The following is a 54,480-nucleotide window of genomic DNA, read 5'->3' as shown; positions in this document are numbered from 1 at the left end:
TCGCCTTCCTGAGATACGACGCGGACGGGACACCCCTGCTGTCGGTCTCCCACTTCTCCCCCGTCGTCCGCCACGACTACCGGCTCGCCGTGCCGAAGGGCGTTCCCGCCTGGCGCGAAGCGCTCAACACCGACAGCGCGCGCTACGGCGGCGGAGATGTCACCGACCGGGGTCTGCTCGTGCCGCAGGACGGGCAGTTGTGTCTCACCCTGCCGCCGCTCGCCACGGTGTGGCTGGTGCCGGCTCCCGCGGACCGATCCGATCAGTTCCCCGATCCGGACCCCAATCGCGCGCGCCTGGGCTAGATTCGAGCACCGTCGACCACAAAGGTGTTCGACGGCGTCACCCTCCGTACATTCCAGGAGCAGCGCATGCGCGACCTCGCCCTCGCGCCAGACCTCGCCCCCGGCCTGACCGGCGGGCTCGCCGACACCGTCTTCGACACCGCGGCCCGCGATCCCACCCTGCCGGTGCTGGCCTGCCGCAGGGACGACGCCCCGGCCGGATGGCGGCAGGTGACGGCCGTCGAACTGCGGGAGGAGGTGGTGGACCTGGCCAAGGGCCTGGTCGCCTGCGGAATCTCCCCGGGCCACCGGGTCGCCGTGATGGCCCGCACCCGCTACGAGTGGACCGTGTTCGGCCACGCCCTGTGGACGGTGGGCGCGGAGATCGTGGCGATCCATCCGCACTCCTCGCGCGAGCAGGTCGAGTGGATCCTGCGGGACGCCGGCTGTGTGGCCGTGCTGGTGGAGGACGAACAGGGCGTCATGACGGTGGGCACCCTGTGCGCGCGGCTGCCACGGCTGCGGCACGTGTGGCAGCTGGACACGGACGCGCTGCCGCAGCTCGTGGAGCGGGGCGCGGCCATCCCGCTGACCACCGTGGAGTCGCTGCGCCGTATCGTGCTGCCGGACTCGACCGCGGTCGTCGCCTACACCTCCGGCACCTCGGGCCGCCCGCTGGGCTGCGCGCTGAGCCACCGCGGTCTGGCGTATCCGTGCGACACGCTGCTCGCGGGCTGGGCGCACACGGCGGCGCCGCCGGGCGAGCAGGCGTCCGTGCTGGCCTTCCTGCCGTTCTCGCACGTGTACGGGCTCATGATCCAGGTGCTGTGCCTGCGCGGCGGCATCCTGCTGGGCCACGAGCCCGAGATGACCGACGCGGCGCTGTCGTCGGCGCTGCGCACCTTCCGGCCCACGTACTTCTACGGGGTGCCGTCGCTGTTCGAGAAGCTGTACAAGAATTTCCTGCGCGCGGCCCAGCAGGCCGGCCGGGGCGCGCTGTTCGAGCGGGCGGCGCGGACGGCGCGGGACTTCGCCGCGGCCGAGGAGCGGCGGCGGCTGGGCACGGGCGCGGGACCCGGGTTCGATCTGCGGCTCCAGCACGCCCTGTACGAGCGGACGGTGTACCGCAGGCTGCGGGCCACGCTGGGCGGCCGGGTGGTCCGCGCCACCTCGGGCGGCTCGTCGCTCAGCCGGGAGCTCTCCCTCTTCTACGAGGGCATCGGCATCTATGTGAACGACGGCTACGGGCTGACCGAGTCGGGCGGCGGGATCACCATGCAGCCGCTGGGCCGGGAGAAGTCGGGCACCGTGGGGCAGCCCCTGCCGGGCACCCGGATCCAGATCGCCGAGGACGGGGAGATCCTGGTGCGCGGCCCGTCGGTGTTCCAGGGCTACGTCAACGACGAGGCGGCGACGCGGGCGGCGGTGCGCGGCGGCTGGCTGGCCACCGGGGACCTCGGGCGGCTGGATTCCGAGGGCCATCTGACCATCACGGGCCGCAAGAAGGACGTCATCATCACCAGCAGCGGCAAGAGCGTGGCACCGGCCGCGCTGGAGCAGCGGCTGCGCATGCATCCCCTCGTCCACCAGGCGGTGGTCGTGGGCGACGACCGGCCGTGTGTGGGCGCCCTGATCACCCTGGACCCGGAATTCCTCGCGCACTGGCGGTCGGCGCCGGCGTTGCAGGGCGACGCGCCCGGCCGGGAAGCGCGGGAGGAGAACGCGCTGCGGGAGGAGATCACGCGGGCCGTGGCCGCCGCCAACAGCGCCGTGTCACGCTCCGAGTCCATCCGGGTGCACCGGGTGCTGCCCACGCCGTTCGACACGTCCAACGGGCTGCTGACGCCGTCGATGAAGCTGCGCCGGGACGCCATCGTCCGGCACTACGCCGCCGAGATCGACGCGATGTACCAGACACGCTCGGACGCCCTGCGGCGGCCGCCGCGGGAGGAACCGGCCGACTGGGACGACTCGGACAGCGTGTTCCGGTGAGGGGAGGCGTAGCCGGGCCGCGCGCGGGAACCCAGCCCAGGGAGAGAAAGAAGGCCGGGACAGCAGTCCGGTTCACACGGCGCTGGGGATGACAATGGCGACCGGACGACGACGGAACAACACACCCCTCTCGGAGGACGCCTTCGACCGCTGGGTCTCCTTCCCGGGCGAGCTGCGCAACGTGACGGGTGCCCGGCTCGCCGCGCAGGGCTTCCTCGGCGACCTCGCTCGCCGGACACCGCCGTCCGCGCCCGAGTACTGGGACGACATCCTGCTGGTGGTCACGGAGCTGGCCGCCAACGCCGTGCAGTACGCGCCGGGGCCGTTCGCCCTCAGGATGCGCCGCACGTTCGACGGTGTGCACATCACGATGCACGACACCAGTACCGTGCGTCCCGAGCCGCGGCCCTTCACCCCGCGCACGGGCGGCGGCGGCGTCGGGTGGCGGCTCGTGGACACGCTGTGCGACCAGGTCAGTGTGGTGGTCACCGACGGCGGCAAGGACATCCACGCCTTCCTGCCCTGGTGAGCGGGCGGGCCGGACCGTGCGCGCGGCACGGCGTCACCCGGGGCGGTGCGCGACCACGCCGAACATCGTCACGGACAGGTGCAGCCCGCCCCGCTCGGCCGCCTCGGCGAGCGTGGCGTAGGCGGCGTCCCGCTGGGCCTCGGTGAGCAGTCCGCGGCGCACCGCCGAATCGCCCAGCATGCCGATGATCGGCCAGGCGACCGACCGGTGGTCCTGGAACAGGGCCGCGCAGCCGCGGTCGTCGACCACGAGGCCGGCCGCGGTGGCCTGGCCGACGAGCCGGCGCCCCGAGTACGGGTTGGCGGCGCCGGTGAGGGCGCCGGAGGCCAGGGCCCGGGTGATCTCCGGGTCTCCGGGGTGCAGGACCGTGGTGGCCCAGTCGGTGTCGAGCAGCGCCACCCGACCGCCGGGGCGCAGCACCCGGGCCATCTCGGCGACCGCCCGGTCCGGCTCGGCGAGGTGCTGCAGGACGCGTTCGCACCAGACCACGTCCACCGAGGCGTCGGGAACGGGCAGGGCCAGCGGGTCGCCGTGCGCGAAGCGGGCCCGGGTGCCGGCGGACCGCTCCTCGGCGACCGCGCGCAGCCCGGGGTCCGGTTCGACGCCGAGGGCATGGCCGTCGGGGCCGACGGCGGCGGCCAGTTCCCGGGTCTGCGAGCCGGTTCCGGCGCCGACGTCCAGCGCCCGCTCGCCGCCCTTGACGGCCAGCGCCTCGTGGGCCCAGGCCCGCAGCCGCCGCACCCCCGGGTTGGCATCCTGCGCGTCGAGCGCGCCGGTCAGGGACACCAGGTCGGCCGCGCCGCCGCCGTGCGTGCGAAAGCCCGGGCCGGGCCGTGTCTGCGCCATGGCGCGCACTCTACGGTCCCCGCGGCCCTCGTGTGGCCCACTCGCGCAGACAGCCGGGCGCCGCCCCGCCCCGGACCGTCGCGGGCGCTGTGGCGGTGGTCCGGCACGGCCGTCGTGCGGCCCATCGGGTGCATGGCGGGCGGCGCGCTGGTTACTCCGCCTCCTGGCGGGGCAGACGGTTGCCCACGCGTTCGAGTGCCTGCCGCTCCCGGTGGCGTAACCACCCGGGGCGCGGTGGGATCGGTGTGGTGCGCAGCGGCGATCCGGTCCGGGGGAACGCGTCGGACCGGCCCCGCCCGGAGCCGCAGAAGGGATGGACACCGTGACACGACCCAGGATCCTGGTGGTGGGCGCCGGCTTCGCCGGTGTGGAGTGCGTTCGCCGCCTGGAGCGGAAGCTGGCCCCCGGCGAGGCCGACGTCACGCTGGTGACGCCGTACTCGTACCAGCTCTATATGCCGCTGCTGCCGCAGGTCGCCTCCGGCGTGCTGACGCCCCAGTCGATCGCGCTCTCGCTGCGCCGCAGCAGGAGGTACCGCACCCGGATCATCCCGGGCGGCGCCATCGGCGTGGATCTGAGGGCCAAGGTGTGCGTCGTCCAGACGATCACCGACAAGGTCGTCGACGAACCGTACGACTACCTCGTGCTCGCCCCGGGCAGTGTGACCCGCACCTTCGACATTCCGGGCCTGACCGACCACGCCTACGGCATGAAGACCCTCGCGGAGGCCGCCTATGTGCGCGACCACGTCATCTCTCAGCTCGACCTCGCCGACGCCAGCGACGACCCCGCCGAACGCGCCGCGCGGCTGCAGTTCGTGGTGGTCGGCGGCGGCTACGCCGGCACCGAGACCGCGGCCTGTCTGCAACGTCTGACGCACGCCGCCCTGCGCCGCTACCCGCGGCTCGACCCGGCCCTGATCAAGTGGCATCTGATCGACATCGCGCCCAGGCTGATGCCGGAGCTGGGCGACAAGCTCGGCCGCAGCGCCCAGGAGATCCTGCGCCGGCGCGGGATCGAGATCTCCCTGGGGGTGTCGATCGCGAAGGCCGCCCCGCGTGAGGTCACCTTCACCGACGGCCGGGTGGTGCCCACCCGGACGCTGATCTGGACGGCCGGGGTCGTCGCCAGCCCGCTGATCTCGACGCTCGGCGCGGACACCGTGCGCGGGCGGCTCGCGGTCACCGCGGAGATGACGCTGCCCGGGCACGACGGGGTGTTCGCGCTGGGCGACGCGGCCGCCGTGCCGGACCAGGCCAAGCCGGAGCAGGGCGCGGTCTGCCCGCCCACCGCGCAGCACGCCATCCGGCAGGGCAAGCGGGTCGCCGACAACGTCATCGCGACGCTGCGCAACCAGCCGCTGCGCCCGTATGTGCATCGTGACCTCGGGCTCGTCGTCGACCTCGGGGGCCGGGACGCCGTCTCCAAGCCGCTGGGCGTCGAACTGCGCGGTCTGCCCGCCCAGGCCGTCGCCCGCGGCTACCACTGGTCGGCGCTGCGCACCAATGTCGCCAAGACCCGGGTCATGACCAACTGGCTGCTCAACGCCATCGGCGGCGACGATTTCGTGCGCACCGGGTTCCAGGCGCGCCGCCCCGCGAAGCTCAAGGACTTCGAGTACACCAACGCGTATCTGACGCCCGACCAGGTGCGGGCGCACGTGGCGGGCCGGGCCCTGGACAGCCCCGCCGACTGAACCGGGCACCCGGCACCCGCCGGGCGCCGGCGGGCGGCCCCCGGAGGCGTCCGGCACCGGGGCCGCATCAGGGTCCGGTAAACAGGCCCGTACCGGGGTCCGGCGCGGTCCGTGGCCGTGCCATGCTGGGTCGCAGATCATGTCGCGGATCACGAGGGAACACGGGAGAGAGCGCGCCGGCGTGAGGACAGCGGAACGGTCGGTGCGGGCGGAGCCCTGGGACCGGCTCGCGGCCTCCGACCCCGGGCTGCTCCGGCTCACCGCGGGGCTGCGCACGGTGACGGCCATCGCCCTGACCCTGCTCGCTCTGGCGCTGCTGCGGGCCGGTGTCACCCATCTGGTGGCCGGGGCCATGGCGGCGATGGTCGCCACCTTCGCCATCCGTGAGAAGCGGCGCGACCGGCAGGCCGTGACGCTGGCGCTGGGCCTGCCCGTGGCGCTGGTCTCCGTGTCGCTCGGCGCGCTGCTGAGCACGAGCGTGGTGATCGGGGACCTGTTCTTCGTGGCGCTCATCTTCTGCGCGGTCTACGGCCGCCGGTTCGGCGACCGGGGCACGGCGCTCGGCCTGATCGGCTTCCAGGTCTACTTCCTCTCCCTCTTCGTGCGCGCGACCGTGCCGTTGCTGCCGGGGCTGTACGGGGCGCTCGTGCTGGCCTTCGGATGCAGCGCGGTGGCCCGGTTCGTGCTGGTGGCGCAGACGCCCGCGGGCATCCTCGACCGGCTGCGCCGGGCCTTCCGGGCCCGGCTCGCCCAGTTGGTCGCGGCCCAGATCGACCTGCTGGACGCCGGCCCCGACGACATGGACAAGGCCCTGGAGGCGGTCCGGGTCAGGACCGCGCGGCTGCACGAGAGCGCGTTGATGATCCAGGGCCGGCTGGCGGACGGCACCTCGGACGAGGCGGTGGCGGGGCTGCTCCAGCGGCGCATCGCGGAGGCCGAGATCGCCGCGGAACGGCTCGGACTGATGCTGCTGACCGCGCGCAGCGCCGAGCGCGCGAACACGCTCACCCTGCATCTGCCGGGCGCGCCGCTGCCCTCGGGCGTCGCACCGCTGGTGCGGGACGAGACGATGACGGCGCTGCGCCGGGATCTTCAGGCGCTGCGCCTGCTGGTGCTGCGGCCGGCCGGCGCGGACCGGGGTACGGCGCTGTCCCGGGTCCGCAACCGGCTGCTCGGCTACCGGGAGGAGGAGAACCTGCCGGACGCGTCGCCCGCCGTGCAGGACGTCTTCCGGGGCCTGGGCGAGGCCGCACGGGCCGTCCTCGGGCTGCGCGTCGCCCTGGAAGGGCCGCAGGACGAGTCCGACGACGCGCCCGCGACGACCCGCTCGCGCGAGGAGCTGGACACGGAGGACGCGGCGATCGGCGGCAGCGAGGAGCGCGCGGCGGACGAGGCGGGGCCCACCGGGCTGCGGCGGCCCACCACGCGCTCGGCCGTGCAGGTGGCCGTGGGATCGGCGCTCGCCATCGCCGGCGGTGAGCTGCTGTCCAGCCAACGCTGGTACTGGGCGGTGCTGACCTGCTGGATCGTGTTCATCAACACCGCGTCGACGGGCGAGATCCTGGTGAAGGGCTACCGGCGGCTGCTGGGCACGGTGCTCGGTGTGGTGGCGGGCATCGGGCTCGCGGGGCTCGTCGGCCACCACACGTGGACGGCGTTCGCGCTGGTCCTGCTGTTCATCTTCGCGATGTTCTACACGGCCCCGCTGTCCTACACGCTGATGTCGTTCTTCGTCACGGCGATGCTGGGGCTGCTGTACACCCTGCTCAACACCTACAGCCTGGCCGTCCTGGTGCTGCGGGTGGAGGAGACGGCGCTGGGCGCGGCCTGCGGGATCATCGCGGCGGCGGTGGTGCTGCCGGTGGCCACGGACCGCCGTACCAACGAACTGCTGGTCACCGTGCTGGACCGGCTGGCGGACGTCACTCGGTCCGCGGTCGACCAGCTGAGCGGGGCACCCCCGGCGGACCTGCTGGACCGGGCGCGCGAGCTGGACCAGGCGCTGGCGGACCTGCGGTCCTCGGCGCAGCCGCTCACCCACCCGATCACGCCGCTGCGGTCGCGCAGGGACACCGCCCGCTATCTGGTGGCGCTGCTGGAGACATGCGCCTACCACGCCCGGTCCCTGGCGGCCACCGCCGTGCTGCTGCCGTCGAAGCCGACGATGGCGGCGGACCCACGGCTGCGCGGAGCGGGCAGCCGGATCGTGCACAACATCGAGGCGATCGCCACGCGGGTCAGGGACGGGCAGACGGCGGCCGAGGTGGAGACCGGCCCGAGCATCGCGTCCCTGTTGCGGCCCGGCACGCCGGCCGCCCCGCGCTACGGGCAGGTGACCGACCGGGTGCTGCGCCACCTGCAACGGCTGGACGAGGCGGTGGTGGGTCTGGCCCGCCCGCTGCGGGTGCCTGTCGCGCGCGACACGAAGTGAGCACACGACGCCGCATGAGTACGGGACGCCACGTGAGCGTGGGGCGCCACGTGAGCGTGGGAAGCCACGTGAGCGTGGGAAGCCACGTGAGCGTGGGAAGCCACGTGAGCGTGGGAAGCCACGTGAGCGTGGGAAGCCAAGGGGACGCGATACGCCAACTGGGCCCGGTGCGGCGGTGGTTCAGTCGGACGCCGGGCCGCCGGTGCCGCGCCGGCCGAGCGCCTCGTCGCGGACGCGGGCGCAACTGCGGCTGATCAGACGCGAGACGTGCATCTGCGAGATGCCGAGGCGGTCGGCGATGCGGCTTTGGGTCATGTCCTCGAAGAAGCGCATGTAGAGGATGGCCCGTTCCCGCTCGGGCAGCCGCCGCAGCCCCTCCTTGGCGGATTCGCGGTCGACGACGACGTCGTACGAGGGGTCGGCCGCGCCGAGGACGTCCGCGAGCGGGTGTCCCCCGCCGTCGGGGGCGGGCTCGGCGTCCAGGGACAGGGTGCTGAAGCTCTCCAGGGCCTCCAGGCCGGCGCCGACCTCCTCTTCCGTGAGGCCGGTGTGGCGGGCGATGTCGGTCACGGAGGGCTCGGTGGCGCCGGGGTGCTGGGTGAGTTCACGACGGGCCAGACGCACCCGGTTGCGCAGGTCCTGCACCCGGCGGGGCACCCGCAGGGCCCACATCCGGTCCCGGAAGTGCCGTTTGATCTCTCCGGTGATGGTGGGCACGGCGTAGCTCTCGAAGGGCCCGCGGGCCGGGTCGTACCGGTCGACGGCCTTGACGAGGCCGAGCGCGGCCACCTGCCGCAGGTCCTCGACGGACTCGCCGCGGTCGCGGAACCGGCCGGCGATCCGGTGGGCCATGGGCAGCCAGGCCGTCACCAGTTCCTCGCGTGCTTCGTCGCGGCTGGGGCCGTCGGCCGACTCGGCGAGCCGGGCGAACAGGGCCGCGGTGTCGGGGGCGTCGTCGTGGGGCCGCTTTCCTTTGGACAGTTGGGTGAGCATGCGGTTATCGCTCCTGGACAGTGGTTTCGGGGAGGGGGTCGTACCGCTCCCGTGGGGCGCGCCTCGGAGCACGACACTCCGTCTGCCCTTGCGCAGGGGGAACAAACACGGACCAAGGCCGCGAGCCGAAGGCCGCGGCCGGCGGGCGGCAGGCCCTGGCCGCGCCGGACCCGGGCCGGACACCGACGCCGGTCACGCGCCCCGGTCCGCGGCGCCCGGGCACACCAGGGGATGGTTTACCGTTCACCCATACCGGGAGAGCGGTCGGCCGCGCCGGCCCCCTCCGGCCACCGGGTGCCGTCCTGGCTGCTCACGCCCCTCCAGCCAGGGCTCTTCTCCGCCCGCCGGGCAGGATCCCGGGCGATGGACCGTCCCCGAGGTGCCCGGGACGGCGGCAGCGGCTGAAATGGGCGTAGGGAGAACTCCGGAAATCCCCGGCCCGCGAGGAGCCCTGCGCCATGACCAAAGCGATAAAACTGCTGACCGCCCTCCCGCAACCGCAGCGCGAACGCCTGATGGAGCTGGCGCGGGAGGTGTCCTTCCCCGAGGACACCAGGATCTTCGAGGCCGGTGGCACGGCCGACCGGTTCTGGGTGATCCGGTCGGGCGCGGTCAACCTCGACCAGCAGGTGACGACCCATCAGCGGGTGACGGTGGCCGGCCTCGGCGCCGGCGACCTGCTCGGCTGGTCGTGGCTCTTCCCGCCGTACACCTGGGACTTCGGCGCCGTCGCGTTCAGCTTCGTACGGGCCTACGAGTACGACGCCTCGGCGGTGCTCGCGCTCAGCGTGGAGGACCCGCTGCTCGGGCTGTCACTGGTGCGGACCGTCGCCGAAATCCTCGCCCACCGCCTGGAGTTGACGCGGAGCAAGCTCATGGAGCAGTACACGCTGCACCGGCGCAGCGCGCTGTAGCGCGCGCCTCAGCCGCGGTAGCGGCGCAGCGCGGGCACCGCCGCGGCCAGGGCCAGCATCACCGCGACCACCAGCAGCCCCCCGCCCACGACGGCCGCGCGCGGCCCGAAGGCGGAGCCGGCCGTGCCGTGCAGCACGTCGGCCAGGCGCGGGCCGCCCGCGACGACCACCGTGAACACCCCCTGCATGCGCCCGCGCATCTCGTCGGTGGCGGCGGACAGCAGGATCGCCCCGCGGAAGACCATGGAGACCATGTCGGCGACGCCCGCGGCGGCGAGGAACGCCAGCGCGATCCACAGGTTGCGGCTCAGCCCGAAGCCCGCGACGGCCACGCCCCAGCCGACCACCGCTGCGATGACCATCCAGCCGTGCCGGCGTGCCCGGGAGAACGTGCCGGAGAACAGCCCGCCGAGCACCGCGCCGACGGGGATCCCGGCGAACAGCACGCCGAGCGCCAGACCTTCGCCGTAGGGGGCGTAGGTCTCCGCGGCCAGTTGCGGGAACAGCGCGCGGGGCATGCCGAACACCATGGCGACGATGTCGGCGAGGAAGGACAGCAACAGCACCTTGTGCAGGGAGATGTAGCGGAAGCCGGCCACGACCTCCCGCAGGCCCGCCCGCCGGGCCGACGCCTTGCCGAGCGGCGGCAGCGCGGGGAGCCGGGCGACCGCCCAGACCGTGACGCACAGCGCCACGGCGTCGATGAGATACAGCTCGGGCAGGCCGACGACCGGGATCAGGGCGCCGGCCAGCAGCGGCCCCGCCACCAGGCCGGTCTGCATCACCGTCGAGCCGAGGGCGTTCGCCGCGGGCAGTTCCTCCGCGGGGACGAGCCGGGCGATGGAGGCGTTGCGCGCCGGGGAGTTGAGGCCGAAGAACGCCTGCTGCACGGCGAGCAGGACCATCAGGACGACCACCGAGTCCATACCGGCGACGGCCTGCGCCCAGAACAGCAGCGAGGTGACCGCGATGCCGATGTTGGTCACCAGCAGCAGTCTGCGGCGGTCCACCGTGTCCGCGACCGCGCCGCCCCACAACGCGAACACCACCATGGGCAGCAGCCCGGCGAGGCTCGCGTAGCCGACCCAGGCGGAGGAGTGCGTGATGTCGTAGATCTGCTTGGGCACGGCGACGGCCGTGAGCTGGCTGCCGACCGCGGTGACGATCGTCGAGGACCACAGCCTGCGGTAGGCGGGGCGGCGCAGGGGCCGGGTGTCCATCGCCCAGCGGCGCCAGCCGCCCGACGGCCGCGCCGCGGGGGCGGAGGTGTCGGGCCGTGCCGCGGCGCTGCCGTCGGTGCTCTCGCTCGTGTCCACGGGCTTCCTGGTTGCTCGTTACATCTTTCGATTCGGGCTTCACTATGGCAGCTCCGACGGTGTCCGCCGGTGCGGGGTGCCCGATCGGCCCGGGATCCTCGGCTCAGGATCCGGTGACGAGCAGCGCGCCGAGCGTGATCATGGTCACCGCGACCAGGCCGTCCAGGACCCGCCAGGCCCGCGGTCCGGCGAGGACCCGGCCGAGCAGCCGGGCGCCGAAGCCCAGCACCGCGAACCAGCACAGGCTGGCCAGGGCAGCGCCGAGACCGAACGTCCAGCGCAGCGGGCCGCGATCGGCGGCCAGCGAGCCGAGCAGGAACACGGTGTCCAGGTAGACGTGCGGATTGAGCCAGGTCAGCGCGAGACAGGTGAGCACCGCCCGCCGCCGTGAGCCCGCCGCCGCGCCCTCGGTGCGCAGTCCCGCGGCGGCCGGCCGCAGGACGCGGCGGGCGGCGAGGGCGCCGTAGCAGAGCAGGAAGCCGCCGCCGATCAGGGCGACCGCCGTCAGCGCCCCTGGCCAGGCGACGACGAGCGCGCCGACGCCGGCGACACCCAGCGCGATGAGCGCCAGGTCGGACAGGGCGCAGATGCCGACGACCGCGAGCACCGCGTCCCGGCGGACGCCCTGGCGCAGGACGAACGCGTTCTGTGCTCCGATGGCGACGATGAGCGAGAGGCCGGTGCCGAATCCGGCGGCAGCGGCGGTCAGGGCGGCGGACATGCCTGTGACGCTAACCATGCGATCACTCGGCGTACAGCTAAAGATTTTTACGTACCCTTAGCGGTTCTGTATGCCGTCCAGCAAGAGAAGAGCGGAGGAGGTGAGCGGCCGCCATGGTGTCTGAGCTGCCCCTGGACCAGGTGCGGACGCTGCTCGCGGTGGTGGACGAGGGCACGTTCGACGCGGCGGCGGCCGCCCTGCATGTGACGCCCTCGGCGGTCAGCCAGCGGGTCAAGGCGCTGGAGCAGCGCACGGGCCGGGTGCTGCTGCGGCGGACCAAACCGGTACGGCCGACGGAGTCCGGCGCTGTGCTGGTGCGGTTCGCCCGGCAACTGGCCCGGCTGGACGGGGACGCGCGGGGCGAGCTGGGGCTCAGCGGGGCCGGTGAGCCCACGCGGGTGTCGGTGGCGGTGAACGCGGACTCGCTCGCCACCTGGTTCCTGCCGGCGCTGCGGCGGGTGCCCGGCGAGCCGCGGCTCTGTTTCGAACTGCGCCGCGAGGACGAGGACCACACGGCGGCGCTGTTGCGGGAGGGGCTGGTGATGGCCGCGGTGACCTCCTCGCCCGACCCGGTGCCGGGCTGTTCGGTGCGTCCCCTCGGGCGGATGCGCTACCTCCCCGTGGCGAGCCCGAAGTTCGCCGCGGAGTATCTGGCGGGGCCGGCGGCACCGGCGCTGGCCGCGGCGCCGGTGGTCGTCTTCGACCGGCGCGACGACTTCCAGGACGACTTCATCCGTGCGCTGGACGCCGGCTTCGGCGCCGCGAGCGCGCACCGGCACTACGTGCCCACCTCCGAGGGGTTCGCCGAGGCGGTCGCCGCGGGGCTCGGCTGGGGCATGGTCCCCGAGGCCCAGGCCGACCCGCTGCTGCGCACCGGCCGCCTGGTCCACCTCGCGCCGGGCCGCTGGGCGGACGTCCCCCTGTACTGGCAGCAGTGGAAACTCGACTCCCCCGCCCTGGCCGCACTGGCCGAAGCGGTGACGGCGACAGCGGCGGAGAGCCTGCGCCACGAAAGCTGAACAGTTCCGTCGCGCCCCCAAGGGGCGCGGGGAACTGCGCGACCAGCCACGATGATGCCGCAGCCGCTCGACGGCCCAGCGCGGCACATCCAGATGCGCTCAGGCGGGGAGGCCGTTCAGGTGGTGGGCCGCGCTGTCCAGCAGCATGTCAAGGGCCACCGGATAGGCGCTGGTGAGCATGCGGGTGGTCAGCAGGGGGGCCGCCTCGGCGATGCGGGGGTGCGTGGTGGCCGGCAGCCGGGCGTAGATGGCACTCCAGGTGGCCTCGTCGGCGCGCTGGGAGTCGCTGGGCAGCGCCAGGGACGCGGCGTCGAGTGCGGCGAAGGCCAGGGTCTGGTCGATGAACGCCTGATAGACCCGGACGGTGTCGGCGACCGGAAAGCCGGCGGTCCGCAGGATGTCCAGGACGGCCTCGTCGGCGGCCAGTTCGTGCGCGCGGCCGGTGACCCGGTTCGCGGTCAGCAGCGCCGCCTGCGGATGGGCCACGTACGCGGCGTGGATGCGCAGACCGAGCGCCCGCAGATCCGCCCGCCACTGCCCGGTCCGCCGCCAGCCGCGCAGCGCACGCCCGATGAGCGCGTCGCCGATGGCCAGGGTGAGATCGTCCATGCCTCGGAAGTAGCGGTACAGGGTGCTCGGATCGCAGTCGAGGGCCAGCCCGAGGCGCCGCGCGGACAGGCCGGCGCTGCCGTGCTCGCGCAGCAGGCGCAGCGCGGTCTCCACGATCAGCCCCTCGGACAGCACGGTGCCGCTCCTGGTGGGGCGACGGCGCCGCCGCTTCTCCTCGGGCACGACACGCTTCGGCACGGCATGCCTTTCGCCGGGGCCCCGGACACGGCGGCCGCTCTTATGCCAACACGATTGACCTTACATTGGCCCACGGCGTTGGATTCCGGTCAGGCGCGCCGCTTCACCACCTCGACCGGATCTTCGTTGGACAGGGAGTTTCACCATGCGTGTACTGCTCGTGGGAGCGGGCGGTGTCGGCACCGCCGTCACCCGGATCGCCGCCCGGCGTGCGTTCTTCGATCTGATGGTGGTCGCCGACCACGACCTGGCGCGGGCCGAGGCCGCGGTCGCGGCCCTCGGCCCGGACGGGTCCCGGTTCCGCGCCGCGCGCGTCGACGCGGCCGACGAGTCGGCGGTGGCGGACCTGCTGGCGCGGCACGGCTGCGACGTCCTGTTCAACGCCACCGACCCGCGCTTCGTCATGCCCCTGTTCCGCGCGGCGCGGGCGGGCGGCGCCACCTATCTGGACATGGCGATGTCCCTGTCGCGCCCGGATGCGGAGCGGCCGTACGAGGTCTGCGGGGTCAAGCTGGGCGACGAGCAGTTCGCGCTGGCCGCCGACTGGGCGCAGGCGGGTGCCCTCGCGCTCGTCGGCATGGGCGTGGAGCCCGGCCTTTCGGATGTGTTCGCCCGGTACGCGGCCGACGAACTCTTCGACGAGATCGAGGAGATCGGCGTCCGTGACGGCGCGAACCTCACCGTCGACGGCTATGACTTCGCGCCGTCGTTCAGCATCTGGACCACCATCGAGGAGTGTCTGAACCCGCCGGTCGTGTACGAGGCGGGGCGCGGCTGGTTCACCACGGAGCCGTTCAGCGAGCCCGAGGTGTTCGACTTCCCCGACGGCATCGGGCCGGTGGAGTGCGTGAACGTGGAGCACGAGGAGGTGCTGCTCGTGCCGCGCTGGGTGAAGGCCGGACGCGTGACGTTCAAGTACGGGCTGGGCCGTGAGTTCATCGAGACGCTGCGGACGCTGCACCTGCTGGGCCTCGACCGCACCGAGCCGGTCACCGTGCCCGGCGCGGACGGCCCGGTCGCGGTGTCCCCCCGGGACGTCGTCGCCGCGTGTCTGCCCGACCCGGCGACCCTGGGCGAGCGCATGCACGGCAAGACCTGCGCGGGCACCTGGGTGCGCGGCACCAAGGACGGCGCCACGCGCGAGGTGTATCTGTACCACGTCGTCGACAACCAGTGGACCATGGCGCAGTACGGGTGCCAGGCCGTGGTGTGGCAGACGGCGGTCAACCCCGTGGTCGCGCTCGAACTCCTCGCCACGGGTGCGTGGTCGGGGTCGGGTGTCCTCGGCCCCGAGGCGTTCCCGCCCCGCCCGTTCCTCGACCTGCTGACGGCGTACGGCGCCCCGTGGGGCATGCGCGAACAGTGACCGCCACCGGCCGCGCTCCGGGGCGGCCGGCCCCGAGGCCGGCGGTGCGGTCGCGGGGTGTCAGCCGTCCCGGGGCGGCGGGATGCCGGGCAGGCGCAGGGTGAAGACGGCGCCTTGTCCGGGCTCGCTCGCCGCGCCGGCCGTGCCGCCGTGCGCGGCGACCAGATGGCGGACGATGGGCAGGCCGAGGCCGCTGCCGCCGGTGCGCCGGCTGCGGGACTTCTCCGCGCGCCAGAACCGGTCGAAGACGTGCGGCAGATCGTCGGCGGCGATGCCGTGGCCGGTGTCGGCGACGGTGAGCACGACCTCGTCGCCGTCCCGGCGCGCGGCCAGGGTCACGGTCCCGTCGGCGGGTGTGTGCCTGAGCGCGTTGGAGACCAGGTTGCCGAGTGCCTGCCGCATCCGCACCGGGTCGGCGTCCAGCCACGGCTCGCCGGCGCACTCGGTGCGCAGGGTGACCGCGCCCGCGTCGGCGGCCAGCCGGTGTGCCGCGGCGACCTGGTCGAGCAGGTCGCCGGCGGCGACGGGCTCACGGTGCAGGCGCAGCGTGCCCGCGTCGGCGGCGGCCAGGTCCTGGAGGTCGTCGATGACGCGCTGGAGCACCAGCGCCTCCTCGTGCAGGGCGTCGAGCAGGGCCGGATCGGGCTCGACGAGGCCGTCCCGGGTGACCTCGAGCCAGCCACGGATGTTGGTGAGCGGGCTGCGCAGTTCGTGGGCGATGTCGCTGACCATCGCCTTGCGCTGGGCCTCCAGGCGTTCCCGCCGCTCGGTCAGGTCGTTGAATGCCTCCGCCAGGATCCCGGTCTCGTCCCGCGTGGTCACCGGAACCCGCACATGCCGGTCGGGCGGCTGCTGGGCGGCCGCGGTCAGCGCACGCAGGGGCCGTACCAGCCGGGTGGCTACCACGGCGGTCACCGCGACCGTGACGGCGAGCACGAGCGAGGCCACCCCGACGACCTTCGTCTTGTTCGCCGGTGACATGTCGAAGCGGGGCGTCGCCTGGTCGCCGAGGCCGAGGAACAGCTCGGCCACGGGGGCGACGTACGGGTCGAGCTGGGCGCGGCGGGCGCTGTCGACGCAAGCCTGCACCAGGCGCATCGCCTTGCCGTCGGCCGCTCCGGCGTACTTCACGAGGAACCGGCCGAAGGTGCCGGCGCCGCCGGGGTCGAGCATCAGGTACAGCGGCAGGTCCGGGTTCATGCCCTTGCGTGTCAGGCAGGCGCTGGTGCCCCCGGTCAGCGCGGTCAGCGCGCGTTGTTCCGTGGCGGTCGGGGCGGTGGACGGATAGCCGCACCGGTCCTGGAAGTAGCTCGTCACCGCCGTCCCGTCGGCTGCGGTGACGAAGGGCCGCCCGGCCGGGGCGTGTTCGATCCTGGCCCGGATGCCGAGGCTTTCGAAGCAGGCCCGCTGCTTGCCGGCGACGGCGTCCAGCCGCTCGCGTTCCTCGGCGGTGAGCCGGTAGGGGCCGACCGCCCGCGGGTCCAGGCCGCTGAGCTGCGCCCCCGGCTCGGTGTAGGTGTCGGTGCGCAGCGGGTCGACGGAGGCGGCGGGCCGCGGCGGCAGCGGGGTGCCGCGGGGCGCGGAGTCGGCGAGCAGGACCCGGTCCGGGGTGGTCAGGGCGATGCGCCGGCCGGTCTTCGCGGCCAGCTCGCGGACGGTGTGCCGGACGTCCTTCCAGTCGGGGTGGGTGGCGGCGTACCCGCTGAGCCGGGCCAGGATGTCGGTGTCGGCGGCGAGGTCCTGGCCCTGCTCCTCGCGCAGCGCGCTGGTGGTGGTGGTCACGGCCAGCCAGGCCGTCGCGGCGACCGAGCACACGGCGATCAGCACCGAGGCGATGAGCAGCCGGACCAGCATCCGTTTGCGCAGCGGTATCCGGCCCTTCACGGCCGGCCGCCGCTGAGCTTGTAGCCCACACCGAACACGGTGAGCAGCCGCGCCGGCCGGCGCGGGTCGGCCTCGATCTTGCGGCGCAGGTTCATGATGTGCACGTCGACGGCCCGTTCCGTGGATGCCCGGTCGAAGCCGCGGGTCGCCTGCAGCAACTGCCGCCGGGAGAAGACCCGTTCCGGTTCGGCGGCCATGGCCAGCAGGATCTGGAACTCGGCCGGGGTGCACTCCACCGGCACGCCGTCGCAGCGCACTTCGTGCCGTACCGGGTCGACGCTGACGCCTCCGGCGCGGACGGCGGGGTCCTCGCGCACGCCGACGCCCCGGCCGCTGCGCCGCAGCACGGTCCGGATACGGGCCATCAGCTCGCGCGGGCTGTAGGGCTTGGTCAGGTAGTCGTCGGCGCCCAGTTCCAGGCCGAGCAGCAGATCGTCCTCGGCGGAGCGGGCGGTGAGCATGAGCACGGGGATGTCGGCGGTGTCCGGCGCGCCGCCGCGCAGTGCCCGGCACACCCCGAAGCCGTCGACCAGCGGGAGCATCAGGTCCAGGACGACCAGGTCGGGTGCGAGCCGGCGGGCCGCGTCCAGGGCGGCGGCGCCGTCGTGGACCACCGTGGCGGTGTGGCCCTCCGCCAGCAGGGAGCGGCGTATGAGTTCGGCCTGCATCTCGTCGTCCTCGGCGACCAGCACATGTGCGCACACGCGGCGGATCCTAGGCGGTGTTTCGCGGTCGGGTCATGTGCCGACCCTGACCGACACATGTGAGGAATTCGTCAGCCCGGCGCTCCGAAGGAACGCGGGGCTGTGTCACGGTGCGGCTCGGCCGCCCTACAGTGCGGTGCCCGGTTTGCCCTTGGTGTACAGCCACGTGTGGAACAGGCTCTTCAGGTCCTTGCCGGACTCCCGCTCGGCGAGCCGCACGAACTGTTCGGTGGTGCCGTGCCCGTCGCGGTGCTGGGTGGGCCAGGCGCGCAGGATCCGGAAGAACGCGGCGTCGCCGACGGCCTTGCGCAGCTGGTGCAGGGTCATGGCGCCGCGGTCGTACACCGGGTCCTCGAAGAGGTTGTCGCCGCTGCCCGGGTCGCCCGGCGGGATGTCCCACAGGTCGTCGTCCTCGGGGCTGGCGTACAGCTCGTCGAAGGTCTGCTGCGCGGTGTCGCCGCCGTGCTGTTCGTCGTAGAGCCACTCCGCGTAGCTCGCGAAGCCCTCGTTGAGCCAGATGTCCTTCCAGGAGGTGAGGGCGACCGAGTCGCCGAACCACTGGTGGGCGATCTCGTGGACGAAGGTCGCGAGGTCGGGTGCCGAGTCGTAGACGGGCCTGCTCTGGCTCTCCAGGGCGTATCCGACGTGCGGGGCGTGGTCGACGATCGATCCGGCGGCCCGGTAGGGGTACGGGCCGAACAGCTTGCTCTCCCACTCCAGCACGGAGGGCAGCTTCTTCAGGACGGACGCCGATGCCTTCGCCTCCCGCGGGTCGACGGCGTTGTACACCTGGATGCCGTCGCCGGTGGTGTACCGCTCGACCTGGAACTTGCCGACCGAGGCCGTGGCCAGGTAGGCGGCCATCGGCTCGCTCTGGCGCCAGCGGAAGGTGGTACGGCCGTCGGCGGTGCTCTGCCCGAGCAGGACGCCGTTGGCGACGGCGGTGCGCCCCTCGGGAACAGTGATGGTGAACTCGTACGAGGACTTGTCCAGGGGGTGGTTGTTCGCCGGGAACCAGGTCATCGAGCCCTGCGGCTGGCCCGCGACGAACGCGCCGTCGTCGGTGTGGATCCAGCCGTCCTGGGAGCCGTCCTCGTCGATGAGGGGCTGGGGCGTGCCGTTGTAGTCGACCCTGACCTGGAACTCCTGGTCCTTGGCGAGGGCCCGGCGCGGGGTGACGACCAGTTCCTGGCCGTCGCGGCTGACCTTCGCGGTCTCGCGGTCGACGGTGACGCCGGTGACGTTCAGCCCCTTGAGGTCGAGGTCGAAGCTGGACAGCTCGTGGGTGGCGCGGGCGGTGAGGACGGCCGTGCCGTCGAGGTGCCGGGCCTCGGTGTCGTAACGCAGCGTCAGATCGTAGTGCTGGACGTGGTATCCGCCGTTGCCGGCGAGCGGGAAGTAGGGGTCGCCCAGGCCGGACGCCCCGGGCGAGGCGGCCACGGACGGTCCGGCGGCGCCGAGCAGCGCCGCCAGGGCGACGGGGACGGTGGCGAGAACGGCCTCGCGGCGCAGCACCGCGGTGCGTCGTCCTGCGCCCTGCTGTGGGGGTGGCGTCACATGCGCTCCTTGGGAGGGATGGCCGACAGCGGTCTGCCACAGACTAGAGGCGATTTCGCCCGTATTGCCCCTGTTCGCGGCACGTCGCGCCGCGTCGTCCACCGGTCGGCCGGTCTCGCCACCGTACGCTCGCGGCACCGTCCGCGCCCGCAGAGAGGTCCCCGATCGTGAGCGTCCGTGTGCGCCCCGTCCACGAACCGCCCGAGCCCGACGACGGACTGCGGGTGCTGGTCGACCGGCTGTGGCCGCGCGACCTGCCCGAGGACGCCGCCGGCATCGACGAGTGGCCCAAGACCCTGACCCCGTCCGCCGAGCTGCGCCAGTGGTACCACGCGGGCAACGGCGACTACGGGGAGTTCCGCCGCCGCTACACCGCCGAACTGGAGAGGCCGGAGGCCGCCGCGCTGCTCGACGCGCTGCGGGCGTCGGCACGCACCGGAGCGGTGACGCTGCTCACCGCATCCAGGAACCCGCGGCAGGGCCATGCAGCGGTCCTGGCGTCGCTCCTGAGCGACTGACCCGGCGAACGGCGAACGACGCCCGCGGCTCGCTCCTCCCGCACATCGCACGGGAGTTCCCCCCGCCGCACCGCTGCCCGAACGACCGCGGGCGGGGTCGGCGCCCCGCAGGGGCGCGGGGAACTGCGCACTCAGCCACGACGCCGCCGCACCCGAACCACGACCGACACGACCGAACGCCGCCCCAACACCGCCGCACTGCTGCCCGAACGACCCCGGGCGGGGTCGGCGCCCCGCAGGGGCGCGGGGAACTGCGCGCTCAGCCACGACGGCGTCGCACCCGAACCACGACCGACTCGACCGAGCGCCGCCCCAACGCCCTCGCTCATCCGGTCTGCCGGGCCGCGGCGCGGCCCGCGGCGCGGCCGGAGAACAGGCAGCCGCCGAGGAAGGTGCCCTCCAGCGCGTTGTAGCCGTGGACGCCGCCGCCGCCGAACCCGGCCACCTCGCCCGCCGCGTACAGCCCGCCGACGGGCCGCCCGTCGGCGCCCAGGGCGCGGGAGTCCAGGTCGGTCTGGATGCCGCCGAGCGTCTTGCGGGTGAGGATGTGCAGCTTGACGCCGATGAGTGGGCCCGCGGCGGCGTCGAGGATGCGGTGCGGGACGGCGACCCGGCCGAGGCGGTCCCCGATGTAGCGGCGGGCGTTGCGGATGCCCTGCACCTGGGAGTCCTTGCCGAAGGGGTGGTCGATCTGCAGGTCGCGCGCCTCGATCTGGCGGCGCACCGCGGCGGGGTCGAGCAGGGGCCGCTCGGTGAGGCCGTTCATCTTCTCGACGAGCCGTTCCAGGGTGTCGGCGGTCACGAAGTCGGCTCCGTGGCGCACGAAGTCCCGCACGGGCCCGGGGGCGCCCTTGCCGAGCAGCCGGTCACGCAGCACCGCCCTGCGGTCCTTGGCGGTGATGTCGGGGTTCTGCTCGGAGCCGGACAGCGCGAACTCCTTCTCGATGATCTTCCGGGTGAGGACGAACCACGAGTGGTCGTGGTCCTTGAGGTCGTCGGTGGTGCGCAGGTGCCGGAGGGTGCTCAGGGTGTCGTAGCCGGGCAGGCAGGGGTCGGGCAGCCGGCGGCCGAGCGCGTCCAGCCAGACGGGGGAGGGTCCGGACAGGATGCGGATGCCGTGCCCGGGCCAGACGGGGTCCCAGTTGCGCAGGCCCTCGGTGTAGTGCCACATGCGGTCCCGGTTGACCAGGCGCGCGCCCGCCTCGGCGCTGATGTCGAGCATCCGGCCGTCGACATGGGCGGGGACGCCGGTGACCATGTGCGCGGGGGGTGTGCCGAGCCTTTCGGGCCAGAACCGGCGCACCATGTCGTGGTTGGCGCCGATGCCGCCGCTGGTGACGATCACGGCCTGGGCGGTGAGCGCGAAGTCGCCGCTGCGGTCGCGGTTGGAGGCGACCCCGCGGGGCGCGTCGTCGGGGGCGAGGACGGTGCCGCGCACCCCGGTCACCTCTCCCGCCTCGACGACGAGTTCGTCCACCCGGTGGCGGTGGTGGAAGGTCAGCAGCCCGTCCCGGGCGGCCTGCCGGGCGTACCGCACGAACGGTTCGACGACGCCGGTGCCGGTGCCCCAGGCGATGTGGAAGCGCGGCACGGAGTTGCCGTGTCCGTCGGCGCGCAGATCGCCGCGTTCGGCCCAGCCGACGGTGGGCAGCAGGGAGATGCCGTGCCCCTGGAGCCAGGACCGCTTCTCGCCGGCCGCGAACTCGACGTAGGCGCGGGCCCAGCGCGCCGCCCAGGAGTCCTCGTCGGCGAGCCGGTCGAACCGCGCGCTGCCCTGCCAGTCGTTCCAGGCGAGGTCGAGGGAGTCCTTGATGCCGAGGCGCCGCTGCTCCGGTGAGTCGACGAGGAAGAGCCCGCCGAAGGACCAGTACGCCTGGCCGCCGAGGTTGGCGGCGTTCTCCTGGTCGAGCAGGGCCACGCGCCTGCCCCGGCTGGTGAGTTCGTGTGCCGCGACCAGGCCGGCGAGACCCGCTCCGACGACGATGACGTCCGCGTCCATGGCGTGCGTTCCCTTCCCTCTACGACTCGTGCGGGGTGGTGCTGCCCTCGCTCAGCAGCGCGGTGAGCAGGCGGCCGAGCCAGGCGCGGGCCGCGTCCACGTCCCTCTCCAGCAGCAGTTGGGTGGTGACTCCGTCGTAGGCGGCGACCACGGCGTGCGCGGCGCCGTCGGCGCCGCCGAGCACGGCGGGCAGCGCGGTGCGGCCCGCGGCCCTGGTCAGCCGGTCCGCGATCGCCCCTCTGAGGCGGGCCCGGTGGTCGAGGAGTGCCTGGGCCACGGCGGGGCGGCGGGCGGCGTGCACCAGGAAGTCCGTCTTGACCAGCAGCCAGTCCACGTCCAGCAGCAGCACCTCGGTGACCCGGGCCACGGCGGCGGGCACGTCGAGCCCCGGTCCGTCGAGCGCCAGCGCGTCGGCCACCTGCTCGGCGATGAGGTCGGCCCGCTCCCGGTACAGGGCGAAGAACAGCTCGTCCAGGGTGGCGAAGTTGGAGTAGAAGGCGCCCCTGCTGAAGCCGGCGGCCTCGCAGACCTCCTCGATGGAGACCCGGCCGAACCCCTTCGCGGCGAACACCGTGAACGCGGCGTCGAGCAGCCTGGCCCGGGTCTGTACCCGGCGCCGGGTCACCCGCCCCGCCGTCTGCCGCGTCATCGCCGGACCTCCGTTCGATGCGCGAATGTATCGGATACGTCGATGTATCGAAAGGGGTGGGAAGAAGCGGGGGAACGGCACGAGGAGCGCCGTACACCGGTGCGCACCGCCCGCGATCATGGGAACACATTTTCGATTGACGGGTTACGCTGGGGCCATGGCCACGCACTTCCAGGGCTCCCTGTTCGACCAGACCGACGAACTGCGGCTCGCCGCCCTCGACGGCGCGCGCCGGACCGAGCTGGGCCGAGGCGCCTGGATCGACGTGCTGCCCGGCTGGCTGAGCGGGGCTGACGCGCTGTTCGAACAACTGGCCGGGGACGTGCCGTGGCACGCGGAGCGGCGCACGATGTACGACAGCGTCGTCGACGTACCGCGGCTGCTCGCCTTCTACGGGGCGGACGACCCGCTGCCGCACCCCGTGCTGGCCGAGGCCCGCGACGCACTCTGCCGCCGCTACGCCGACGAACTCGGCGAGCCCTTCACCACGGCCGGCCTGTGCTACTACCGCGACGGCCGGGACAGCGTCGCCTGGCACGGCGACCGGATCGGGCGGGGCGCCCGCGAGGACACCATGGTGGCGATCCTGTCCGTGGGCACACCCCGGGACCTGCTGCTGCGCCCGGCGGGCGGCGGCCACTCGGTCCGCCGCCCGCTCGGCCACGGCGATCTCATCGTGATGGGCGGCTCCTGCCAGCGGACCTGGGAGCACTGCGTGCCGAAGACGACGCGCGCCACCGGGCCGCGCATCAGCGTCCAGTTCCGGCCGCACGGCGTACGGTGACCCCGGCATCCCGTGCACCCCGCGCGCCGCGGTAGCCGGAACATCTGGTTGGCTGTCGGCCGTCGGGCAGCACGCTCAGGGCTCGGGGAGATCATGCGGGCAGACGTACGCCAAGTCGCCGACGGCGCCTACCTGGTGCACGGCAGCGACACCAACTGGGTGATCCTCACGGACGGGGACACCGCGACGCTGGTGGACACCGGCTATCCCGGGGACCGGCAGCTGGTCCTCGACTCCCTGGCGACCGTGGGCGTCAAACCCGAGGCGGTCGCGGCCGTGCTGATCACCCACGCACACAACGACCACCTGGGCTCGGCCGAGTACCTGCGTGCCGCCTACGGAACCCCGGTCCTGCTGCACGAGGCCGAAGTGCCGCACGCCCGCCGGGAGTTCCTTCAGCAGGTGTCCGTGGGCGCGGTCCTGCGCAACGCCTGGCGGCCTGGCGTCGTGCCGTGGCTCGTGCACGTGCTGCGCGTCGGCGGCACCGAGCAGCACCCGGTCGGCGCCCCCGAGGCGTTCCCCACCGCGGGCGCGCTGGACCTGCCGGGCCGGCCGGTCCCGGTGCACACCCCCGGCCACACCGACGGACACACCGTCTACCACCTGCCCCACCTCGGCATCGTCATCTCCGGCGACGCCCTGGTCAGCGGCCACCGCACCGCCCGGCTGCGCGGGCCCCAGCTGCTGCCGGTCATGTTCGACCACGCCCGGGCCCGCGCGGTGGACTCGCTGGAGCTGATCGCGCGGCTCGACGGGGACATCCTGCTGCCGGGCCACGGCCCGGTGCACCGCGGACCCGTGCGCGAGGCGGCCGAGCAGGCACGGGACCGGGCGCGCCGGACCGCGCGCGCCAGGCCGTAGGGTTCGTGCCATGGCCATGCAGATCAGCGCCACCAACCCGGAGCACCCCGCGCTCCTGCTCGAACTCCCCTGGAGCGTGCCCCTTCAGGACTGGCCCGAGGACCACCTCGTGCCGCTGCCCCGCGGCATCTCCCGGCACGTGGTGCGCTACGCCCGGGCCGGCACCGAGATCATCGCCGTCAAGGAGCTGGCGGAGCGGCCGGCGCTGCGCGAGTACGAGCTGCTGCGCGACCTGGACCGGCTCGGCATCCCCGCCGTCGACCCGCTGGCCGTGATCACCGGCCGCACCGACACTGCCGGGCAGCCGCTGGAATCGGTGCTGGTCACCCGGCATCTGCGCGGGTCGATGCCGTACCGCTCGATGTTCGAGACGACCATGCGGCCGGAGACCATGCACCGGCTCATGGACGCCCTGGCCGTGCTGCTGGTGCGGCTGCACCTGGCCGGGTTCGCCTGGGGCGACTGCTCGCTGTCCAACACGCTCTTCCGGCGCGACGCGGGCGCGTACGCCGCCTACCTGGTGGACGCCGAGACCGGCGACCTGCACCCGCGGCTCAGCCCCGGGCAGCGGGAGTACGACCTCGACCTGGCCCGTGTGAACATCAGCGGCGAACTGCTGGACCTGGAGGCGTCCGGGGCGCTGCACCCCTCCGTCGACCCCGTCGAGTTCGGCCACGAGATCTGCACCCGCTACGAAGGGCTGTGGCAGGAACTGACCCGCACCTCCGTCTACCCGGCGGGCAAGTACCACTACATCGAGCGCCGCATCCGGCGCCTGAACGACCTCGGCTTCGACGTGGCCGAGATGCAGATCGAGCACTCCTCGAACGGCGACTCCGTCACCTTCGTGCCCAAGGTCGTCGACGCGGGCCACCACCAGCGCCAGCTGCTGCGCCTGACCGGCCTGGACGCCGAGGAGAACCAGGCCCGCCGGCTGCTGAACGACCTGGAGAGCTGGATGGCCACGCAGGAGGACTACGCGCCCGACGACCCGCTCGCGGCCCGGCCTGAGGTGCTGGCCCACCGCTGGGTGCGGGACGTGTTCCGGCCGACCGTGCGGGCCGTGCCGCCGCGGCTGCGGGGCGCGATGGATCCCGCGGAGATCTACCACGAACTGCTCGAACACCGGTGGTATCTGTCGGAGCGCGCGCAGCATGACATAGGTCTTGACACGGCGGTCGCCGACTACATCGCCAACGTGCTGCCGGAGGCTCGGGCGTCCCTGCAACCCTGACGCTCCGCTGGGTTGGCCGGTTTGCCGGTCGTCGTTCGGGTGCGGTGGCGTTGGAGCGGCGCTCGGTCGAGTCGGTCGTGGTTCGGGTGCGGCGCCGTCGTGGCTGAGCGCGCAGTTCCCCGCGCCCCCCTGCGGGGCGATGGCCGAACCCCGGGTCGTCCAGCTGGCGCTCCGGCCATCGGGGCGTCGTTCGAGTGCGGCGCCATCGCGGCTGAGCGCGCAGTTCCCCGCGCCCCCTGCGGGGCGCCGACCCCGCCCGGGGTCGTTCGGGTGCGGCGGCGTTGTGGTTGAGCGCGCAGTTCCCCGCGCCCCTTGCGGGGGGGCTGTCGTCAGGGTTGGGGGGTTACTGCTACCGGGCAGGGGGCGTGGTGGAGTACGCCGTGGGCCACCGAGCCGATGCGGGCGCCTACCGGTGTGCGGTGGGCGCGGCGGCCCACGACCATCAGCTGGGCCCGTGCGGCGACCGACAGCAGCACCTGGCCCGCGCTGCCCATCTCGACGTGCTCGGTGACGGGAACACCGGGGAACCGCTCGCGCCACGGCGCGAGCGCGGCGGCCAGCGCCTCCTTCTCGTACGGCTCCAGGCCCCCGGCGTCGTCGAGGAGCCTCATCGAACCCGGGCTGTAGGCGAACACGGGCGGCAGGGTCCAGGCACGGACCGCGCGGAGCGCGGCCCCGCGGGCAGCGGCCGTCTCGAACGCGAACCGCAGAGCCGCGGCGCTGTCCTCCGGACCGCCCTGCTGGCCCACGACCACCTCCCGGCCGGCCGCCTCGGCGTCGGCCCGGTCGCCGGCGCGCACCAGCACGACCGGCCGCGCGGCCTCCGCGATCACCTGCTGTCCGACGGAGCCGAGCAGGAACCCGACGACCGCCGCCTGCCCGCGCGAGCCGAGCGCCAGCAGCTCCGCGTCGGCCGCGGCGGCGACCAGCGACTCGACGGCGTGCCCCTCGACCACGTCGACGGACACCGTCAGCTCCGGATGGCGCTCGGTGACCGTGCGCACCGCCTCCGCGGTCGCGCCGCGCACCCAGTCGGCCTGGGCGTCCCGGTCCGCTGCCCCGGCCGCCTCGTGCGGCTGGAACCGCCACGCGTGCACCACCCGCAGCGGCCGGTCCCGGCGCACGGCCTCGCGGGCCGCCCACGCCAGCGCCGCCAGGCTCTCCTCACTACCGTCGACCCCTGCCGTGATCGGGCGTGTCATGCGCCGGCCTCCTCGTCGTCGCGCGTCTGCGGGGATCAGTCTCCACCACCGGGGCCCGGCACCGGCCCGCCGGGGGTACCACGGCGCAGTGCGGCGAAGCCGGGCGAACGAACATACGATGGGGCCTAGGCCCTGTCGTCAAACCCCCGCCTGCCCCGCGACGCCATGCACGCACTCTCGCCGCACCGGGCACAGGCCCAAGTACGTCCAGTACGAGGACCTGCGCCCGGCACACCGAGAGCACGCACCTGACGCCGCAGGGCCCGCCCTCCGGGCGAACGACGGGAGTTTGACGACAGGACCTAGCCGGTGCGGTGACGAGGGCGACACCGCCCCTGGACACGACCGCTCGGGGTGGGAGACACATGGCGCAGGCCGCCGAGGCAACACGCACCGTCATCATGACCGTGGACGACGACCCGGGTGTGTCCCGTGCCGTCGCCCGGGACCTGCGGCGCCGCTACGGCCAGTCGTACCGGATCGTGCGCGCGGAGTCCGGCGAGTCCGCGCTGGACGCGCTGCGCGAGCTGAAGCTGCGCGGCGATCTCGTCGCCGTGATCCTGGCCGACTACCGGATGCCGCAGATGAACGGCATCGAATTCCTGGAACGGGCCCTCGACGTGTACCCGGTCGCCCGGCGGGTGCTGCTGACGGCGTACGCGGACACGAACGCGGCGATCGACGCGATCAACGTCGTGGACCTCGACCACTATCTGCTCAAGCCGTGGGACCCGCCGGAGGAGAAGCTCTATCCGGTCCTTGACGACCTGCTGGAGGCGTGGCGCGCCAGCGACCACCGGCCCGTGCCCAGCACCAAGGTGGTGGGCCACCGCTGGTCGGCCCGGTCCTCGGACGTACGGGAGTTCCTGGCCCGCAACCAGGTGCCCTACCGCTGGTACTCGGTCGACGAGCCGGAGGGCGGCCGGCTGCTGGCCGCGGCCGGGCAGGACGGCCAGCGGCTCCCGCTGGTGATCACCCCGGACGGGGCGGTGCTGGTCGAGCCGGAGGCGCCCGAGCTGGCCGCGAAGGTGGGCCTCGCGACGACACCGACCGCCGACTTCTACGACCTGGTCGTCATCGGCGGCGGCCCCGCCGGGCTCGGCGCGGCCGTGTACGGGGCCTCGGAGGGTCTGCGCACGGTGCTGGTGGAGCGGTCGGCGACCGGCGGGCAGGCCGGGCAGAGCTCCCGGATAGAGAACTACCTGGGTTTCCCGGACGGCGTCTCCGGCGCGCAGCTCACCGACCGGGCCCGGCGGCAGGCCGCCAAGTTCGGTGCCGAGATCCTGACCGCGCGCGAGGTGACCGGCCTGGAGGTCAACGGGGCGGCCCGGGTGGTGCGGTTCGCGGACGGCTCCGCGGTGGCGGCGCACAGCGTGATCCTGGCGACCGGGGTGCAGTACCGGCAGCTGGCCGCCGACGGCTGCGACGGCCTGACCGGCTGCGGGGTGTTCTACGGCTCCGCGCTGACCGAGGCCGCCTCCTGCCAGGGGCACGACGTGTACATCGTCGGCGGCGCCAACTCGGCGGGCCAGGCGGCGATGTATCTGGCCCGGGGCGCCAAGTCGGTGACGCTGCTGGTGCGCGGCCCGGATCTGTCGGCGTCCATGTCGTACTACCTGATCCAGCAGATCAACGAGGCGCCGAACATCTTCGTGCGCTCCCACACCGTGGTCGAGGCCGCGCACGGCACGGACCGTCTGGAGCAGCTGACGCTGCGCGACGCGGTGACCGGTGAGACCGAACGCGTCGACGCGCAGTGGATGTTCGTGTTCATCGGCGCGGCCCCGCTGACCGACTGGCTGGACAACACGGTGCTGCGCGACGGGCGCGGGTTCATCCTGGCCGGTCCGGACCTGACGGCCGACGGCCGGCCGCCGGCGGGCTGGGAGCTGGACCGGCCGCCGTACCACCTGGAGACCAGCGTTCCCGGCGTGTTCGTGGCGGGCGACGCCCGCGCCGAGTCCGCCAAGCGTGTCGCGTCGGCCGTCGGCGAGGGAGCGATGGCCGTGATGCTCGTCCACCGGTATCTGGAGCAGTCATGAGCGGTCGTGCCATGCCGTGCAGTCCCAAGGAGATCGGTTCGCTGTTCCTGTTCGAGAAGCTGGAACAGGAACAGCTGGGCCGGTTGTGCCGCGAGGGGCGGGTGGAGCTGTTCGAGCCCGGCCCGGTGTACACCGAGGGCGAGCCCGCCACCTGTTTCTACGTCATGATCGAGGGCACCGTCGTGCTGTCCCGGCGGGTGGGCGGCGACGACGTCGAGGTCAACCGGACCTCGCAGCGCGGGGTGTACGCGGGCGCCATGCAGGCGTATCTGGGCGACCGGGTGCGGCAGGTGTACAACAACTCGATGCGCGTCACCGAGCCGACACGGTTCTTCGTGCTGCCCGCCGACACGTTCGCGAGCATCATGGGCGAGTGGTTCCCGATGGCGGTGCATCTGCTGGAGGGGCTGTTCTTCGGTTCGAAGAACACGCAGGCGGCCGTGGGACAGCGGGAACGGCTGCTGGCGCTCGGCTCGTTGTCGGCGGGTCTCACGCATGAGCTGAACAACCCGGCGGCCGCCGCAGTGCGGGCCACCGCGACCCTGCGCGAGCGGGTGGCGAAGATGCGGCACAAGCTGGCCGTGATCGCCGAAGGCCCGTTCTCCCGGGAGGCGTTGGCGGACCTGGTGGAGATACAGGAACGCACCGCCGAACGGGTCGCCAAGGCGCCCGCGCTCAGCCCGCTGGAGGCCGCCGACCGGGAGGACGCCCTCGCCGACTGGCTGGGCGAGCACGGCATCGACAACGGCTGGCAGCTCGCACCCACCTTCGTGCAGGCCGGACTCGACGTCGACTGGCTGGAGCAGGTCGGGGCCGCGGTCGGCGAGGAGATCCTGCCCAATGCGGTCGGCTGGCTCAACTACACCGTCGAGACCGAGCTGTTGATGAACGAGATCGAGGACTCCACCACCCGTATCTCGCACCTGGTCGACGCGGCCAAGCAGTACTCCCAGCTGGACCGGGCGCCCTACCGGGTGGTGGACGTGCACGAACTCCTCGACAGCACACTGCTGATGCTGTCCAGCAAGATCGGCCCGCGGATCGAGGTCGTCAAGGAGTACGACCGCACGCTGCCGCCGGTGCCGGCCTACCCGGCGGAGCTGAACCAGGTGTGGACCAACCTGATCGACAACGCGGTCGCGGCCATCAACAGCGCGGACGGCGAAGGCAGGTTGACGGTCCGCACGGCGTTGGACCACGAGCGGATGCTGGTCGAGTTCCGTGACACCGGGCCGGGTGTGGCGCCGGAGATCCGCGACCGTATCTTCGACCCGTTCTTCACGACCAAGCCGGTCGGTGAGGGGACCGGGCTCGGCCTGGACATCTCCTGGCGGATCGTCGTCAACAAGCATCACGGCACCCTCCGGGTGGAGTCGGTGCCCGGCGACACCCGCTTCCAGGTCCTGCTCCCGCTGACCGCCGAGACCCCCGCCGAGAGCCCTGAGGAGGCAGCATGACCGACGCCGCCATCGACCCCGCCGTCCCGCCGAGCGGCACCGGCTGCGTGGAGTGCGACGAGACCGGCGGGTGGTGGTTCCACCTGCGGCGCTGCGCGGTGTGCGGGCACATCGGCTGCTGCGACGACTCGCCCTCCCGGCACGCCACCGCCCACTACGCGGCCACCGGCCACGCGGTGATCCGCAGCTTCGAGCCGGGCGAGGAATGGTTCTGGAACTACGCCACGAACGAGTTGTACGAGACCGGCCCCGAACTGGCGCCGCCGACCGCCCACCCGGCCGACCAGCCCGTCCCCGGCCCCGCCGGCCGAGTCCCCGCCAACTGGGCCCAGACCCTGCGCTGACCCGGGCGGCTCCGGGGCGGCGTGGGGCGTACCAACGGATCGGGCAAGGGCTGAGCCGCCCCGGGCCCGGACACCCGAGGGGTAGGGCCCTGCGGTCCCCCTCGTACTGCGCCCTGCCCGCACGCGGGCGCACAGCCGCCGTGGCCACCGCCCTCCCGGTGGCACACGCCGCTCCCGCCGCTCCCGCTCCTAGGGCCGCTCCTCCTGGGCGGCCCCGGTAGGCGCGTCTTGCCGGCCGCCTTCACCACTCCCCTCGGGGTGCTGTGCCGTCCCACGCGGTGGTGCGTGCCACGGCACGGCCCCGTGCCCCGTGGGGCGGGGCTGAGCAGACCGGCCACGGTCGCGATGCCGCGTCCGACGGCCTCGCCGCCCCGCGCGTAGACCCCACGGGCGCCGGTGACGCCCTGGGGGGCGAGGGCGGCGGCCGCCGCGGTGCCGGCCACCGGACGGCCCGTCATCTCCCGCGTCCGGGCGTCGATCGCGACGTCCCCGGCGATCTTCTGCACGCGGCGCGGTTGCCGCAGTGGCACCCCAACCCGGCCGTCCGGGACGAGCCCGCGGCCGATACCGGTGCCCACGGTCACCACGGCGAAGTCGGCCGGGCCCGCCCCGGCACCGAACCCCCGCGCCACCGGGTGAACGGCGGCCGACCGACTGTGTGTCAGCCGCGCGGAGGTGACGGCGCGCGAGAAGGTGGCCTCGCCCGAACCCGGCGGCCCGAACCCGGGCGATCGAACGCCGAACCGTCACAGAGGGGAGTGGAGATCGGATGATCTCAGCAACCGTGGGCAGGGGCGCGGTACTCGGAGCGGTGACGCTGTCGCTGCTCGGCGTGCCCGCACAGGCCGCGCCCGGCCAGGCCCGCGCCGAGTCGGCGGCCGCGCTGCCGGCCCCGGACACCGCGGCGCTGCGTGAGGTGCTGCGCTCGGCGGTGGCGCAGGGCGCCCCCGGCGCCATGGCCCGCATCGACGACAACGGAGCCAGGTACGCGGAGGCGCGGGGCTTCGCCGACCGGGCCGCCGAGCGGGCCATCCACGCCACCGACCGTTTCCGCGTCGGCAGCGTCACCAAGACCTTCTCGGCCGTCGTGCTGCTGCAGCTGATGGACGAGCGCAAGCTCAGCCTCGACGCGTCCGTCAACCGCTATCTGCCCGGCCTGCTGCCCGACGACCGGATCACGGTGCGGCACCTGCTGAGCCACCGCAGCGGCCTGTACGACTACACCAACGACCTGTTCGCGAAGACCGTGTCCGGCTTCGAGGCGGTGCGCAACAAGGTCTACACCTACCGCCAGTTGGTGGACCTCTCCCTGAAGAAGCCGCGCACCAACGCACCCGGCGCCGCCTACTCGTACTCGAACACCAACTTCGTGGTGGCCGGGATGCTGATCGAGAAGCTGACCGGGCACTCGGTGCGCTCCGCGTACGAGAACCGCATCTTCAAGCCGCTGAAGCTGAACGACACCGCCTACGTGCACCCCGACGTCAAGATCCCGGGCCGTTACGCCCGCGGCTACCTCACCCCCGACAGGGCCGGGGCCGCGCTGGTCGACTCGACCGAGCAGACCGCCTCCTGGGCGCAGAGCGCGGGTGCCATCATCTCCGGCCCCCGGGACCTCAACACCTTCCTGTCGGCGCTCGCCGGCGGCAAGCTGCTCTCGTCCGCCGCGCTCGCGGAGATGGAACGCTTCACGAAGGTGAACAGCACGACGGCGTACGGTCTGGGGCTGCGCCGCCGCGACCTGTCCTGCGGCGTCTCGGTCTACGGCCACACGGGTGTCGTCCAGGGCTACTACACGTACGCCTTCACCAGCAAGGACGGCCGGCGCAGCGTGACCGCGCTGGCCAACACCTCGAACAACACCACGGTGCTCAACACGATGGCGGGCACGCTGGAGTCGGCGTTCTGCGGTAAGCAGTCGAATCCGAAGCGGGCCAAGGCGGTCTTCGAGCGCACCGAGGACGTCGCTCCCGCGGTGGTGCGTCACTGAGCGACCCGGGAACCCTCGCGCGCCGCCCGGGCGTTGTCCCCAGGGACCCGCCGGGCCCGATCCTCCACTTCTCCTGGGCGGCGCGATGAGCGAGTTGGTACCCGGGGGCAATCTGCCCCTGCCGGGCGGCCCGCTGACCCTGCGGGTGCCCGGCCCTTTCGACGTGTCCGCCCTCGTCACCGGTGCGCGCGGGAAGGTCGGCGGCGACGCCGACTTCGTGTTCTACAACCAGCCGGCCGCCCCGGGCGTGCGGCTGCGCGGCGACACGCTGAGCGTGGACCCGGCCCGGCTGCGCGCGGGGGCGGTCCGCGTCACGGTGGCCGTCAGCGCCGCCGAGCCCGGCACGCCCCTCGGCCGGCTGCCCGCCGCCACGCTGCGGGTCAGCGACGGACAGGGCCGTACGCTCGCCCGGTTCGAGCCGCCGCGCCCCGGGCCCGAGACGGTGCTGCTGCTCGCCGAGCTGTACCGCCGGGGCGACGTCTGGAAGATCCGGGCGATCGGACAGGGGTACGCCGACGGACTGGCCGGACTCGCCCGGGACTTCGGGGTGGAGGTGAACGACGACGCCCCGCCCCCCGCCGTGCCCCGCCCCGCCGCCGGCACCAACGCCCTGCCCCCACCCGGCGGCCGCACCACCCCCGCTCCCGGCCCGGCCACCTCCCGCCGTTCCGGCATCGGCCCCGCCGCCCCCATATCCGGCCGCTCTGCCTCCCCCACACCCGGCCCCGCCGCCCCCGTATCCGGCCGCACCAACTCCCGCGCGCCCGGCCCCGCCGCCTCCCCCACACCGAGCCGCACCGTCTCCCCCACACCCGGCCCCGCCGTCTCCCCCGTGTCCGACCCGGAGGGCTATCTCGTCCTCGTCAATCCCGCCCGCGCCCGCGCCGGTGCGCCGCCCGTCGTCCTCGACGCCCGGCTGGCCGCCGCCGCGCGCGCCCATGCGGCATCGATGGCCGAGGCGGGCCGTCTCGGCACCGAGGGCCAGGACGGCACCTCGCTGCACCAGCGGATCACCGCGGCCGGATTCGCGTACGCGACGGTCGGCGAGCACCTGGTCTCGGGACCGCGCACCCCCGCCGAGTTCGTCGCCTACTGTCTGCGCACCGAGCAGGCCCGGCGCACCCTCCAGGACCCGGCCCTCACCCACGCCGGACTGGCGTACGCCATCGGCCCCCGCACGGGCGACACCTACTGGACGGCGGTGTGGGCCAGGCCCCTCACCCCCGAGGACCTGGCGCGCACCCGCGCGGACGTGGTCGAGCTGACCAACCGCGAGCGCGGTCGGGCCCGGCTCGCGCCGCTGGCCGTGGATGGGTGGCTCACGGCCGCCGCGCAGGCGCACAGCGCGGACATGGTGGCCCGCGACTTCTACTCCCACACCTCGCCCGAGGGCACGCAGCCGTGGGACCGGGCCGCCGCCGCGGGCTCCCGGCGGCGCACGATCGGCGAGAACATCGCCTGCGGCCAGCGCTCCGCCGCCGAGGTGGTGGAGGGCTGGATGAACAGTCCGGGCCACCGCGCCAACATCCTGAAGCCGGACTTCACCCACATCGGCGTCGGCTTCGTCGGGGGCGGCCGGACGGGCACGTACTGGACGCAGCTCTTCGGCGCCTGAGCGCTCCGCTGGAAATGCCGCGTTATGCCGTCGGTCGTCTGCGGCGCCGTCGTGGCTGGTCGCGCAGTTCCCCGCGCCTCTTCGGGACGCTGCAGTGGACTTCCCCGGGCCCGCTACGCGCGACCGCGTGACCATGCGAACACATTGCGTGATCTTGGCGGAACGGAGCCCTCCGGGACACCATGCCCGCATGAAGGGTGATCTCTTTTCCAGTGAGCACATGGTGCGCCCGGCCGTCGCGCCCGGCATGTCCATCGAGAACGCCAAGTGCATCAAGTACGCGGTCGACGGCGAGATGCTGGCCCGTCAGGGCGCGATGATCGCGTACCGCGGCGGCCTCCAGTTCGAACGCAAGGGCCAGGGCGTGGGCGGCATGCTCAAGCGCGCGGTCACCGGGGAGGGACTGCCCCTGATGACGGTGCGCGGTCAGGGCGAGGCGTGGTTCGCGCACGAGGCGCAGAACTGCTTCCTCGTCGAGGTCGAACCCGGCGACCAGTTCACCGTCAACGGCCGCAACGTGCTCTGCTTCGACGCCTCGCTCTCCTACGAGATCAAGACCGTCAAGGGTGCGGGCATCACCGGGGGCGGCCTGTTCAACAGCGTCTTCAGCGGTCAGGGCCGGCTCGGCCTGGTCTGCGAGGGCACCCCGCTGGTCATCCCGGTCGCCCCGCAGTACCCGGTGTACGTGGACACGGACGCGGTGGTCGGCTGGACCGCCCGGCTGCAGACCTCGCTGCACCGGTCGCAGTCCATCGGTTCGATGCTGCGCGGCGGTTCCGGCGAGGCGGTGCAGCTGATGCTCCAGGGCGAGGGGTACGTCGTGGTGCGTCCCAGCGAGGCGACCCCGCAGAAGGCACAGCAGCACTGACGCGCCCGGCGCGGCGGGCCGCGCGGCCTGCGCCGGCCCTGCGGTGACCTTGATCCGTTCGAAGGGAGTTGACCTGTCCGGCGTCCCCGGGTGAGGGTGCCCATCGGCGCGGTTCTCCCCGGTCCTCCACCGCGCCGGAAAGGGTGACAGCCTTGATCGGCATCCCGGACATCGAAGCCGCGGCGCACACCATCGCCCCGCATGTCGTACGCACCCCGACCGTGCCGAGTCCCGGTCTGTCCGCGCTGCTCGGCGCCCCGGTCACCGCGAAGCTCGAACTGCTCCAGCGCACCGGCTCGTTCAAGGCGCGCGGTGCCACGGCGAAGCTGCTGTCGCTGAGCGGGGCCGAGCGCGCGGCCGGAGTGGTCGCGGTCAGCGGCGGCAACCACGGCGTGGCCCTCGCGGTGATGGCCGCCGCCCTCGATGTGAAGGCGACGGTCGTCATGCCCAGGTCGGCGCCCGCGCGTTCGATCGCGATCGCGCGGGAGGCCGGGGCGACGCTCCGGCTGACCGACGGCATGGACAGCGCGTTCGCGCTGGTGAAAGAGTTGCGGGACGAAGGTCTTACCCTGGTCCACCCGTTCGACGACCCCCTTGTGATCGCCGCGCAGGGCACGGTCGGTCTGGAGTTCGCGGACGACGCCGGTGAGCTGACCGACGTGATCGTCAGCATCGGTGGCGGCGGGCTGATCGCCGGGGTGGCCGCGGCGCTGCGCGCCCGCCGGCCCGATGTCCGCGTGTGGGGCGTGGAGACCGAGGGCGCCCAGGCCATGTCCGAGGCGCTGGCCGCGGGCGGACCGGTGCCGGTCCCGCTGTCCTCGGTGGTCACCACGCTGAGCGCCCCGTCCGTGTCGCGGCTGACCTACGACCATGTCGCCGCGCTGGTCGAGGAGGTCCTGGTGGTCCCCGACCGGGAGGCCGTGCGGGGCTGTCTCGACCTCGCCGAGCACGCCAAGGTGTGGGCCGAGCCGGCCGCCGGCTGCCTGCTGCCCGCGGCCCGCCGGGTGCTGGAGCGGGTGGGCGACGGCGCACGGCTCGGTCTTGTGGTGTGCGGGGGCAACACGACACCCGGGGAACTCATGGCCCTGACGGAGCGGTTCGGGCTGCGCTGACGGGCGGCCCGGCGCCGCGATGCCCGCCGCCTTCACCCGTGGGACAGCCCCCTGGAAACCCCCGTTCGTCCGGAACGCGCGGACCACTCCGAGGAGTTGACCAAAAGACAGCAATCGTCCCCGAGTTGCGGCCTCGTTGAACACTCGGCGTCGCGCCCCGCGTACTCCTGGGAAAGACCACGCAGGGGTTCAGCGAGGGATGGCCATGGCCGAGACACACGTCCGCGCGCACGAGTGGCCGGCCGGACGGTACCGGCTCCTGGAGGTCGTCCAGCGCGGGACCAACCGCGTCTGCTGGTACGCCGAGGACGTCGGGACGGGGCGGCCCCGCCTGGTGACCCGGGTGGAGCTCCCGGCGGACGGCACGGCGGAAACCGGGCGGCGGACCGCCGCCCGGGTCCTGCGCACCAGCGAGGTCATGGCGCGGCTGCGGCCCGGCCGGGTCGCCGCGGTCGTCGACGCGGTCGCGGAGGCGGGCGCGCTGTGGACGGTCGCCGAGTGGATCGACGGCACACCCCTGGACGAACTCCTCGCCCGGCAGGGCGCGCTCCCCTACCCGCGGGCCGCCCGGATCGGCCTGGAACTGCTCGACGTACTGGAGGCCGCGCACGACGCGGGCGTCACCCACGGCGAACTCAGCCCCGGCCAGGTCTTCGTCCGCGACGAAGGCCCGGTCGTGGTCACCGGGTTCGGCTGGGCGGGCACCACCCTCGCGCCCCGGGTCACCGCGCCGTCGTACGCCTCCCCCGAGCAGGCCCGCGACCAGCGGATCGGCCCGGCCGCCGACCTGTGGGCGCTCGGCGCCATCCTCTACACCATGACCGAGGGCCGGCCGCCGTTCCGCGACCGGGGCGGGCCCGAGGCCACGCTCAGGGGCGTGGACCGGCTGCCGCTGCGCACGCCGCTGCGCGCGGGCCCGCTGACGCCGGCGGTGCAAGGGCTGCTGCGCAAGGAGTCATGGGAGCGGCTGCCGCGGACCCAGGTCCGCGAGGTCCTGACCCGCGTGCTCGCCGAGGACGCGGGGGACGGTTCGCCGACCGGTCCCGGGTCCCGGCCGCGCGCCCGCCGGGGACCGAGCGGACGGGCCCTGGCCGCGGGGACCGCGCTGGCCGTCGTCACCGTGTCCGGGGCCGTCCTGTACGCCACCCGGGGCCTGCCCGCGACCGAACCCTCCGCCGCCGCCCCGCCGCCCGGGACGTCCGCCGCGGCCACCCCCACCGGCTCCTCCCCCGCCCCGACCGCCTCCGCCGGCGCGCCCACCCGCCCGGGACCGGGCGTCCTGCCGAACGGCTACCGCGGCCACACCGCCCCGGAGGGCTTCACCGTGGCCCTGCCCGACGGCTGGAAGCGGCTGCGCGCCACACGCGGCAGCGACCTCTCCTACCGCGTCACCTACGGGCCGGGCGGATCCGACCCGCGCACCCTGGCCGTCACCTACAGCCGGCGTCTCGGCCCGGACCCGGTCGCCGTCTGGCGGGACGACGTCCAGCCCGGCCTGGAGCGGGCCGGTGGTTTCCGGCGGATCGGCGCCATCAGGGCGACCACGTACCAGGGGTACGAGGCCGCCGACATGGAATGGCTCTCGGGTACCGGACGCGACCGGGTGCGCACCTTCGGCCGGGGCTTCCTGCTCGGCGGCCACCACGGCTACTCCCTGCGCTTCACGACCGCGGCCGGCGCCTGGGACGCCGCGGACAGCCGGTCCGCCCTCGACACGTTCCTGCGCACGTTCCGCGTGCCGCAGCACTGAGCCGCCCCGCCGCACCGGATGAACGCCCCCGGCAGGCGGCCGAGTTGGCACGGGATTCGAGGCACCGGGAAATTCCGGCACCCGACTGAGCAACTTGCGCTCCACAGGGGTACTAGAAGGCACTACGTCGACCGTCCTGGGAGGTGCTGAGGTGAAACCCCGTGTGCACAAGACCCTGGTGGTGCAACTCAGGGCGGGCGGCACGGACCGCTGCCCCGTGCTCGCCCATCTGACCTACGACGCCGCTGATCCGTTCGCCGTCACGGCGGTGTTCGCACACGACGGCCATGTCCTCGCCCGCTGGCGGCTGGACCGCGAGATGCTGGCCGAGGGCCTGCGCGGGCCGGTCGGCATGGGCGACGTCCGGCTGCGGCCGGTCGCCACCGGGATGTGGCAGGAGCTGCGCATCGACCTCCTCGGCGACGTCAGGTCCGACGGCGGCCGGCACCACGCGGTGGTGTTCGCGTGGGCACCCGCCCTCGCCGCGTTCCTGCGGGAGACCCGCAAGCTCGTGCCGCCCGGGCGGGAGGAGGTACCGATCGACGATGTCGTGGCGGAGATCCTGGCCGCGGGCTGAGCGGCGCGCCGCACGCGCGGGCTCAGCGCGAGGTGTGGCGGCGGCGCACCCACAGCGGCACCAGGTACCAGCACAGCACGTACCAGGCCACCACCGCGACCACCAGCCAGACCACGGCGGGGTGGTGCTTGGTGGCCACCCGGAGGATCAGCAGCAGCGAGGCGGACATGGTGGCCAGCAGCAGGAACAGGCCGACGAAGGTGAGCCGGGACGCCCAGTCGACCGCCCGGGGTTTGACGCGTCGCCCCGAGACGATGCGGTGCAGCGACACCGGTCCGACCAGGGCGCCGGTGGCGCAGGCGCCGAGCACGACGGTCACCGTGTAGATGACCCGGTCGGCATGGGCCAGGTGGTCGTACTTGCCGCTGAAGACCACGGTGAGCAGGAAGCCGAACAGGATCTGCACGCCCGTCTGGGCGACCCGGACCTCCTGGATGAGGTCGCCCCACATCCGGTCGGCCCGTTCCTCCGCGCTCTCGTCGCGCCCCGTCCGGCCACCCGCCTGCGTCATGCGATGCGGGTAACCGCACCGCCGGTCGTTCAAACGGCGGATGCCCCTACCAGCGGTCCTCCACCCGGGCCTTGATGCGGCGCTCGTACAGGGCCGCGATCGCCGCGAGGGTCTGCTCGGGCAGGGGCGGCAGTTCGGCGGCGGCCGCGTTGGCACGGGCCTGATCGGGGGTGCGGGCGCCGGGGATCACGGTGGTCACGCCGGGCTGTTCGACGATCCAGCGCAGGGCGAGCTGGGCCGGGGTGTATCCCTCGGGGGCGAGGGCGGCGAACTCGCCGGCGGCCTCGACGCCGGTTTCGTAGTCGACGCCGGAGAACGTCTCGCCCTGGTCGAAGGCTTCGCCGTGCCGGTTGAACGTGCGGTGGTCGTTGGCGGCGAAGACCGTGTCCTTGGTGTACGTACCGGACAGCAGGCCGGAGGCGAGCGGCACCCGCGCGATGATGCCGACGCCCGCCTCCCGGGCGGCGGGGAGCACCTGGCGCAACGGCTTCATGCGGAACGGGTTGAGGATGATCTGCACGCTCGCCACGTTCGGCCGGGCGATCGCGGTCAGCGCCTCGGCGCAGGTCTCCACGCTGACGCCGTACGCGGCGATCCGCTCCTCGGCGACCAGGGTATCCAGGGCGTCGAAGACCTCGTCCGAGGAGTACACGGGCGTCGGCGGGCAGTGCAGTTGCACCAGGTCGATGCGGTCGACTTCGAGGTTGCGCCGCGAACGGTCGTTCCACGCGCGGAAGTTGTCCAGAACGTAGTTCTGCGGGATCTGGTCGACGCGGCGGCCCATCTTCGTGGCCACCAGCACGCGCAGGTCCGGCCTGCCGCGCAGGAAACGGGCGATGGTCTGCTCGCTGCGTCCGTCCCCGTAGACGTCGGCCGTGTCGAAGAAGGTCACTCCCGACTCGGCCGCCGCCTCCAGCACGGCAAGGGCCTCCTTGTCGTCCACGTCGCCCCAGTCGGCGCCCAACTGCCATGTGCCGAGGCCGACGACCGATGCCCGCTGCCCCGACCTGCCGATTACGCGTTCGTCCATGCGGTCAGTCTGTCATCCGCCGCCGACCCGCACGGAACGGCCCGCTCCGCCGCGCACCACGGGCCGGCCCGGACCGTCCTCGGGACCCTGCCGGGTCCGCGTCGGGGCCGGTGGGCCGGCCAGGCGTGCGGTCACCGGGCGCGGACGGTGGCGCGCGGCAGGTCGCCGTCGCCGTCGGGCGGGTGCGCGTGCGGCCGGTCAGGCCGCCCCGGTGGAGCGGCACTCCGGGTGGCCCCAGCCCTGGGGGTTCTTGGCGATGGGCTCGCCGGCCGCGTAGGGGCGGCCGCACACGCAGCGGCCGGCGAACTTGGCCTTGATGGTGCGGGCGGAGGAGCCGCCCCCGGACCGGCGGGGCGCCGCCTTGCGCCGGGGGGCCGCGGACGGGGTGCCGGGCGACGGCGGCGGCTGGGGTGAGCCGAGGTCGCTGCCCGCCGGCTCCTGGGCCAGGGCCGCCTGGCTGGCCGCACGGTCGGCGAAGTCGTTCAGCGGGTCGCCGTCGACCTGGTGGGCGGGAACGTAGCGGAACTCGACCACGCGGCCTTCCAGCAGCTCGTCGATGCGCACCACCAGGTCCTGGTTGGCGACGGGCTTGCCGGCCGCCGTACGCCAGCCGTTGCGCTTCCAGCCGGGCAGCCAGGTGGTGACGGCCTTCATCGCGTACTGCGAGTCCATCCGGACCTCAAGCGGGACGCCGGGGTCGGTCGCGGCCAGCAGGCGTTCCAGGGCGGTCAGTTCGGCGACGTTGTTGGTGGCCCTGCCGAGCCCTCCGGCCGCCCAGCGGGCCGGCGCCTCCGCCTCGTCGGACACCACCCAGGCCCAGCCGGCCGGGCCGGGGTTCCCCTTGCACGCCCCGTCGCACGCGGCCACCACACGTTCACCCATGGGCACGATCATGCCATGGCCGCGCGGGCCGTCCGTGCGGGCCCGGTCGCGGACGGCGGTGACCGGGCCGAAGGGAGCGCCGAGCCGTCCCGGCGGCGGCCCGCGCGCCGAACCGGCCGGCCTGCCCGAGACTGGAAGCGGCGGGCGGGGTGCGGCGGGCCGCGACGGGACGGGATGGGACGGGACTGACACGGCATGACGGACTCGACGGCGGCAGGCACGATGCGGGCGTGGTCGGTGACCGCTCCGGGTCCGGTGGAGGGGGAACCCCTCCACCTCGTGACACGGCCGGTGCCGGTACCCGGGGACGACGAGCTGCTGGTGCGGGTGCGTGCCTGCGGGGTGTGCCGCACCGATCTGCACGTCACCGAGGGTGACCTGCCGGTGCACCGGCCCGGCGTGACGCCCGGGCACGAGGTGGTCGGGGAGGTGGCCGGTGCGGGCGCGGCCGTTCAGGGCTTCGCCGTGGGCGACCGGGTCGGGGTGGCCTGGCTGCGGCGCACCGACGGCACCTGCGCCTACTGCCGGCGGGGCGCGGAGAACCTGTGCCCGCGGTCCGAGTACACCGGCTGGGACACCGATGGAGGTTACGCGGAGTACACGACCGTGCCGGCCGCGTTCGCCTACCGGCTGCCGGGCGCCGTCGCGGACGTGGTGGCGGCGCCGCTGCTGTGCGCCGGGATCATCGGCTATCGCGCGCTGCGGCGGGCCGCGCTGCCGCCGGGCGGCCGGCTCGGGCTGTACGGCTTCGGGGGCAGCGCGCATCTGTGCGCTCAGGTGGCGCTCGCCGAGGGCGCCACGGTGCATGTCCTGACCCGGGGCGCGCGGTCCCGGCGGCTCGCCCTGGACCTGGGTGCCGCCTCGGCGCGCGACGCGTACGAGGCGCCGCCCGAGCCGCTGGACTCGGCCGTCCTGTTCGCCCCGGTGGGTGATCTGGTGCCGGTCGCCCTGCGGGCGCTCGACCGGGGCGGTGTGCTGTCCGTCGCGGGCATCCACCTCAGCGATGTGCCGGCGCTGCACTACGAGACCGATCTGTTCTACGAGAAGGAGTTGCGCAGCGTCACCTCCAACACCCGTGCGGACGGCCGGGAGTTCCTGGAGCTGGCCGCGCGGCACGCGGTCCGCGCGACGACCCACCCCTATCCGCTCTCGCGGGCGCCGCAGGCGCTCAGGGACCTCAAGGCCGGCCGCTTCGACGGCGCGGCGGTCCTGGTCAACGACTTCTCCTGAACCCGGACAGCCACGACCACCGCATGGCAACCGCAGACGCGCGCATCGTGCCCGGTCCGCTCCCCCGGCGTCCCGCGCCGCCGACGTGCGTCGACGCGGGGCGCCCGGACCGGGCACGGGTGTGCGGGGGCGGGCTACTCGCCGGCGTGCACCTTCTTCAGCTCGGCGATGTCGAGCTTGCCCATCGCGTACATGGCCCGGGTGGTGCGGGCCGTCTTCTCAGGGTCGGCGTCGTGCAGGAACTCGACGAGTTCTTCCGGGACCACCTGCCAGGAGACGCCGAACCTGTCCTTCAGCCAGCCGCAGGGGCCTGGCGTGCCGCCGTTCTCGGTGAGCCTCGCCCAGTAGTAGTCGATCTCCTCCTGGTCCGCGCAGAGGATCTGGAAGGAGATCGACTCGTTGAAGGAGAACTCGGGGCCGCCGTTGAGCGCGACGAACTTCTGGCCGTTGGCCGTGAACTCGACGGTGACCACGGAGCCGGCCGGGCCGGGGCCGGCCTCGTTGTAGCGGGCGATCCGGCCGATGCTGGAGTTCTTGAAGACCGACACATAGTGGTGGGCGGCCTCCTCGGCCTGCCCGTCGAACCAGAGACAGGTGGTGAATCCGTCGGCGGTCATGGGTACCTCCTGGAGCGTGGAACACGGTCACCCATACCGACCGTGCCACCCCGCGAAACTCATCGGTCCCCGGCCCTGCCGACGACGCGTCCCGGCCTCTCCGCCCAGCGTCAGGCGGCCAGGCACAGCCCCCGGGTGGGCGCGGCGGACGGACGCCGGCCCGCGGCACTCTGCCGGGCCAGCTCGCTGTGGGCCCGGGACAGCAGGTCGCCGAGGCCCAGCCCGAGGGCCCGGGCCGCCGCCGCGAGAACCTCGGAGGACGCCTCCTTGCGGCCGCGTTCGACCTCGGAGAGGTACGGCACGGAGATCCGGGCCGTGTCGGCGACGTCCCTGAGCGTGCGCTCCTGCGCCTGGCGCTCGCGGCGCAGAACGTCCCCGACCAGGTCGCGCCACAGGGGCTCGCCGGGCGCGGGGGCCGGGGTGTCGGGGCGTCCGTCCCTGGGCCGCAGGGGGACGACTCGGGCATCGTTCGGCATGTGGCTGCTCATTCGGTCAGCTTAGAGTTCCCGGGGGCGCCGGAAAGGACCCGGTGTTGCGCCCTGGGTGGAATCGTGGACGCAAGCTCACCGTCGATCTGGCCGGGTCGGGCTGCCGGATCACCGCCGTGGAACTGGGCCCGGCGCTCGCGGCCGTCGCCCGGCGGCGGCTGCGGGTCCAACCGACGGCGCAGGTCGGGGTGGCCGATTTCGAGCGGTGGGAGCTGCCGGCCGAGCCGTTCGACGCGGTGGTGTGCGCGACCGCGTTCCACCGGATCGACCCGGCGCTGCGCGTGGTGAAGGCGGCTCGGGCGCTGCGTCCCTGCGGGTGCCTCGCCCTGGTCACGACCCACCATATGGCGGGCGGCACCCAGGAGTTCTCCGAGCGGGCGCAGCGCTGCTAGGAGCGCGGGGGCCCATTTTGCGCCACGCCGTCGCACGGGGCGCATGCCCCGATGGGCCTCGGGTAGGCGAGTCGCGAACGAGGAATGGCGCGCCGGCGAACGGGTACCGGAGCCGGCACGACAGGGCACTTGGACCGCGGTCGCGGCGCACGCGCCGCGGATCCGGACAACGCACGTGACGTTCGTGGGGAGAGGGCAATGGAGACCGCCGGGATCCGGTCGGAAGCAGTCGTCGTCGAGAAGACCGCCGAGGACGGAGCGGGCGAGGGACCACTGCCGGGGATCGAGGATCCGAAGTCGGTGGCGCCGCGTGACGCGCGGGAACTGTCACGCCGGTTCTTCCAGCGGCTGACGGAGCTGGAGGAGGGCACGCCGGAGTACCAGTACGCACGCAACACGCTCATCGAGATGAACATGTCCCTGGTGCGGTTCGCGGCCGGCCGGTTCCGGGGCCGCGGCGACGACATGGAGGACATCGTCCAGACCGGGATGATCGGTCTGATCAAGGCGATCGACCGGTTCGAACTCTCCCGTGAGGTGGAGTTCACCTCGTTCGCGGTCCCGTACATCGTCGGCGAGATCAAGCGGTTCTTCCGCGACACCACCTGGGCGGTGCACGTACCGCGGCGGTTGCAGGAGCTGCGGGTCGAACTCGCCAAGGCCCGTGAGGAGTTGTCCAGCCGCCTCGACCGCGATCCGACGACCGCGGAGCTGGCCGCGCTGATGGACATCTCCGAGGACGAGGTGGTCGAGGGCCAGCTGGCCGCCAACGGGTACAACTCCGCGTCCCTGGACGCGGCGCTCACCGGTGACGGCCCGGAGGACGGCGAGGCGGTCCTCGCCGACTTCATCGGCATCGAGGAAGAGGGGCTGCGGCTGGTCGAGGACTTCCAGTCCCTGGCCCCGCTGATCGACGACCTCGGCGAACGCGACCGGCAGATCCTTCATCTGCGGTTCGTGGAGGAGGCCACCCAGGCGGAGATCGGCGAGCGGCTCGGGTGCTCGCAGATGCATGTCTCACGCCTGATCAAACGGGTCATCGCCCGGCTGCGCCGGGGCATGCTGGGCGAACTCGGCTACGCCTGAGGCCGGAGCGCGGCGCCGCCGCGGCACGTGGCGCCGCTGCGGCATGTGGCGGCGCCGCTGAAGCCGGGACCGGAGCCGCTGGGGCCGGGACCGGCACGGCGCCCCGGCCCGGCGGGTTCGTGTCCGCGCCACGGGGGTTCGTGGCCTCAGCGGGCCAGGGTGAGCAGGGCGCGTACCCGCTTGCCGACGGGGACCCGTTCGGCGGTCACCTCGGCGGCCAGGGCGTGCACGATCTCCAGGCCGTGCCGCCCGACGCGTTCGGGGTCGCGCGGGTAGCGCCGGGGCAGTGCCACGCTGCTGTCGTACACGGAGACCGTGACCGCCGCGTCGGTGCCCTCCAGCTCCAGGATGTACGGGCCGTTGCTGTGCCGGTCGGCGTTGGTGACCAACTCGCTGACCACCAGGAGCAGTTCCTCGTCGGCACGGTCGTCGATGGTGGCCCGCCAGGCGGTCCTGAGCTGTTGGAGGAAGAGCGCGGCGAAGGAGCGTGCCGCTGCGATGCATCCCGGCTCGCCGGTGTAGTGCGCCGCCCGCCGAAGCGGTTCCACGGGCACGTCGAAACCAGTCGATATCACTGCCCCGTCCAGGTGCTCGAACATCTGTGTCTTCCTCGGAGGCCGATCTGGCCGGTCGCTGCTGCTCCAGTGCTCGTACCCCGAGCGGGACCCCGCAGTCCCCGTCGCGCGTTCGCCCACCGCGCACAGCGGACCCCATGACGGCACCTCGGGGACACCTGGAGGGTATCCGGTCCCGGGGGTCGGACCGGGGCCCACCGGGAAGCCCCGGCGCAGGCCGGTCCGCCGGGGCCGGGCGGGTCCCGGCCCCGCCGGACCGGCCCGGACGGCGCACCCCGCGGACGGACCATTGAGCGGGCGGACGGCCCATGCGCTGCTTAGCGTGGCAGTGTGCGCCCCACAACCGTCGCCGACCGGGCCGTGAGCCGCCACGGCTGGGTCCAGGCCGTGGCCGCGGTGCTGGCGGGGCTTGCCGCCATGCTGGGGGTGGCGGCGCTGGGCCTGTGGGCGGCCGGGGCCACGCGGCTACCGGACGGCGCGTTCCCCCGGGTCGTCGTGGCGACCGTGGTGACGGCGGCCGGCGGCAGCATCGAGCTGTCCGGGAACGCCGGGGTGTTCGCGCGGACCCGGGCGGGGCTTGCGGTGCTTCCGCTGTCGGTCACCCTGACCGGGGTGCTCGTGATCGCCCGGGCGTTTCTGCGTCCGGTGCGGCACCGGACACTCTCCGGCGCCGGACAGCTGGCCGGGTGGGCCGCCCGGATCGCGGTGCTGTGGCTGCTCGCGCTGATCGCCCTCGCCCTGGCCGCCCGTCACACCTTCGCCGTCGACGTCCGCAACGGCACGCTCAGCGATCTCACCGGCCTGTTCGGCGTGACGCCGACGCTGGGGTTCACCACGAACGTGCCTCTGACGGTGCTGTTCGGTCTGCTGTGGCTGGCCGGTGTGCTGCTGCTGGCGCTGCTGGTGTCGCGGGCGCCGCCGCTGCCCGCCCGGCCGGCGCGGTTCCAGGAAGCGGCGCGCCCCGCCGCGTCCGCCGCCGTCGCGCTGCTGCTCGCGTACGTCGTGCTGGGTGCGGTGGCCGGGCTGGTGACGGCGGCCACGCGCGGGCATGCCACGCAGACCTTCGCGGTGCTCCTGCTGGGTCTTCCGAACCTGGCCTGGCTCGCGCTGACCCTCGGTCTGGGTGCCACCTGGCACGGCCGGGTGGACGGCCCGTTCGGACTGCCCCTGCCGCACGTCCTGGACGAGGTGCTGCGCACCCCCGACGTCTCCACGCTGAACCTGCGCACGCTCGCCGAACACGACGGCAGGGCGTGGTGGCTGCTGGTCGCGGCCGTCGTGCTGGTGCCGGCGACCGCGTTCGTGACGGCGGTGCGGTCGCCGCTCGGCACCCCGCTGCGGCACGCGCTGTCCTTCGCCGTGGCGCTCGCCGCCGCGGTGTTGATGATCGGTCTCGTCGGCCGGATCTCGGCGCACTACGGCCTGTCGGTGCTGGGCATCGGCGATCTGGGCGGCGGGCTGTCCGGGGAGCTGCTGCTGCGGCCCGAACTGGGTCCTGCGGTGGGCATCGCGGCGCTGTGGGGGCTGGCCGCCGGCTTCCTCGGCGCACTGCTGGCCCAACCGGTACGACGACGAACCGGAACCGGACGTGAGCGCGGCGCACACACGCGGTGACCCGCACCGGCCGGGCGACAGGGCCGCACGCGAACGCGAAAGTCCCGAACCGGCCGGGCGACAGCACCGCACGCGAGCATGGTGCTCCGGACCTGAGGCGCGCGGGGCGGCGGCCGGTTCCGGTGGGTCTCATGTGTCGTCGTCGGGGGCCGCCGGACCGGGCGGGTCGTGGCCGGCCGGCGGGTGGTCCGGGTGGTCGCGGTCGGTGGCGTAGGTGCTCAGCCGTCTGCCGTCGCCGTACAGCCACTTGCCCTGGCCGGCGTCGTACAGCCACATCGACTCCCCGTCGATCACCACGCCGATCCGCAGACCGCGGGTGCGCTCACGGAAGGTCTCGCCGTCCAGGGCGCCGGCGGCGAGGTCCGCGACGGCCGCCCGGTAGTCGGCGAGGGCCCGTTCGGCGCGGGCGAGCAGCGGGCGCGGATCGGCCGTGTCGCCGGGCGGGCCGCCCTCGTCGGGCGGATCCTGCGGCAGGGCGAGGAGATGACGGCCGTCGACCCAGGCGATCCAGTCGTTGGCGCACCGGATGTGCGCCCAGTCGCCGCGCCGTTCGACGAGCTGGACCGGCAGCAACGGGTCGAGGAGCACCGTGGGCCGGGTGGGGTCGGGCGTCTCCCAGGCGGGGAGCCCGGAGCGGGGGACGACATGGGTGGGCCTGAAGCCGGAGCCGGTCATCGCGCACCGCCCGCGTCCCTGCCCCGGCGGGCCCGGGCCGCCGCCCGGTCGCGGAACCGGGACCCCGCCCGCCACCGGCCCGGCCGCGTCTCGCGCGCACGCCTCGGCAGGGGGCCCGGGCCGGTCTCCGGGACCGGTCCGGGCGCCGAAGGGGCGACCGGCCGCTCCACCATGCCCCGAATTCTACCGATGCGCCCCTGTGCGCGCCGCTCGGTCGGGCGCGCACGGGCCGCCTCCGCAGCTCCCGTCAGGCGACGGGCAGGACGAGCCCCGGGACGGTGCGCTGCATCCGCAGGGCGTCGACGGACTCGGCGAGCAGTTCGTACTCCGTGGTGTCGTCGCTCGCGGCGATGCGCACCAGCCGCCCGCCCGCCAACTCGTCGGCCACCAGCTCCTGTCGGACGTCGTCGGCACACCAGGCGCGGAGCAGCCCGGGCACGTCGGGCACGCCGTCCGCCACCGGGACGAGCGCACCGGGCGGCACGTTGGGGTTCTCGGGCCGCGGATCGAGGCGTTCGGCGATCCAGGAGGCCCGGTCGCGCAGCCACCACAGGGCGAGGGCCAGGGTGGGCGCACGGTAGGTGCCCAGCGGTACGCCGATGCGCTGTCCGTCGCACATCCCGTACGCCGTGACATGGCACAGGAATTCGTCGTGCACGCTCACTCCCCCGTCGCCTCGCTGGTCGTGCCGGCCGGTCCTCGCCTTCCGTGCGGCCCGCATGCGGTGAAGTGCCCCTGACCTTCGAGTATCTTCACTACTGAAACACTGTCACCATGGCTTTTTGGCCACTCTCCTGTCATATTCGCGCTCGCGCCTGGCCGGAATGCGCTCCCTGGCGCGGCGCCGTCGTCATGACCCGAGAGGTAATCGACCCGGCCCGCGACGAAGGGCAGGGTGGTCCCACCGGATCGGCGCACCGGCGATCCGGCTCCCGACCAGCAGGGACGACCTCGATGGAGGCTGATTCGCCATGTCCGTGAACACCGAACGTCACCGCGCCGCCGCCGCCCGCTACTTCGAGGCATGGAACGCCACCGAGCCCGAGGCGCGCGCCAAGGCGGTCGCCGCGGCCTGGGCCGTGGAGGGCGGCTACACCGATCCCCTCGCCGACGTCCGGGGGCACGAGCGGATCGCGGCCGTGATCGCGGCGGCGCAGGAGCGGTTCCCCGGCTTCGTCTTCCGCCCGGTGGGCGCCGTGGACGGACACCATGACACGGCGCGGTTCTCCTGGGAGCTGGTGAACGAGGCGGACGGCTCGGCCCCGGTGGCCGGCTCCGATGTGGTCACCCTGGACGAGGAGGACCGGATCATCCGGGTCCTGGGCTTCCTGGACCGGGTGCCCGCCGGGTCCTGACGGGCCCGCCCGCGGGACGGACCCCCGGTACGACGGCTCGACTCCACGCGAACGACTCCGCGCGACGGTGGAGTCGTGAACCGGGCGCTCGTCCGGCCGGGGCGGATGAGCGCCGGGGTCGCGGGTCGGGGCCGCGCGTGCCGGAGCCGTCGGCCCGGCCGGCGCCGCACGGGGGTGGGCGCCGGCTTCACCGGGTCCCTACGCGGTGACGATCGCGTCGATCCGGGCCAGTTCCTCCGCGTCGAAGTCCAGGTTGCGGATGGTCGCGACGCTGTCCTCGATCTGCCGCGGGCTGCTCGCGCCGACGAGCGCGGAGGTCACCCGGCCGCCGCGCAGCGCCCAGGCGAGGGCGAGCTGGGCCAGGGTCTGGCCGCGGCCCTTGGCGATCTCGTCCAGGGCGCGCAGCTTGCCGACCAGTTCCTCGGTCACCGCTTCGGCCGTCAGGAAGGGGCTGTCGCCGGCCGCCCGTGAGCCCTCGGGGATGCCGTCGAGGTAACGGGCGGTGAGCAGGCCCTGCTCCAGCGGGGAGTAGACGATCGAGCCGACCTCCAGCTCGTCCAGGGCGTCCAGCAGCCCCTCGTCCTCGGGACGGCGGTCGAGCATCGAGTACCGCGGCTGGTGGATGAGCAGCGGGGTGCCCAGCTCGCCCAGGATGCGGGCGGCCTCGCGGGTCTGCTCGGCCGAGTAGTTGGAGACGCCGACGTACAGGGCCTTGCCCTGCTGGACCGCGGAGTGCAGCGCGCCCATCGTCTCCTCCAGCGGAGTCTGAGGGTCGAAGCGGTGCGAGTAGAAGATGTCGACGTACTCCAGGCCCATCCGCGCAAGGCTCTGGTCGAGCGAGGAGAGCAGGTACTTGCGCGAGCCCCACTCGCCGTACGGGCCGGGCCACATCAGATAGCCGGCCTTGGTGGAGATGACGAGTTCGTCGCGGTACGGCCGGAAGTCCGCCGCCAGCGCCTCCCCGAGGGCCGACTCGGCGGCGCCGGCCGGCGGACCGTAGTTGTTCGCCAGGTCGAAGTGGGTGACGCCGAGGTCGAAGGCGCGCCGCAGGATGGCACGCTGGGTCTGCACCGGACGGTCGGGGCCGAAGTTGTGCCACAGGCCGAGGGACAGGGCGGGGAGCTTCAGGCCGCTGCGTCCGGCGCGCCGGTGGGGCATGTCGGCGTAACGGTCGGGGTGTGCGGTGTACAACGCGACTCCAGAGGGGGTTGGCACACGGTCGCTCCCACTCTTGCCCGGCCCGCGGGCAGCGGTCCAACAGGCGAATCCGATGGAATTCAGCGGCTAGGCTTCTCAATCATGGAACTGCGTCATCTCCGGCACTTCGTCGCGGTCGCCGAGGACCAGCACTTCACCCGGGCCGCGGAGCGGCTGATGGTCTCCCAGTCGGGTCTGTCGGCGTCGGTACGGGCGCTGGAGCGCGAGCTGCGGGCGCCGCTGTTCGTGCGCACCACCCGAAGGGTGACGCTGACCGAGGCGGGGCGCGCGCTGCTGGCCGAGGCGGAACGGATCCTGGCCCAGGTACGGGCCGCGCACGAGGCGGTCGCCGCCGTGCAGGGCGTGCTGCGCGGCACGCTGGCGCTGGGCACCGAGCAGTGCATCGCCGGGGTGCATGTGGCGGGCCTGCTGGCCGCGTTCCGGCGGCGCCACCCGGACGTGGAGATCCTGCTGCGGCAGGCGGGCTCCGGCGCGCTGGCCGAGGATGTCGCGGCCGGCCGGCTCGACCTGGCCTTCGCCTACCGCACCCAGGACGACACGGACCAGTTGCGCTCGGTGGCGCTGACCAGCGAGCCGATGACCGTGCTGTGCCATCCCGGGCACCGGCTGGCCACGACCGGGGCGGCGCTGGTCTCGGCCGACGTCGGCGGCGAGGTGTTCGTCGACTTCCACCCGGATTGGGGGCCGCGTCGCACCACCGACCGGGTGTTCGCCGCGGCCGGGGTGCGCCGTACGGTGTCGCTGGAGGTCAACGACGTGCACAGCCTCCTCGACCTGGTCGACGAGGACCTGGGGATCGCCGCCGTGCCCCGCCACTTCCGCCACAAGCGTCCCGCGCTCACGGCGCTGCCGCTGAAGGGCACCGGCGAGGCGGAGTACGAGACGGTCGCGCTGCTGCCGCCGGAGCGGGCCACCAGCCCCGCGGCCCGGGCGCTGATGACCCTGCTGGAGACGGGGGACCCGGCAGCGCACCAGGGCGGGGCCCGCCCCTGCTGACCGTGCCGCCCGCCGCCGCGGCCTCCCGTCCGTTCCGTACCGCCGCCACGGCCGGCACCGCGGACGATGAGGGAACACACCCGCCGCACCGCGCTGTTGGGTCCGCTCGCCCAGGCGGCGGGCCGTCCGCCGGGGCGGCGGCCGGCCGGGCCACTACGGAAGCCGGATTCCGGGCGCAGGACGGCGGGCGATGCGCGATGGTGGACGTATGCATGCCAGGGACATCCTCATCGACGGCTACGGCCGCATCCGGGAAGAAGTCCACGCCGTCCTCGACGGCCTCGGACCGGACGAGCTGAACGCCCGCCCGGCCCCCGACGCCAACTCGGTCGCCTGGCTGGTCTGGCACCTCACCCGGGTCCAGGACGACCATGTCGCCGACGCCTTCGACCTCGACCAGGTGTGGTCTGCCCAGGGCTGGGAGAAACGCTTCGGCCTGGGCCTGCCGCGCCATGACACGGGCTACGGCCACAGCGCGGCGAAGGTCGCCAAGGTACGGGTCGACGCGGCCGATCTGCTGACCGGGTACTACGACGCCGTGCACGAGCAGACCCTCGGGGTGCTGCGCGAGCTGCCCGCCAAGGACCTCGAACGGATCGTGGACGAGCGCTGGGACCCGCCGGTCACCCTGGGGGTCCGGCTGGTCAGCGTCCTGTCCGACGACCTCCAGCACATCGGGCAGGCCGCCTATGTGCGGGGGCTGCTGCGCGGCGGCGCGGCGTGACCCGGCAGGACGACGTCTCGGTGAGCGCCCCGCGGTGCGGGCGCAGGGTGTCCGTGCCGGCGTAGCCGGCGGTCATGCGGGCGTCTCGTCTGGCCGGTGGTGCGGTACCGACGGGCGGGGCGGGGCGGCGGGCTGGAGCAGGTCCCAGCGGTTGCCGTACCGGTCCTGGAAGACGGCGACGGTGCCGTACGGCTCGGTGCGCGGCTCCTCCAGGAAGGTCACGTCGGCGGCGCTCATCCGGGCGTGGTCGCGGGCGAAGTCGTCGGTGTGCAGGAAGAAGCCGACCCGGCCGCCGGTCTGGTCCCCGATCCGGGCGCGCTGCTCCGCGTCCTTCGCCCGGGCCAGCAGCAGGCCGGTGCCGTGCTGCTCCGGGCCGGGCGCGACGACGACCCAGCGCGAACCGTCGGGCCGTGGGGTGTCCTCGACGAGCCGGAAGCCGAGGGCCCGGGTGTAGAAGCCGATCGCCTCGTCGTAGTCGTCGACGACGAGGGTGACCAGGGCGATATGTCTCATCGGGGCCTCTCGGTGGGGTGGACGGTCGCCGAGGTTATACGTAAAACGGCAGAGGTGCCAGTCATCCCGGGCCGCTCGGACGGGGAGGCCGGGCCGGGGCCGGGTCAGCGGCCCCCCTCGCCCTGGGCGACCTCCACCCGGTGATGGAAGTCGATCATCCCGGTCCCCGCGGCGACGCAGGAGACGGCGGCGCAGGCGGCCAGCAGGACGGCGATCCAGGGAACGGCCCGGTGCGCGGAGTGCGGTGCGGACAGGAGGGCCTGGACGCGCCGCGGCACGGGGCCGGTCGTCGCGGCGGGCGCGAAGTCGGGGCGGGCGGAGCGGACGTCCTGGCCGGCGAGGGCGGCCCTGGCGATGGCGCGGGCGGTCAGCCGACGGTCGCCGACGGCGCCGGCCGCGGCCTCGTCGGCGGCCCGTTCGGCCGCGAGCCGGATGCTCTCGCGGACCGGGCGCAACGCGGGGTGGCAGTGCGCGGCGAGTTCGGCGGCGGCCAGGAAGAAGTGGTGGCCGGCCGCGTTGTGCGCCCGTTCGTGGGCGAACAGCGCCTCGCGTTCGGCGGCGTCCAGGCTGCGCAGCATGGCGGTCGTGACGACGATGCGGTGCGGTCTGCCGGGCAGCGCGTAGGCGTCCGGCCGAGGCGAGTCGACCACGCACAGGTCGCCCGCGGCGGGCCCGTGCGCGGCCTCGGTGCGAGCGGTCCGGAAGGCGCGCAGCTGGCGCAGCACGGAGCGTGCCAGGGTCCACGCGCACACGGCGAGCACGCCGACCGAGGTCACGGCGAGCGGCACGACGAGGAGGTCGGAGGCGGTGCGCAGGGGGTGGACCAGCTCGCCGAGCGCGGCGAAGAGGGGCAGTCTGAGCAGTCCGTTCAGGACGAACGCGCCGAGCGCGGCCAGGGAACAGCCCGCGAGGACGACCGTCGGGACGGTGATCACCCAGAGCGCCGCGGCGGGCGCGAGCCGGTCGAGGGCGCGGCGGGCCAGCGCCGGCACGGCGAACGGCAGCAGCAGCGGAAGCAGCAGCGCCGCGGTCATCGCTCACCGGGTTCGAGCAGGTCGCGCAGGACGCGCTCGTCGTCGGGGCTGAGCTGGGCGACGAAGCGGGCCAGCACCGTCTCCCGGTCGCTGTCACGGTCGAGTTCGGTGTGCATACGACGGGCGGTCAGGCCCTGCGCGTCCTGGACCGGCACGTACGCGTAGCCGCGACCCTGGCGGTGCCGGTCCACGACGCCCTTCTCGTGCAGCCGGGACAGGATCGTCGTCACGGTGGTGCGGGCCAGGTCCGCGCCGAGGCTCCGCTGCACCTGGCCGGGCGTCTGCGGTCCGCCGGCGGCCCACAGGGCGGCCATGACGCTCGCTTCGAGCTCACCGGCCGGCCGGCGTTCGTCCTTCGAGTCGCCCATGGGAACGCCCCTCACCTCCGTCTTCACCCACCGTCCAGCAGAACGTCTACACGATTGTAGTAAGCGGACCTCCATGGTACGGCCGCGCCCGCGCGTGCGACTTTTCGAGTGGGGTGACACCTGGTCGGCCCGACTGCCACTCAAGGTGAGGGCGCCTGTGGCCGGCGCTCGGTGACATGTCGCACCGGAGGTCGAGTGGCCGCTCCATCTGTCCCCGTACTGTGGCTTCGCATGACCGACGCTGAGATCGAGATCACCGCAGACCTGGTCCGCGACCTGCTGCAGGAGCAGCATCCGGACCTTGCAGGGCTCGCCGTCCGCGAGGTGCCGGGCGGCTGGGGCAACCAAATGTGGCGCCTCGGGGACGAGTTGGCCGTGCGCATGCAACGCATGGACCCCACCCCGGAACTCCAGCTCAATGAGCGCCGGTGGCTGCCGGTGCTGGCCCCGCGCCTGCCGCTGCCGGTGCCGACCCCGGTGCGGTGCGGCGAACCGTCCGCGCGCTTCCCCAAGCACTGGACCGTGATGACGTGGGTTCCCGGCGAGCCGCTGGACCACTCCTCGATCAGCCGCGGCGACCACGCGGCCGACACCCTGGCGGGCTTCCTCAAGGCACTTCACGTGGAGGCGCCCGCTGACGCGCCGATCAGTGAGGACCGCGGCGACCACCCGAAGAAGTGCACGGACGGCTTCGACCACTTCTTCCACGCCGTCGTCCCCGACGACCTTGCCGACGATGTCCGGTCCGTCTGGGACGCCGCCGTCGCGGCGCCCGAGTGGGAGGGGCCGCCGCTCTGGGTGCACGGCGACCTGCATCCGGCCAACGTCGTCGTCTCGGACAGGACGCTCTCGGGCGTGATCGACTTCGGTTCCATGTTCGCCGGCGATCCGGCATGGGACCTCGCCGCCGCATGGGTCATCCTTCCCGCAGGCGCCGCCTCACGCTTCTTCGACGCATATGCGCAAGCGGACGCGGGGACGATCCGGCGCGCCCGCGGGCTGGCCGCCCTGAAGAGGGGCCTTGTCCCCGAGGAGTGGACACCTGTTCGTGTCGTTATGCGGCAAGTGTCAGGGTAGCTGACTGCTGTTCGTAGGCGATCGGCGCCTGCTG

General features: G+C 73.7%; 51 protein-coding genes and 1 pseudogene. 29 read left to right on the top strand and 23 right to left on the bottom strand.

The window, feature by feature from the left end:
* The 3 genes from ACIRFL_RS35690 to ACIRFL_RS35680 all read left to right on the top strand — a co-directional run.
* Positions 1-305, top strand: a 305-nt coding sequence (locus ACIRFL_RS35690; protein WP_404037213.1) for an alpha amylase C-terminal domain-containing protein, incomplete at its 5' end; no start/stop codon positions are given.
* Positions 306-371: 66 nt separating this feature from the next.
* On the top strand, positions 372-2,276 hold the full coding sequence (locus tag ACIRFL_RS35685) for an AMP-dependent synthetase/ligase (protein ID WP_404037211.1): 1,905 nt from the start codon (positions 372-374) through the stop codon (positions 2,274-2,276).
* Positions 2,277-2,370: 94 nt separating this feature from the next.
* Positions 2,371-2,805, top strand: coding sequence for an ATP-binding protein (locus ACIRFL_RS35680; protein ID WP_404037208.1), 435 nt, complete (start codon positions 2,371-2,373; stop codon positions 2,803-2,805).
* A gap of 33 nt (positions 2,806-2,838) precedes the next feature.
* On the opposite strand, the gene ACIRFL_RS35675 is transcribed toward ACIRFL_RS35680, so the two are convergent.
* Positions 2,839-3,651 carry a methyltransferase domain-containing protein gene (locus tag ACIRFL_RS35675; protein ID WP_404037205.1) on the bottom strand — a complete coding sequence of 271 codons (813 nt, stop codon included), beginning with the start codon at positions 3,649-3,651 and terminating at the stop codon, positions 2,839-2,841.
* Between the two features lie 313 nt (positions 3,652-3,964).
* On the opposite strand from ACIRFL_RS35675, the gene ACIRFL_RS35670 reads away from it, so the two are divergent.
* Together ACIRFL_RS35670 and ACIRFL_RS35665 are read left to right on the top strand one after the other, a co-directional pair.
* Positions 3,965-5,347 carry an NAD(P)/FAD-dependent oxidoreductase gene (locus ACIRFL_RS35670; protein WP_404037202.1) on the top strand — a complete coding sequence of 461 codons (1,383 nt, stop codon included), beginning with the start codon at positions 3,965-3,967 and terminating at the stop codon, positions 5,345-5,347.
* A 181-nt stretch (positions 5,348-5,528) separates the two neighbouring features.
* Complete coding sequence (locus ACIRFL_RS35665) at positions 5,529-7,778, top strand: FUSC family protein (protein ID WP_404037199.1); 2,250 nt, start codon at positions 5,529-5,531, stop codon at positions 7,776-7,778.
* A 180-nt stretch (positions 7,779-7,958) separates the two neighbouring features.
* On the opposite strand, the gene ACIRFL_RS35660 is transcribed toward ACIRFL_RS35665, so the two are convergent.
* The gene (locus tag ACIRFL_RS35660) at positions 7,959-8,771 is read right to left on the bottom strand and encodes a SigB/SigF/SigG family RNA polymerase sigma factor (protein ID WP_404037197.1); all 813 of its coding nucleotides are present in this window, start codon (positions 8,769-8,771) and stop codon (positions 7,959-7,961) included.
* A 458-nt stretch (positions 8,772-9,229) separates the two neighbouring features.
* On the opposite strand from ACIRFL_RS35660, the gene ACIRFL_RS35655 reads away from it, so the two are divergent.
* On the top strand, positions 9,230-9,685 hold the full coding sequence (locus tag ACIRFL_RS35655; RefSeq protein WP_404037194.1) for a cyclic nucleotide-binding domain-containing protein: 456 nt from the start codon (positions 9,230-9,232) through the stop codon (positions 9,683-9,685).
* 8 nt (positions 9,686-9,693) lie between these two features.
* Here ACIRFL_RS35655 and ACIRFL_RS35650 read toward each other — a convergent pair whose 3' ends face one another.
* Together ACIRFL_RS35650 and ACIRFL_RS35645 are read right to left on the bottom strand one after the other, a co-directional pair.
* Positions 9,694-11,001, bottom strand: coding sequence for an MFS transporter (locus ACIRFL_RS35650; protein ID WP_404037191.1), 1,308 nt, complete (start codon positions 10,999-11,001; stop codon positions 9,694-9,696).
* 103 nt (positions 11,002-11,104) lie between these two features.
* Complete coding sequence (locus ACIRFL_RS35645; RefSeq protein WP_404037189.1) at positions 11,105-11,722, bottom strand: LysE/ArgO family amino acid transporter; 618 nt, start codon at positions 11,720-11,722, stop codon at positions 11,105-11,107.
* A 113-nt stretch (positions 11,723-11,835) separates the two neighbouring features.
* Here ACIRFL_RS35645 and ACIRFL_RS35640 point away from each other — a divergent pair, with 113 nt between their 5' ends.
* Positions 11,836-12,741 carry a LysR family transcriptional regulator ArgP gene (locus tag ACIRFL_RS35640; RefSeq protein ID WP_404037186.1) on the top strand — a complete coding sequence of 302 codons (906 nt, stop codon included), beginning with the start codon at positions 11,836-11,838 and terminating at the stop codon, positions 12,739-12,741.
* A 99-nt stretch (positions 12,742-12,840) separates the two neighbouring features.
* Here ACIRFL_RS35640 and ACIRFL_RS35635 read toward each other — a convergent pair whose 3' ends face one another.
* Entirely contained in the window at positions 12,841-13,548 is a 708-nt protein-coding gene (locus tag ACIRFL_RS35635) for a TetR/AcrR family transcriptional regulator (protein WP_404037183.1), read from the bottom strand.
* Between the two features lie 145 nt (positions 13,549-13,693).
* Here ACIRFL_RS35635 and ACIRFL_RS35630 point away from each other — a divergent pair, with 145 nt between their 5' ends.
* Entirely contained in the window at positions 13,694-14,914 is a 1,221-nt protein-coding gene (locus ACIRFL_RS35630; RefSeq protein ID WP_404037180.1) for a saccharopine dehydrogenase C-terminal domain-containing protein, read from the top strand.
* A 60-nt stretch (positions 14,915-14,974) separates the two neighbouring features.
* Here ACIRFL_RS35630 and ACIRFL_RS35625 read toward each other — a convergent pair whose 3' ends face one another.
* The 3 genes from ACIRFL_RS35625 to ACIRFL_RS35615 form a co-directional block, all read right to left on the bottom strand.
* Complete coding sequence (locus ACIRFL_RS35625) at positions 14,975-16,798, bottom strand: sensor histidine kinase (protein ID WP_404037178.1); 1,824 nt, start codon at positions 16,796-16,798, stop codon at positions 14,975-14,977.
* The gene (locus ACIRFL_RS35620) at positions 16,795-17,502 is read right to left on the bottom strand and encodes a response regulator transcription factor (RefSeq protein ID WP_404037175.1); all 708 of its coding nucleotides are present in this window, start codon (positions 17,500-17,502) and stop codon (positions 16,795-16,797) included. Before ACIRFL_RS35620 ends, ACIRFL_RS35625 begins: the two co-directional genes overlap by 4 nt.
* 126 nt (positions 17,503-17,628) lie before the next feature.
* Positions 17,629-19,059: a M1 family metallopeptidase gene (locus ACIRFL_RS35615; RefSeq protein ID WP_404037172.1), complete on the bottom strand. Its 1,431-nt coding sequence runs from the start codon at positions 19,057-19,059 to the stop codon at positions 17,629-17,631.
* 167 nt (positions 19,060-19,226) lie between these two features.
* On the opposite strand from ACIRFL_RS35615, the gene ACIRFL_RS35610 reads away from it, so the two are divergent.
* A complete protein-coding gene (locus ACIRFL_RS35610; RefSeq protein ID WP_404037169.1) occupies positions 19,227-19,577 on the top strand; it encodes a DUF488 domain-containing protein in 351 nt (116 codons plus the stop codon).
* Positions 19,578-19,902: 325 nt separating this feature from the next.
* On the opposite strand, the gene ACIRFL_RS35605 is transcribed toward ACIRFL_RS35610, so the two are convergent.
* Positions 19,903-21,576: an FAD-binding dehydrogenase gene (locus ACIRFL_RS35605; protein WP_404037166.1), complete on the bottom strand. Its 1,674-nt coding sequence runs from the start codon at positions 21,574-21,576 to the stop codon at positions 19,903-19,905.
* Between the two features lie 19 nt (positions 21,577-21,595).
* Positions 21,596-22,225, bottom strand: coding sequence for a TetR/AcrR family transcriptional regulator (locus ACIRFL_RS35600; RefSeq protein ID WP_404037163.1), 630 nt, complete (start codon positions 22,223-22,225; stop codon positions 21,596-21,598).
* Positions 22,226-22,382: 157 nt separating this feature from the next.
* On the opposite strand from ACIRFL_RS35600, the gene ACIRFL_RS35595 reads away from it, so the two are divergent.
* From ACIRFL_RS35595 to ACIRFL_RS35585, 3 genes are all read left to right on the top strand, one after another.
* Positions 22,383-23,009 (top strand): alpha-ketoglutarate-dependent dioxygenase AlkB, encoded by a 627-nt coding sequence (locus ACIRFL_RS35595; protein ID WP_404037160.1) that lies wholly within the window; start codon positions 22,383-22,385, stop codon positions 23,007-23,009.
* A 93-nt stretch (positions 23,010-23,102) separates the two neighbouring features.
* A complete protein-coding gene (locus tag ACIRFL_RS35590) occupies positions 23,103-23,870 on the top strand; it encodes an MBL fold metallo-hydrolase (RefSeq protein WP_404037157.1) in 768 nt (255 codons plus the stop codon).
* Between the two features lie 10 nt (positions 23,871-23,880).
* The gene (locus tag ACIRFL_RS35585) at positions 23,881-25,104 is read left to right on the top strand and encodes a DUF4032 domain-containing protein (protein WP_404037154.1); all 1,224 of its coding nucleotides are present in this window, start codon (positions 23,881-23,883) and stop codon (positions 25,102-25,104) included.
* Positions 25,105-25,433: 329 nt separating this feature from the next.
* Here ACIRFL_RS35585 and ACIRFL_RS35580 read toward each other — a convergent pair whose 3' ends face one another.
* Positions 25,434-26,306: a universal stress protein gene (locus ACIRFL_RS35580; RefSeq protein WP_404037152.1), complete on the bottom strand. Its 873-nt coding sequence runs from the start codon at positions 26,304-26,306 to the stop codon at positions 25,434-25,436.
* Positions 26,307-26,671: 365 nt separating this feature from the next.
* On the opposite strand from ACIRFL_RS35580, the gene ACIRFL_RS35575 reads away from it, so the two are divergent.
* The 9 genes from ACIRFL_RS35575 to ACIRFL_RS35535 all read left to right on the top strand — a co-directional run bounded on the left by ACIRFL_RS35575 (position 26,672) and on the right by ACIRFL_RS35535 (position 38,061).
* Entirely contained in the window at positions 26,672-28,348 is a 1,677-nt protein-coding gene (locus ACIRFL_RS35575; RefSeq protein WP_404037149.1) for an FAD-dependent oxidoreductase, read from the top strand.
* The gene (locus ACIRFL_RS35570; protein ID WP_404037146.1) at positions 28,345-29,805 is read left to right on the top strand and encodes an ATP-binding protein; all 1,461 of its coding nucleotides are present in this window, start codon (positions 28,345-28,347) and stop codon (positions 29,803-29,805) included. Before ACIRFL_RS35575 ends, ACIRFL_RS35570 begins: the two co-directional genes overlap by 4 nt.
* Positions 29,802-30,149 (top strand): UBP-type zinc finger domain-containing protein, encoded by a 348-nt coding sequence (locus ACIRFL_RS35565; protein WP_404037143.1) that lies wholly within the window; start codon positions 29,802-29,804, stop codon positions 30,147-30,149. The genes ACIRFL_RS35570 and ACIRFL_RS35565 overlap by 4 nt, the downstream gene beginning before the upstream one ends.
* Positions 30,150-30,918: 769 nt before the next feature.
* On the top strand, positions 30,919-32,139 hold the full coding sequence (locus ACIRFL_RS35560) for a serine hydrolase domain-containing protein (protein ID WP_404037139.1): 1,221 nt from the start codon (positions 30,919-30,921) through the stop codon (positions 32,137-32,139).
* Between the two features lie 85 nt (positions 32,140-32,224).
* Positions 32,225-33,754, top strand: coding sequence for a CAP domain-containing protein (locus tag ACIRFL_RS35555; RefSeq protein WP_404037136.1), 1,530 nt, complete (start codon positions 32,225-32,227; stop codon positions 33,752-33,754).
* A gap of 190 nt (positions 33,755-33,944) precedes the next feature.
* Complete coding sequence (locus tag ACIRFL_RS35550) at positions 33,945-34,622, top strand: AIM24 family protein (RefSeq protein ID WP_404037133.1); 678 nt, start codon at positions 33,945-33,947, stop codon at positions 34,620-34,622.
* 152 nt (positions 34,623-34,774) lie between these two features.
* Positions 34,775-35,734 carry a threonine/serine dehydratase gene (locus ACIRFL_RS35545; protein ID WP_404037130.1) on the top strand — a complete coding sequence of 320 codons (960 nt, stop codon included), beginning with the start codon at positions 34,775-34,777 and terminating at the stop codon, positions 35,732-35,734.
* 199 nt (positions 35,735-35,933) lie between these two features.
* On the top strand, positions 35,934-37,484 hold the full coding sequence (locus ACIRFL_RS35540) for a serine/threonine protein kinase (RefSeq protein WP_404037127.1): 1,551 nt from the start codon (positions 35,934-35,936) through the stop codon (positions 37,482-37,484).
* Positions 37,485-37,635: 151 nt separating this feature from the next.
* Positions 37,636-38,061 (top strand): SsgA family sporulation/cell division regulator, encoded by a 426-nt coding sequence (locus tag ACIRFL_RS35535; protein ID WP_404037124.1) that lies wholly within the window; start codon positions 37,636-37,638, stop codon positions 38,059-38,061.
* 22 nt (positions 38,062-38,083) lie between these two features.
* Here the strand turns inward: ACIRFL_RS35535 and ACIRFL_RS35530 are convergent, their stop codons facing one another.
* The 3 genes from ACIRFL_RS35530 to ACIRFL_RS35520 form a co-directional block, all read right to left on the bottom strand.
* On the bottom strand, positions 38,084-38,572 hold the full coding sequence (locus ACIRFL_RS35530) for a DUF6328 family protein (RefSeq protein WP_404037121.1): 489 nt from the start codon (positions 38,570-38,572) through the stop codon (positions 38,084-38,086).
* Positions 38,573-38,618: 46 nt separating this feature from the next.
* Positions 38,619-39,602, bottom strand: coding sequence for an aldo/keto reductase (locus ACIRFL_RS35525; RefSeq protein WP_404037118.1), 984 nt, complete (start codon positions 39,600-39,602; stop codon positions 38,619-38,621).
* A gap of 198 nt (positions 39,603-39,800) precedes the next feature.
* Positions 39,801-40,496: a ribonuclease H gene (locus ACIRFL_RS35520; RefSeq protein ID WP_404037219.1), complete on the bottom strand. Its 696-nt coding sequence runs from the start codon at positions 40,494-40,496 to the stop codon at positions 39,801-39,803.
* A gap of 210 nt (positions 40,497-40,706) precedes the next feature.
* Between ACIRFL_RS35520 and ACIRFL_RS35515 the strand changes: the two genes are divergently transcribed.
* Positions 40,707-41,714 (top strand): zinc-binding alcohol dehydrogenase family protein, encoded by a 1,008-nt coding sequence (locus ACIRFL_RS35515; RefSeq protein ID WP_404037216.1) that lies wholly within the window; start codon positions 40,707-40,709, stop codon positions 41,712-41,714.
* Positions 41,715-41,848: 134 nt separating this feature from the next.
* On the opposite strand, the gene ACIRFL_RS35510 is transcribed toward ACIRFL_RS35515, so the two are convergent.
* Positions 41,849-42,331, bottom strand: coding sequence for a VOC family protein (locus tag ACIRFL_RS35510; RefSeq protein WP_404037115.1), 483 nt, complete (start codon positions 42,329-42,331; stop codon positions 41,849-41,851).
* 110 nt (positions 42,332-42,441) lie between these two features.
* On the bottom strand, positions 42,442-42,819 hold the full coding sequence (locus ACIRFL_RS35505; protein ID WP_404037112.1) for a helix-turn-helix domain-containing protein: 378 nt from the start codon (positions 42,817-42,819) through the stop codon (positions 42,442-42,444).
* A 71-nt stretch (positions 42,820-42,890) separates the two neighbouring features.
* On the opposite strand from ACIRFL_RS35505, the pseudogene ACIRFL_RS35500 reads away from it, so the two are divergent.
* A pseudogene (locus tag ACIRFL_RS35500) lies at positions 42,891-43,208 on the top strand (class I SAM-dependent methyltransferase); the annotation flags it as partial.
* 201 nt (positions 43,209-43,409) lie between these two features.
* Positions 43,410-44,297, top strand: coding sequence for an RNA polymerase sigma factor SigF (locus tag ACIRFL_RS35495; protein ID WP_404037109.1), 888 nt, complete (start codon positions 43,410-43,412; stop codon positions 44,295-44,297).
* A gap of 146 nt (positions 44,298-44,443) precedes the next feature.
* Here the strand turns inward: ACIRFL_RS35495 and ACIRFL_RS35490 are convergent, their stop codons facing one another.
* Positions 44,444-44,896: an ATP-binding protein gene (locus ACIRFL_RS35490; protein ID WP_404037106.1), complete on the bottom strand. Its 453-nt coding sequence runs from the start codon at positions 44,894-44,896 to the stop codon at positions 44,444-44,446.
* Positions 44,897-45,202: 306 nt separating this feature from the next.
* Here ACIRFL_RS35490 and ACIRFL_RS35485 point away from each other — a divergent pair, with 306 nt between their 5' ends.
* Positions 45,203-46,486 (top strand): streptophobe family protein, encoded by a 1,284-nt coding sequence (locus ACIRFL_RS35485; protein ID WP_404037103.1) that lies wholly within the window; start codon positions 45,203-45,205, stop codon positions 46,484-46,486.
* A gap of 129 nt (positions 46,487-46,615) precedes the next feature.
* Here ACIRFL_RS35485 and ACIRFL_RS35480 read toward each other — a convergent pair whose 3' ends face one another.
* Both ACIRFL_RS35480 and ACIRFL_RS35475 read right to left on the bottom strand, forming a co-directional pair.
* A complete protein-coding gene (locus tag ACIRFL_RS35480) occupies positions 46,616-47,161 on the bottom strand; it encodes a hypothetical protein (RefSeq protein ID WP_404037101.1) in 546 nt (181 codons plus the stop codon).
* Between the two features lie 247 nt (positions 47,162-47,408).
* Entirely contained in the window at positions 47,409-47,819 is a 411-nt protein-coding gene (locus tag ACIRFL_RS35475) for a hypothetical protein (protein ID WP_404037098.1), read from the bottom strand.
* Between the two features lie 313 nt (positions 47,820-48,132).
* Between ACIRFL_RS35475 and ACIRFL_RS35470 the strand changes: the two genes are divergently transcribed.
* On the top strand, positions 48,133-48,516 hold the full coding sequence (locus ACIRFL_RS35470) for a nuclear transport factor 2 family protein (protein ID WP_404037095.1): 384 nt from the start codon (positions 48,133-48,135) through the stop codon (positions 48,514-48,516).
* 198 nt (positions 48,517-48,714) lie between these two features.
* On the opposite strand, the gene mgrA is transcribed toward ACIRFL_RS35470, so the two are convergent.
* On the bottom strand, positions 48,715-49,707 hold the full coding sequence (mgrA, locus tag ACIRFL_RS35465; RefSeq protein ID WP_404037092.1) for an L-glyceraldehyde 3-phosphate reductase: 993 nt from the start codon (positions 49,705-49,707) through the stop codon (positions 48,715-48,717).
* Positions 49,708-49,815: 108 nt separating this feature from the next.
* Between mgrA and ACIRFL_RS35460 the strand changes: the two genes are divergently transcribed.
* Together ACIRFL_RS35460 and ACIRFL_RS35455 are read left to right on the top strand one after the other, a co-directional pair.
* Positions 49,816-50,730, top strand: a complete 915-nt coding sequence (locus ACIRFL_RS35460) for a LysR family transcriptional regulator (protein ID WP_404037089.1) — start codon at positions 49,816-49,818, stop codon at positions 50,728-50,730.
* 208 nt (positions 50,731-50,938) lie between these two features.
* Complete coding sequence (locus ACIRFL_RS35455) at positions 50,939-51,454, top strand: DinB family protein (protein WP_404037086.1); 516 nt, start codon at positions 50,939-50,941, stop codon at positions 51,452-51,454.
* Between the two features lie 72 nt (positions 51,455-51,526).
* Here ACIRFL_RS35455 and ACIRFL_RS35450 read toward each other — a convergent pair whose 3' ends face one another.
* The 3 genes from ACIRFL_RS35450 to ACIRFL_RS35440 all read right to left on the bottom strand — a co-directional run bounded on the left by ACIRFL_RS35450 (position 51,527) and on the right by ACIRFL_RS35440 (position 53,369).
* Positions 51,527-51,967, bottom strand: coding sequence for a VOC family protein (locus ACIRFL_RS35450; protein WP_404037084.1), 441 nt, complete (start codon positions 51,965-51,967; stop codon positions 51,527-51,529).
* A gap of 104 nt (positions 51,968-52,071) precedes the next feature.
* The gene (locus ACIRFL_RS35445; RefSeq protein WP_404037081.1) at positions 52,072-53,001 is read right to left on the bottom strand and encodes a M48 family metalloprotease; all 930 of its coding nucleotides are present in this window, start codon (positions 52,999-53,001) and stop codon (positions 52,072-52,074) included.
* A complete protein-coding gene (locus ACIRFL_RS35440; RefSeq protein ID WP_404037078.1) occupies positions 52,998-53,369 on the bottom strand; it encodes a BlaI/MecI/CopY family transcriptional regulator in 372 nt (123 codons plus the stop codon). The genes ACIRFL_RS35445 and ACIRFL_RS35440 overlap by 4 nt, the downstream gene beginning before the upstream one ends.
* Before the next feature lie 231 nt (positions 53,370-53,600).
* On the opposite strand from ACIRFL_RS35440, the gene ACIRFL_RS35435 reads away from it, so the two are divergent.
* A complete protein-coding gene (locus tag ACIRFL_RS35435) occupies positions 53,601-54,446 on the top strand; it encodes an aminoglycoside phosphotransferase family protein (RefSeq protein WP_404037075.1) in 846 nt (281 codons plus the stop codon).
* Positions 54,447-54,480: the final 34 nt, after the last annotated feature.

Source organism: Streptomyces sp. NPDC102462 (genome assembly GCF_044765425.1).
Classification (GTDB): Bacteria; Actinomycetota; Actinomycetes; order Streptomycetales; family Streptomycetaceae; genus Streptomyces.
Note: the sequence above shows the minus strand (reverse complement) of the source record. Positions and strands in the feature narration are given on the sequence as shown.

Excerpts from the sequence above, each read along its gene's own strand:
- ACIRFL_RS35685 (WP_404037211.1), top strand. The coding sequence starts at position 372 with ATGCGCGACCTCGCCCTCGCGCCAGACCTCGCCCCCGGCCTGACCGGC.
- ACIRFL_RS35680 (WP_404037208.1), top strand. The coding sequence starts at position 2,371 with ATGGCGACCGGACGACGACGGAACAACACACCCCTCTCGGAGGACGCC.
- ACIRFL_RS35675 (WP_404037205.1), bottom strand. The coding sequence starts at position 3,651 with ATGGCGCAGACACGGCCCGGCCCGGGCTTTCGCACGCACGGCGGCGGC.
- ACIRFL_RS35670 (WP_404037202.1), top strand. The coding sequence starts at position 3,965 with ATGGACACCGTGACACGACCCAGGATCCTGGTGGTGGGCGCCGGCTTC.
- ACIRFL_RS35660 (WP_404037197.1), bottom strand. The coding sequence starts at position 8,771 with ATGCTCACCCAACTGTCCAAAGGAAAGCGGCCCCACGACGACGCCCCC.
- ACIRFL_RS35655 (WP_404037194.1), top strand. The coding sequence starts at position 9,230 with ATGACCAAAGCGATAAAACTGCTGACCGCCCTCCCGCAACCGCAGCGC.
- ACIRFL_RS35645 (WP_404037189.1), bottom strand. The coding sequence starts at position 11,722 with ATGTCCGCCGCCCTGACCGCCGCTGCCGCCGGATTCGGCACCGGCCTC.
- ACIRFL_RS35640 (WP_404037186.1), top strand. The coding sequence starts at position 11,836 with ATGGTGTCTGAGCTGCCCCTGGACCAGGTGCGGACGCTGCTCGCGGTG.
- ACIRFL_RS35630 (WP_404037180.1), top strand. The coding sequence starts at position 13,694 with ATGCGTGTACTGCTCGTGGGAGCGGGCGGTGTCGGCACCGCCGTCACC.
- ACIRFL_RS35605 (WP_404037166.1), bottom strand. The coding sequence starts at position 21,576 with ATGGACGCGGACGTCATCGTCGTCGGAGCGGGTCTCGCCGGCCTGGTC.
- ACIRFL_RS35600 (WP_404037163.1), bottom strand. The coding sequence starts at position 22,225 with ATGACGCGGCAGACGGCGGGGCGGGTGACCCGGCGCCGGGTACAGACC.
- ACIRFL_RS35595 (WP_404037160.1), top strand. The coding sequence starts at position 22,383 with ATGGCCACGCACTTCCAGGGCTCCCTGTTCGACCAGACCGACGAACTG.
- ACIRFL_RS35590 (WP_404037157.1), top strand. The coding sequence starts at position 23,103 with ATGCGGGCAGACGTACGCCAAGTCGCCGACGGCGCCTACCTGGTGCAC.
- ACIRFL_RS35585 (WP_404037154.1), top strand. The coding sequence starts at position 23,881 with ATGGCCATGCAGATCAGCGCCACCAACCCGGAGCACCCCGCGCTCCTG.
- ACIRFL_RS35580 (WP_404037152.1), bottom strand. The coding sequence starts at position 26,306 with ATGACACGCCCGATCACGGCAGGGGTCGACGGTAGTGAGGAGAGCCTG.
- ACIRFL_RS35575 (WP_404037149.1), top strand. The coding sequence starts at position 26,672 with ATGGCGCAGGCCGCCGAGGCAACACGCACCGTCATCATGACCGTGGAC.
- ACIRFL_RS35570 (WP_404037146.1), top strand. The coding sequence starts at position 28,345 with ATGAGCGGTCGTGCCATGCCGTGCAGTCCCAAGGAGATCGGTTCGCTG.
- ACIRFL_RS35565 (WP_404037143.1), top strand. The coding sequence starts at position 29,802 with ATGACCGACGCCGCCATCGACCCCGCCGTCCCGCCGAGCGGCACCGGC.
- ACIRFL_RS35560 (WP_404037139.1), top strand. The coding sequence starts at position 30,919 with ATGATCTCAGCAACCGTGGGCAGGGGCGCGGTACTCGGAGCGGTGACG.
- ACIRFL_RS35555 (WP_404037136.1), top strand. The coding sequence starts at position 32,225 with ATGAGCGAGTTGGTACCCGGGGGCAATCTGCCCCTGCCGGGCGGCCCG.
- ACIRFL_RS35550 (WP_404037133.1), top strand. The coding sequence starts at position 33,945 with ATGAAGGGTGATCTCTTTTCCAGTGAGCACATGGTGCGCCCGGCCGTC.
- ACIRFL_RS35540 (WP_404037127.1), top strand. The coding sequence starts at position 35,934 with ATGGCCATGGCCGAGACACACGTCCGCGCGCACGAGTGGCCGGCCGGA.
- ACIRFL_RS35530 (WP_404037121.1), bottom strand. The coding sequence starts at position 38,572 with ATGACGCAGGCGGGTGGCCGGACGGGGCGCGACGAGAGCGCGGAGGAA.
- ACIRFL_RS35525 (WP_404037118.1), bottom strand. The coding sequence starts at position 39,602 with ATGGACGAACGCGTAATCGGCAGGTCGGGGCAGCGGGCATCGGTCGTC.
- ACIRFL_RS35520 (WP_404037219.1), bottom strand. The coding sequence starts at position 40,496 with ATGATCGTGCCCATGGGTGAACGTGTGGTGGCCGCGTGCGACGGGGCG.
- ACIRFL_RS35515 (WP_404037216.1), top strand. The coding sequence starts at position 40,707 with ATGCGGGCGTGGTCGGTGACCGCTCCGGGTCCGGTGGAGGGGGAACCC.
- ACIRFL_RS35510 (WP_404037115.1), bottom strand. The coding sequence starts at position 42,331 with ATGACCGCCGACGGATTCACCACCTGTCTCTGGTTCGACGGGCAGGCC.
- ACIRFL_RS35505 (WP_404037112.1), bottom strand. The coding sequence starts at position 42,819 with ATGAGCAGCCACATGCCGAACGATGCCCGAGTCGTCCCCCTGCGGCCC.
- ACIRFL_RS35495 (WP_404037109.1), top strand. The coding sequence starts at position 43,410 with ATGGAGACCGCCGGGATCCGGTCGGAAGCAGTCGTCGTCGAGAAGACC.
- ACIRFL_RS35490 (WP_404037106.1), bottom strand. The coding sequence starts at position 44,896 with ATGTTCGAGCACCTGGACGGGGCAGTGATATCGACTGGTTTCGACGTG.
- ACIRFL_RS35480 (WP_404037101.1), bottom strand. The coding sequence starts at position 47,161 with ATGACCGGCTCCGGCTTCAGGCCCACCCATGTCGTCCCCCGCTCCGGG.
- ACIRFL_RS35470 (WP_404037095.1), top strand. The coding sequence starts at position 48,133 with ATGTCCGTGAACACCGAACGTCACCGCGCCGCCGCCGCCCGCTACTTC.
- ACIRFL_RS35460 (WP_404037089.1), top strand. The coding sequence starts at position 49,816 with ATGGAACTGCGTCATCTCCGGCACTTCGTCGCGGTCGCCGAGGACCAG.
- ACIRFL_RS35455 (WP_404037086.1), top strand. The coding sequence starts at position 50,939 with ATGCATGCCAGGGACATCCTCATCGACGGCTACGGCCGCATCCGGGAA.
- ACIRFL_RS35450 (WP_404037084.1), bottom strand. The coding sequence starts at position 51,967 with ATGAGACATATCGCCCTGGTCACCCTCGTCGTCGACGACTACGACGAG.
- ACIRFL_RS35445 (WP_404037081.1), bottom strand. The coding sequence starts at position 53,001 with ATGACCGCGGCGCTGCTGCTTCCGCTGCTGCTGCCGTTCGCCGTGCCG.
- ACIRFL_RS35440 (WP_404037078.1), bottom strand. The coding sequence starts at position 53,369 with ATGGGCGACTCGAAGGACGAACGCCGGCCGGCCGGTGAGCTCGAAGCG.
- ACIRFL_RS35435 (WP_404037075.1), top strand. The coding sequence starts at position 53,601 with ATGACCGACGCTGAGATCGAGATCACCGCAGACCTGGTCCGCGACCTG.